At 29.0% G+C, this 44954-nt stretch carries 44 protein-coding genes and 1 other annotated feature (1 of these 45 only partly in view); of the genes, 33 read left to right on the top strand and 11 right to left on the bottom strand.

Translation table 11 applies throughout. The annotated features are described in order from the left end of the window. The 15 genes from pepF to ABCP60_RS09095 form a co-directional block, all read left to right on the top strand. A partial coding sequence (gene pepF / locus ABCP60_RS09165) for an oligoendopeptidase F (RefSeq protein ID WP_343101645.1) occupies positions 1-1140 on the top strand: 1140 nt, incomplete at its 5' end. A 309-nt stretch (positions 1141-1449) separates the two neighbouring features. After that, positions 1450-2274 carry a phosphate ABC transporter substrate-binding protein gene (locus ABCP60_RS09160; RefSeq protein WP_092922432.1) on the top strand — a complete coding sequence of 275 codons (825 nt, stop codon included), beginning with the start codon at positions 1450-1452 and terminating at the stop codon, positions 2272-2274. A gap of 361 nt (positions 2275-2635) precedes the next feature. Continuing rightward, positions 2636-3559 (top strand): phosphate ABC transporter permease subunit PstC, encoded by a 924-nt coding sequence (gene pstC, locus ABCP60_RS09155; RefSeq protein WP_166504705.1) that lies wholly within the window; start codon positions 2636-2638, stop codon positions 3557-3559. 1 nt (position 3560) lies between these two features. Then, entirely contained in the window at positions 3561-4385 is an 825-nt protein-coding gene (gene pstA, locus ABCP60_RS09150) for a phosphate ABC transporter permease PstA (RefSeq protein ID WP_092922438.1), read from the top strand. A gap of 22 nt (positions 4386-4407) precedes the next feature. Next, the gene (pstB, locus tag ABCP60_RS09145) at positions 4408-5169 is read left to right on the top strand and encodes a phosphate ABC transporter ATP-binding protein PstB (RefSeq protein WP_166504706.1); all 762 of its coding nucleotides are present in this window, start codon (positions 4408-4410) and stop codon (positions 5167-5169) included. 25 nt (positions 5170-5194) lie between these two features. Next, the gene (gene phoU, locus ABCP60_RS09140) at positions 5195-5848 is read left to right on the top strand and encodes a phosphate signaling complex protein PhoU (protein ID WP_166504707.1); all 654 of its coding nucleotides are present in this window, start codon (positions 5195-5197) and stop codon (positions 5846-5848) included. A gap of 272 nt (positions 5849-6120) precedes the next feature. Then, positions 6121-7473, top strand: coding sequence for an NADP-specific glutamate dehydrogenase (gdhA, locus tag ABCP60_RS09135; RefSeq protein WP_166504708.1), 1353 nt, complete (start codon positions 6121-6123; stop codon positions 7471-7473). 213 nt (positions 7474-7686) lie between these two features. After that, positions 7687-8241, top strand: coding sequence for a hypothetical protein (locus tag ABCP60_RS09130; protein WP_166504709.1), 555 nt, complete (start codon positions 7687-7689; stop codon positions 8239-8241). 18 nt (positions 8242-8259) lie between these two features. After that, positions 8260-9147, top strand: coding sequence for an aromatic acid exporter family protein (locus ABCP60_RS09125; RefSeq protein WP_240276209.1), 888 nt, complete (start codon positions 8260-8262; stop codon positions 9145-9147). Positions 9148-9260: 113 nt separating this feature from the next. Continuing rightward, on the top strand, positions 9261-10643 hold the full coding sequence (locus ABCP60_RS09120; RefSeq protein WP_343101644.1) for a [Fe-Fe] hydrogenase large subunit C-terminal domain-containing protein: 1383 nt from the start codon (positions 9261-9263) through the stop codon (positions 10641-10643). 26 nt (positions 10644-10669) lie between these two features. Beyond that, entirely contained in the window at positions 10670-11473 is an 804-nt protein-coding gene (locus ABCP60_RS09115; RefSeq protein ID WP_343101643.1) for a polysaccharide deacetylase family protein, read from the top strand. An 86-nt stretch (positions 11474-11559) separates the two neighbouring features. Beyond that, positions 11560-11866 (top strand) — a binding site (T-box leader). A 157-nt stretch (positions 11867-12023) separates the two neighbouring features. Beyond that, positions 12024-14690 (top strand): valine--tRNA ligase, encoded by a 2667-nt coding sequence (locus tag ABCP60_RS09110; protein WP_343101642.1) that lies wholly within the window; start codon positions 12024-12026, stop codon positions 14688-14690. Positions 14691-14828: 138 nt separating this feature from the next. Next, positions 14829-15452 (top strand): PH domain-containing protein, encoded by a 624-nt coding sequence (locus ABCP60_RS09105; protein ID WP_343101641.1) that lies wholly within the window; start codon positions 14829-14831, stop codon positions 15450-15452. A 166-nt stretch (positions 15453-15618) separates the two neighbouring features. Further along, the gene (locus ABCP60_RS09100) at positions 15619-16404 is read left to right on the top strand and encodes a GNAT family N-acetyltransferase (RefSeq protein WP_343101640.1); all 786 of its coding nucleotides are present in this window, start codon (positions 15619-15621) and stop codon (positions 16402-16404) included. Between the two features lie 113 nt (positions 16405-16517). Continuing rightward, positions 16518-17825, top strand: a complete 1308-nt coding sequence (locus ABCP60_RS09095) for a folylpolyglutamate synthase/dihydrofolate synthase family protein (protein WP_343101639.1) — start codon at positions 16518-16520, stop codon at positions 17823-17825. 190 nt (positions 17826-18015) lie between these two features. Here ABCP60_RS09095 and ABCP60_RS09090 read toward each other — a convergent pair whose 3' ends face one another. Continuing rightward, positions 18016-18261, bottom strand: coding sequence for a TIGR03905 family TSCPD domain-containing protein (locus ABCP60_RS09090; protein ID WP_166504715.1), 246 nt, complete (start codon positions 18259-18261; stop codon positions 18016-18018). 148 nt (positions 18262-18409) lie between these two features. Here ABCP60_RS09090 and ABCP60_RS09085 point away from each other — a divergent pair, with 148 nt between their 5' ends. Then, positions 18410-19273 (top strand): YncE family protein, encoded by an 864-nt coding sequence (locus tag ABCP60_RS09085; protein ID WP_166504716.1) that lies wholly within the window; start codon positions 18410-18412, stop codon positions 19271-19273. A 2-nt stretch (positions 19274-19275) separates the two neighbouring features. Here ABCP60_RS09085 and ABCP60_RS09080 read toward each other — a convergent pair whose 3' ends face one another. The 3 genes from ABCP60_RS09080 to ABCP60_RS09070 all read right to left on the bottom strand — a co-directional run bounded on the left by ABCP60_RS09080 (position 19276) and on the right by ABCP60_RS09070 (position 20473). Continuing rightward, on the bottom strand, positions 19276-19812 hold the full coding sequence (locus tag ABCP60_RS09080; protein ID WP_092922479.1) for a DUF4364 family protein: 537 nt from the start codon (positions 19810-19812) through the stop codon (positions 19276-19278). 171 nt (positions 19813-19983) lie between these two features. Further along, complete coding sequence (locus ABCP60_RS09075; protein ID WP_195940183.1) at positions 19984-20187, bottom strand: alpha/beta-type small acid-soluble spore protein; 204 nt, start codon at positions 20185-20187, stop codon at positions 19984-19986. Between the two features lie 118 nt (positions 20188-20305). Beyond that, positions 20306-20473: a hypothetical protein gene (locus tag ABCP60_RS09070; RefSeq protein ID WP_166504717.1), complete on the bottom strand. Its 168-nt coding sequence runs from the start codon at positions 20471-20473 to the stop codon at positions 20306-20308. Positions 20474-20598: 125 nt separating this feature from the next. On the opposite strand from ABCP60_RS09070, the gene ABCP60_RS09065 reads away from it, so the two are divergent. The 10 genes from ABCP60_RS09065 to srtB all read left to right on the top strand — a co-directional run bounded on the left by ABCP60_RS09065 (position 20599) and on the right by srtB (position 29276). After that, on the top strand, positions 20599-21366 hold the full coding sequence (locus ABCP60_RS09065; protein WP_343101638.1) for a polysaccharide deacetylase family protein: 768 nt from the start codon (positions 20599-20601) through the stop codon (positions 21364-21366). A 79-nt stretch (positions 21367-21445) separates the two neighbouring features. Then, positions 21446-22081 (top strand): single-stranded DNA-binding protein, encoded by a 636-nt coding sequence (locus tag ABCP60_RS09060; RefSeq protein WP_092922488.1) that lies wholly within the window; start codon positions 21446-21448, stop codon positions 22079-22081. A 109-nt stretch (positions 22082-22190) separates the two neighbouring features. Then, complete coding sequence (locus tag ABCP60_RS09055) at positions 22191-22760, top strand: methyltransferase domain-containing protein (RefSeq protein WP_240276208.1); 570 nt, start codon at positions 22191-22193, stop codon at positions 22758-22760. 77 nt (positions 22761-22837) lie between these two features. Next, on the top strand, positions 22838-22978 hold the full coding sequence (locus ABCP60_RS09050; protein WP_166504718.1) for a hypothetical protein: 141 nt from the start codon (positions 22838-22840) through the stop codon (positions 22976-22978). Position 22979: 1 nt separating this feature from the next. Next, positions 22980-24749 carry a sigma 54-interacting transcriptional regulator gene (locus ABCP60_RS09045; RefSeq protein WP_166504719.1) on the top strand — a complete coding sequence of 590 codons (1770 nt, stop codon included), beginning with the start codon at positions 22980-22982 and terminating at the stop codon, positions 24747-24749. A 281-nt stretch (positions 24750-25030) separates the two neighbouring features. Beyond that, on the top strand, positions 25031-26335 hold the full coding sequence (locus ABCP60_RS09040) for an L-serine ammonia-lyase, iron-sulfur-dependent, subunit alpha (RefSeq protein WP_092922497.1): 1305 nt from the start codon (positions 25031-25033) through the stop codon (positions 26333-26335). Between the two features lie 70 nt (positions 26336-26405). Further along, the gene (gene hpt / locus ABCP60_RS09035; RefSeq protein WP_092922501.1) at positions 26406-26945 is read left to right on the top strand and encodes a hypoxanthine phosphoribosyltransferase; all 540 of its coding nucleotides are present in this window, start codon (positions 26406-26408) and stop codon (positions 26943-26945) included. A 164-nt stretch (positions 26946-27109) separates the two neighbouring features. Beyond that, the gene (locus ABCP60_RS09030; RefSeq protein WP_092922504.1) at positions 27110-27517 is read left to right on the top strand and encodes a VOC family protein; all 408 of its coding nucleotides are present in this window, start codon (positions 27110-27112) and stop codon (positions 27515-27517) included. A 67-nt stretch (positions 27518-27584) separates the two neighbouring features. After that, positions 27585-28187 (top strand): DUF4397 domain-containing protein, encoded by a 603-nt coding sequence (locus ABCP60_RS09025; protein WP_166504720.1) that lies wholly within the window; start codon positions 27585-27587, stop codon positions 28185-28187. Positions 28188-28484: 297 nt separating this feature from the next. After that, on the top strand, positions 28485-29276 hold the full coding sequence (gene srtB / locus ABCP60_RS09020) for a class B sortase (protein ID WP_271893310.1): 792 nt from the start codon (positions 28485-28487) through the stop codon (positions 29274-29276). Positions 29277-29316: 40 nt separating this feature from the next. On the opposite strand, the gene dapD is transcribed toward srtB, so the two are convergent. The 7 genes from dapD to ABCP60_RS08985 form a co-directional block, all read right to left on the bottom strand. Continuing rightward, positions 29317-30033, bottom strand: a complete 717-nt coding sequence (gene dapD, locus ABCP60_RS09015) for a 2,3,4,5-tetrahydropyridine-2,6-dicarboxylate N-acetyltransferase (protein ID WP_092922513.1) — start codon at positions 30031-30033, stop codon at positions 29317-29319. Between the two features lie 16 nt (positions 30034-30049). Continuing rightward, the gene (gene dapB, locus ABCP60_RS09010) at positions 30050-30796 is read right to left on the bottom strand and encodes a 4-hydroxy-tetrahydrodipicolinate reductase (protein ID WP_343101637.1); all 747 of its coding nucleotides are present in this window, start codon (positions 30794-30796) and stop codon (positions 30050-30052) included. After that, positions 30790-31683, bottom strand: coding sequence for a 4-hydroxy-tetrahydrodipicolinate synthase (gene dapA / locus ABCP60_RS09005; protein WP_166504724.1), 894 nt, complete (start codon positions 31681-31683; stop codon positions 30790-30792). Before dapA ends, dapB begins: the two co-directional genes overlap by 7 nt. 48 nt (positions 31684-31731) lie before the next feature. Beyond that, positions 31732-32730 (bottom strand): aspartate-semialdehyde dehydrogenase, encoded by a 999-nt coding sequence (locus ABCP60_RS09000; protein ID WP_092922522.1) that lies wholly within the window; start codon positions 32728-32730, stop codon positions 31732-31734. 312 nt (positions 32731-33042) lie between these two features. After that, the gene (locus ABCP60_RS08995; protein ID WP_092922525.1) at positions 33043-34971 is read right to left on the bottom strand and encodes an FAD-dependent oxidoreductase; all 1929 of its coding nucleotides are present in this window, start codon (positions 34969-34971) and stop codon (positions 33043-33045) included. 59 nt (positions 34972-35030) lie between these two features. After that, a complete protein-coding gene (locus ABCP60_RS08990) occupies positions 35031-35777 on the bottom strand; it encodes a 3-oxoacyl-ACP reductase family protein (RefSeq protein WP_166504726.1) in 747 nt (248 codons plus the stop codon). 303 nt (positions 35778-36080) lie between these two features. Next, on the bottom strand, positions 36081-36854 hold the full coding sequence (locus tag ABCP60_RS08985; protein ID WP_166504727.1) for a helix-turn-helix domain-containing protein: 774 nt from the start codon (positions 36852-36854) through the stop codon (positions 36081-36083). Between the two features lie 438 nt (positions 36855-37292). On the opposite strand from ABCP60_RS08985, the gene ABCP60_RS08980 reads away from it, so the two are divergent. From ABCP60_RS08980 to rpoN, 7 genes are all read left to right on the top strand, one after another. Then, on the top strand, positions 37293-39278 hold the full coding sequence (locus ABCP60_RS08980) for an FAD-dependent oxidoreductase (protein WP_195238037.1): 1986 nt from the start codon (positions 37293-37295) through the stop codon (positions 39276-39278). Between the two features lie 22 nt (positions 39279-39300). Further along, the gene (locus ABCP60_RS08975) at positions 39301-39816 is read left to right on the top strand and encodes a nuclear transport factor 2 family protein (protein ID WP_166504729.1); all 516 of its coding nucleotides are present in this window, start codon (positions 39301-39303) and stop codon (positions 39814-39816) included. A 475-nt stretch (positions 39817-40291) separates the two neighbouring features. Then, complete coding sequence (locus ABCP60_RS08970; RefSeq protein WP_343101636.1) at positions 40292-41410, top strand: amidohydrolase; 1119 nt, start codon at positions 40292-40294, stop codon at positions 41408-41410. Positions 41411-41563: 153 nt separating this feature from the next. Continuing rightward, positions 41564-41806, top strand: coding sequence for a small, acid-soluble spore protein, alpha/beta type (locus ABCP60_RS08965; RefSeq protein ID WP_166504731.1), 243 nt, complete (start codon positions 41564-41566; stop codon positions 41804-41806). Next, on the top strand, positions 41793-42539 hold the full coding sequence (locus ABCP60_RS08960) for a class I SAM-dependent methyltransferase (RefSeq protein WP_343101635.1): 747 nt from the start codon (positions 41793-41795) through the stop codon (positions 42537-42539). Before ABCP60_RS08965 ends, ABCP60_RS08960 begins: the two co-directional genes overlap by 14 nt. 22 nt (positions 42540-42561) lie before the next feature. After that, complete coding sequence (gene hslO, locus ABCP60_RS08955) at positions 42562-43443, top strand: Hsp33 family molecular chaperone HslO (RefSeq protein WP_092922550.1); 882 nt, start codon at positions 42562-42564, stop codon at positions 43441-43443. A gap of 269 nt (positions 43444-43712) precedes the next feature. Continuing rightward, positions 43713-44954: the 5' portion of an RNA polymerase factor sigma-54 gene (gene rpoN / locus ABCP60_RS08950; protein ID WP_343101634.1), read on the top strand. Its footprint extends 105 nt past the window's final position; the window shows 1242 of its 1347 coding nt (coding positions 1-1242); the start codon lies at positions 43713-43715; its stop codon lies beyond the right edge, outside the window.

Raw genomic sequence — 44954 nt, 5'->3', positions numbered from 1 at the left:
TACTTAGTATATGGTAAATATAAAAATACATTTGCATCAACGTTATATGGAGGCATAAAGTCAGAAATATTCTACTCTAAAATAAGAAAATACAAATCAGCACTAGAGGCATCATTATTCCAGGATGATATAAGTGTGGATGTATATAATAATCTTATAAAAGCTGTAGATGAAAGTTTACCAACACTAAATAAATATGTAGATCTAAAGAAAATGTTTTTAGGATTAGAAGAAATACATATGTATGATTTATATGTTCCTTTAACTGACAAATTTGATATGAAGATAACTTATGAAGAGGCTAAGGAAATAATATTAAATGCTTTAAAACCATTAGGAGATGAATACTTAAAGCTAATACAAAGAGCCTTTGATGAAAGATGGATAGATGTATATGAGAATGAAGGTAAGCAAGGTGGAGCGTATTCTTGGGGTAGTTACGATTCTCATCCATACATATTAATGAGTTATAAAGATGATTTAAATTCTTTATTTACGTTAATACATGAATTAGGTCACTCTATGCATAGTTACTACTCAAGAACTACTCAGCCATATATATATTCAAGCTACAAAATATTCGTAGCAGAAGTTGCATCTACTCTAAATGAGCTATTATTAATAAACTATTTATTAGAAAATTCTAAGTCTAAGGAAGAAACATTATATCTTCTAAATTATTACTTAGAGCAATTTAGAACAACTGTATATAGACAGACTATGTTTGCTGAATTTGAAAAAATAACTCATGAAAGTGTTGAAAGTGGAGAGCCATTAACGGCAAAAGAGTTTACTGATATATATTATAAATTAAATGAGAAATACTACAAAGAATCTTGTGTGGTTGATGAGCAAATAGGATTAGAGTGGGCTAGAATACCTCATTTTTATTCAAACTTCTATGTATATAAATATGCAACAGGATTCTCAGCGGCAAGTGCTTTAAGTAAACAAATACTTGAAGAAGGTAAGCCAGCAGTAGAAAGATATATAGAATTTTTAAAGAGTGGAGGTTCTGAATATCCATTAGATCAACTAAGAAAAGCTGGAGTAGACATGGAGAAAAAAGAATCTGTTGAAGAAGCTCTACAAATATTCAAAGGGCTAGTTGATAAATTAGAAAAAGAATATAAAGGATAAAACAGAACATTAAAAAGGCTTAAGTTATTAATAACTTTAAGCCTTTTTATAGTTTGAGCAATATATATTTAAGTGTTTCGTGGAAGCATCGCTTAAGGCGAATTTAAAGTCATGTTGTTGGTGAAATGAACTATATTGAATTTTACTTTTTCTTAACATAATTTACATCCCTTTAACTTGTTCATAATATTTACTTAACAAAATAACTGTAATATTAAAGTATAAAGAAAAGCAAAATAAACAAAGAATTGTAGCATAAATATGAATAAAAATTAAAGTAAATTATCAAATACCTATGGAGGGAATATTATGTTCAAGAAAAAAATAGCAGTTTTATTATCAAGTACAATATTAGTAGGAAGTTTAGCAGTAGGATGTGGGTCAAGCTCGGAATCAAATGGAGATAAGATTACAATGTCAGGTTCAACTTCAGTAGGGCCAGTAGTAGAGATACTAGCACAAGATTTTCAAAGTAAGAATGAAGGTGTATCTATAGAAGTTCAGCAATTGGGATCTTCAGCAGGTATAAAAAATGCAATAGATGGAACATCTCAAATAGGTATGGCATCTAGAGATTTAAAGGATGAAGAAAAGCAAGCAGGATTAAAGGAAACTGAAATAGCATTAGATGCTATAGCAGTAATTACTAATAAATCAAATGAAGTAAAAGATTTAAGTATTGAGCAAATAAAGGATATATACACAGGGAAGATAAATAACTGGAAAGAAGTTGGAGGAAAAGATGCTCCAATAGTAGTAGTATCAAGAGAAGATGGATCAGGAACTAGAGGGGCTTTTGAGGAAATAGTTGGATTTGAAGCAGATGAGTTAACTCAAGATGCACAAATAAGTGATGGATCAGGAAATATAAAATCTACAGTAGAAGGTAATGAAAATGCAATAGGATATATATCATCTTCATATGTTGATGATAAAGTAAAACAATTGACAGTAGAAGGACAAGAATTAACAGTAGAAAATGTTAAGGATAAGAAATATCCTCTAGCTAGACCATTTTTACTAGTTAGTAAAGAAGAAAATATTACTGAAAAAGGAAATGAATTTATTGAGTTCATATTAAGCGAAGAAGGTCAGAAAATAGTAGAAGGTGAAGGGCTTATAAGCATAAAATAGATATCCTCATTATTATAAGAAAAAAGGCACATATAGTTATGTGTCTTTTTTTATTTTAATATGCTAAGTGATTGGAAATTATCTGATCTATGAAAATTTCTAATTTTAAATTGCCAAATTGAGTAACAGACGTATTCATAGTAAGTGTACTAATATATCATTGGTGAAATTAAGCAAATTTTTACATAAATTTAACGAAAATATAAAAAGTAAAATCTATGTTAAAAAAATGCCTTTTATTTTACTTCAAGTTAACGGAAATCTAATATGGATTTAACCTAGAAATAATACTATATGTGTGTAAGGAATAATAAAAAATAATGAATAAGAAATATATTGAGGATTTTTGAGGAGGATTTTTATGTTAGTTAAGTCTCGTATAGTAAGCATAGAACAAAGAGACAATAAAAATAGCAACAACAAGAATAAATATATAGCAGAGAAAATATCTAAGAACGTATTTATGATAAGTGCATTAATAGCAGTTGCAAGTTTACTTTTAATAATAGGATTTGTATTCTATAAAGGTTTAACACCATTTTTATTTAAAGATTATTCATTTATAGAATTTATAACTGGAAGTAAATGGATACCAAGTGCAGATAAATTTGGAATTTCATCAATGGTAGTTGCATCATTAATTGCAACGACAGGAGCTTTAATAATAGGAGTACCAGTAGGTATACTTACGGCAGTATTTATAGCTGAACTAGCTCCAAAAAAATTAGCTAAAATAATATCTCCAGCAGTTGAGCTATTAGCAGGTATACCATCAGTTTTATATGGAATATTTGGTTTAGCAGTTATAGTACCAGCAATACAAAACATATTTAATTTACCAAAAGGTCAAAGTTTATTGGCGGTGATAATAGTTTTAGCAATTATGATGTTACCTACTATTATATCGGTATCTGAAACAGCAATAAGAGCAGTACCAAAAGCATATAAAGAAGGTTCATTAGCATTAGGTGCATCGAATATAGAGACAATATTTAAAGTTGTATTACCAGCTGCAAAGTCAGGAATATTAGCAGCAGTTATACTTGGAATAGGTAGAGCATTAGGTGAAACTATGGCAGTAATACTTGTTGCAGGTAACTCTCCAGTAATGCCATCATCTCTAATGGATAGTGTAAGACCACTTACTACAAACATAGCGTTAGAGATGGGATATGCATTTGGGACACATCAAGAAATGTTGTTTGCAACAGGAGTTGTATTATTCACGTTTATATTAATCTTAAATATAGTGTTAAATAAAGTTTCGAATAAGGCGGTAGATTAGCATGAGAAAATTTAAAGAAAATATATTAAAAACATCAGTTTATTTATCTGCGGCATTTACAGTAACAACATTAATTGTGATAGTCGGATATATATTTATGCAAGGTATAAAAGGAATAAATCCATCATTCTTATTTAGTGATTATTCGCCAATGGGTGGTGGAGGAATACTACCGATGATAGTATCCACAGTTTATATGGTACTTTTATCAATAATAGTGGCAACGCCAATAGGTATATTATCAGCAATATATCTACAAGAGTATGCTAAAAAAGGAAGATTAGTAACAATAATAAGATTTGCGACTGAGAGTTTAGCAGGTATACCATCAATAATATATGGATTATTCGGGGGAATATTTTTTGTAGTTACCTTAGGAATGAAGTACTCAATACTTTCAGGGGCATTGACAGTAGCAATAATTATATTGCCAGTAATAATAAGAACAACAGAGGAATCTTTAAAGACAGTACCACAAAGTTATAGAGAAGCATCATTAGCTTTAGGTTCAACTAAGTTCCAAACCTTATATAAAGTAGTACTTCCCAGTGCAATACCAGGGATACTATCAGGAGTTATATTATCAGTGGGTCGTGTTATCGGAGAATCAGCGGCTATATTATTAACAGCAGGAACAGTTGCACAAATGCCAGGAACTATATTTGATAGTGCTAGAACATTAACAGTTCATGCATATTTACTTACAAAAGAAAAAGGAGATATACAAGGAGCAGCAGCTATAGGAATTGTGTTAATAATAATGGTACTAATATTAAATACATTAGCTAAAGTAGTGGCTAAGAAATTAAATAAAGCAAATTACTAAGAAATTTTACGAGGTGTAAAAGATGAGTTTAAATAATACAAAGATAAGTATAAAAAATTTAGATTTATATTATGGAAATAATCAAGCATTAAAGAAAATAAATATGAATATAGAAGAAAGGAAGGTTACTGCATTAATAGGTCCTTCTGGATGTGGTAAGTCAACATTTTTAAGAACTTTAAATAGAATGAATGATTTAATAGACAATGTCAGAATAGAAGGACAAATAGAGGTAGATGGAGAAGATATATATAAAAGTGAAGATGTAATAAAATTACGTACTAAGGTAGGAATGGTATTTCAAAAGCCAAACTTATTCCCAATGAGTATATATGATAATGTAGCCTATGGACCTCGTACACATGGAATAAAAGATAGAAAAGTTTTAGACAAGATCGTTGAAGAAAGCTTAAGAGGGGCAGCTATTTGGGATGAAGTAAAAGATAGATTAAAATCATCTGCACTAGGGCTATCTGGAGGTCAACAGCAACGTATATGTATAGCAAGAACAATAGCTATGAAACCAGAAGTAATACTTATGGATGAGCCCACATCAGCGCTAGATCCTATATCTACAGCAAAGGTAGAAGAGTTAATAGAGTCTTTAAAAGATGAATATACTATAGTAATAGTTACACATAATATGCAGCAAGCGGCACGTGTATCTGACCAAACAGCATTCTTCTTAACTGGAGAAGTAGTAGAGTTTAGTGACACAAAAACTATGTTTACAACTCCAACGGATAAGCGTACAGAAGATTATATAACAGGAAGATTTGGATAAAACTTATAAGAAAAGGAGTAAATATATGGTTGATACAAGTTTAGAGTTAAGTATAAACACACTTAAAAACTACACATTAGCAATGATAAAAAGGTGTAGGGAAGCAGTAGATAATTCTATTAACTCTATGATCAATAAAGACTTAGAGGGAGCAAAAAAAGTAATAAAAGAAGATGATGAGATAGATACTCTAAGAGAATATATAAGAGATAGAAGTATTGAACTTATAGCATTAAAACAACCAATGGCAAAAGATTTAAGATATATATATGCTCTAGGAAATATAGCACTTGATTTAGAACGAATAGGAGATTATGCAGTTAATATAGCACAAGAAACTTTAAAAATAGGTGATGAAGCCTATATAAAGGAATTAATTGATATACCAAAATCAGCTAAAATATGTACTGATATGCTTAATGATATTTATAAAGCTTTGGAAAATGAAGATGAAGACCTTTGCTATGATATAGCAAAAAGGGACGACAAGATAGATAATTTATACGAACAAATACACGTAGAGTGCTTAGAAGTTATGAATAAGAATTCAACTACTATAAATCAGGGAGTAAGGCTTTTATTTGTAGGAAGGTACTTAGAAAGAATAGGTGATCACAGCACTAATGTATGTGAAAAAATAATATATGCTATAAAAGGTGAAATGGTTGAGATAGGATAAAGTAAAAGCTTTATCCTATTTATAATTTGAGATAATTTATGATTTAATTTACAAATAAGCTATAAATTAAAAATTTTAGAGATTAGTCAAATTAAGAATCAAGATAGATAAAGGAAGCAAAAAAATATATATAATTTTTATATGGGAATTTAAATAGTCCTAATTAAGGAAGATTCAGAAAATTTCAATAAATTAGAAGGTGTTGATATTATAGATATAGTGGAGTACTATTTAATTGAAAATGTTTTCAATTTCAAAGGGGGCTAATAAAAATGGGGAACAATGTTAAAGAAGTAATAGAAAAAGTTATCGATGATGTAAAAGCTAGAAATAATGGAGAACCAGAATTCCATCAAACAATAGAAGAAGTTTTACATTCATTAGAAGGTGTTTTAGAAAAACATCCAGAATACATAGATGCAAGTATATTAGAAAGAATAGTTGAACCAGAAAGACAAATAATGTTTAGAGTGCCTTGGGTTGATGACAATGGAAAAGTACATGTAAATAGAGGATTTAGAGTACAATTTAACAGTGCAATAGGACCATACAAAGGAGGACTTAGATTCCATCCATCTGTTAACTTAAGTATAATAAAATTCTTAGGATTTGAACAAATATTCAAAAATTCTTTAACTGGATTACCAATAGGAGGAGGAAAAGGTGGATCTGACTTCAACCCTAAAGGAAAATCTGATAATGAGATAATGAGATTCTGTCAAAGTTTTATGACTGAATTATATAGACACATAGGTAAAGATATAGACGTACCAGCTGGAGATATAGGAGTTGGAGCTAGAGAAATAGGATTCCTATTTGGACAATATAAGAGAATAAGAAATGCTTATGATGCTGGAGTATTAACTGGTAAAGGATTAACTTATGGAGGTTCTTTAGCTAGAAAAGAAGCTACTGGATTTGGAGTTGTATACTTTGTAAACGAAATGTTAAACTATCACAAAGATACATTTGAAGGCAAGAGAGTTGTTATATCAGGTTCAGGAAATGTTGCAATATATGCAGCTCAAAAGGCTATGGAACATGGAGCTAAAGTAATAGCTATGTGTGACTCTTCTGGATATATAGTAGATGAAAATGGTATAGATTTAAGTATAGTTAAGCAAATAAAAGAAGTAGAAAGAAAGAGAATAAAAGAATATGTAGCTAGAAAAGAAGGTGCTACATACGTTGAAGGTCAAAAAGGAATATGGACTGTTAAGTGTGATATAGCTATGCCTTGTGCTACTCAAAATGATATAAACTTAGAATCAGCTAAGATATTAGTTGAAAATGGAACTAAAGTAATTGGAGAAGGAGCTAACATGCCTTGTACAAATGAAGCTGTTAACTATTTCTTAGAAAAAGGATTATTAGTTGCTCCTGCTAAAGCTGCAAATGCTGGTGGAGTTGCTACTTCTGCTTTAGAAATGTCTCAAAATAGTATGAGATTATCTTGGACATTTGAAGAAGTTGAAGAAAAATTACAAGTAATAATGAAGAACATATTTGAAGCATCTAAAAATGCTGCTGAACAATATGGGCATGCTGGAAACTATGTTGTAGGTGCTAACATAGCTGGATTCTTAAAAGTTGCAGATGCTATGATGAGTCAAGGTGTAATATAAGTTAAACTTATATCGTTATAAATAATATAGATTTTTCAAATTCATTGAATAAAAAAGAGAGGTATCCTTTTGGATATCTCTTTTTTATTTGTAATAAAAATAAATCAATATTTCTCATGTTATAATATAAATCTAAAAAATAAACAAATAATAAGGATTAATTATAAACATGATTAATAAGAAATATATTATAAAGATAGGAGTTTAAAAAATATGGACATTTTAAAGAAAATTGCAGAGATATTAAATAAATTAGATTGTACTTGGGCTATAGGTAGTTCTATGATGCTAAAATTTAATGGATTAGTAAAAAATCCAAGGGATATAGATATATTAATAGAGGCAAAAGATTCACAAAAAATAAAAAAGGCTATGGATAATATAGGTCAAAGGCTAGATTTGCCATCTAAAGATCCATTTAGAACTAAAGAGTTTTTTGGGTATAATATAGATGGAGTAGAAGTAGAATTTATGGGTGACTTTAGTATAGAGTTAGAAAATAAATCTATATACGAGTTTATACTAGATGAAAAGTCTATAAAGTATTTAACAAATTTAGATAAAGTAGTTATACCTATAACCACTCTAGAAGATTGGTTTGTAGCATATTTAGTTATGGGAGATCCTAAAGGAAGAGTACCTATTATAAAAAAATACTTAGTTAAAAATGGTATAAAACATGAAGAATTATTAAAAAGAAATTTAGAGCAGGACTTACCAAATGATATAAAAAATGAAATAATAGAATTATTAAATATAAATAAATAACAAATTGGAGGGAAAATTTTGAAATTAGAAAAAGTCGGCATGAGGACCTTTAAAACAGGATTAAGTGTAGCTGTTTGTGTTGTATTAGGTTCAATGATTGTCCAAAATCCATTTTACTCAACCATAGCATGTGTAGTATCAGTGCAAGATACAGTTAAAGGTTCGCTAAAAGCTGGATTTAACAGAGTAAAAGGTACGATACTTGGAGGTATAATAGGCTTTCTAATTGTGCTAATTAAGCCAGGAGATGCATTACTTTGTGGTCTTGGAGTAATTATTACAATATATCTATGCAATATGTTTAAACTCAATAAAGCAGTAGTTGTTGCATGTGTAACTTTTTTATCTATACATCTTGGAGTTATAAATTCTAGCCCCGCAGAGTATTCATTCTTTAGAGTGTTAGATACTTCAATAGGAGTAGTTGTAGGGGTATTTATTAATTATATATTAGCAAGACCAGACTATTTAGATACTACAAAAAATGATTTTCAATCTATAGAAAAATTAACAAAAGAATTTCTAGAACTTAAGATATTAAAAAAAGGAAGTTTTAATATAAAAGAACTAGAAAAAGAGATAAAGAAAGTAGAAGGCTCTTATTCTAAGTTGATAGATGAGCTAGATTATAGCAGAGATAATATAGATATAGAAAAAATAGAAGAAACAATAATTATATGTAGAGAGATATATTTCCATGTACAGTCAATAGAATTATTAGATAAAAAACTATACTTAAGCAAAGAAAATTATGCAATTCTAAGAGATATCTATGAAATAGAAGAAATAGAATGGGATTTAGATGAAAGCAAAAGTCCTGTATTCAATTATCATCTAAGGAAGATAATAGAAGAAGCAGAAATACTTCATACTATTAATAGTAACAATCAATATAAATTATATTAAAACGATCTAGTGAATCTAGAGATTAATTTAATATATTCAAATTACAAATTTAATAAATAAAATTTAGTGCCTTCGTAAATATTACCTATATAGTATTTAAGGAGGCATTTTTCATGGAATCAATTAATTTAAATACGAAAATATTAGATACTTATAAAATGAAGCTTTTTAATGAGCTTATAAAAGCTATTTGGAGTGAGGAATTTGATGATATAGATAATATACCTAAAAAAGTGCTAGATAAAAGCGTATATAATGAATTTGGGGAAGAGGTCATATTAAATTTAATGAGAATAGTTATGGGGCTAGATCCAATAGATAAAATAGATGAAACAATAAAAGAAATGCTAAATAAAGCTATGTGCACAAAGGAAATAAGCACACCAATAATATCAGTAATCTCTCAAGTGTGCAATCATTGTGTTAACAAAGAAGATGGAAAGGAATGTTTAGTAAAAGAGAAGCATATTAATTGTAATAAGGACAATACATGTAATTCATGTGGAGGATGTATAAGAGAATGTAGCTTAGGGGCAATATCTGATAAGATTCAATTCATACCTATTTTAAAGTTACTAAAAGATAAAAAACATCCTGTGTACGCAACTGTAGCTCCATCATTTGTAGGACAACTTGGAAATGATGTAACTCCTGGTAAGCTAAGAAGTGCTCTTAAAAAAGTAGGTTTCAAAGACATGATAGAAGTAGCTTTAGCAGCAGATATACTTACTGTCAAAGAAAGTTATGATTATTGTAATCATATTAAAGAAAATAAAGAAGAATGTTTTATAACTAGTTGCTGTTGCCCGATTTGGATTAGTTTAATAAAGTCAAGTTACCCTGAAATTGTAGACAACATATCTAAGTCAGTATCTCCTATGATTGCCTGTGCAAGGATTATAAAGGTTTTAAACGAAGATGCTAAAGTAGTTTTTATTGGACCTTGCGTAGCCAAAAAGAAAGAAGCTATAGCAGAAGATATAAAAGGAGCAGTAGATTTTGTATTAACATTTAAAGAATTAGAGGAGATATTTAAGGCTTTGGATATAGAAGCGGATAAAGAAGTAGAAGAAAATAGAATAGAATCATCAGCTCTTGGAAGAATATATGCTCATGCAGGAGGGGTAAGTAAATCTATTGAAGAGTGTGTAAAAAAAATAAATCCGAAAGCTAATTTTAAAGCTATTACTTTTCAGGGAGCTAAAGACTGCAAAGCAGGGCTTGAAAAAGTTATAAATAAAGACATCGATGTAACTTTTGTTGAAGGTATGGGATGTATAGGTGGATGTGTAGGAGGGCCAAAGCGTATTTTAGAAACAGAAAAAGGTAAATCATTTGTACAAGAATATTCTAAAGAAACAAATATAAAAACTCCATTTGAAAATATAAATGTAATTCAATTTTTAGCAAAAATGGATATGAAAAAAATAGAAACACTAAGAAGTGAAGAAAGGGAGAAATTGTTAGGATTATTTAACAGAGATATAAGATTATAAAGTAATAAACAAAGGGGATTAGGGGGATGAATATAAAAAAAAATTACAAAATTTTAGCTATAATTTTAGTAGTATTTATTGTATTAAGCATAGTTATTTTTAATATACCAAAGGAAGATGAGGATAGAAAATATACTTTATTAGAAAATTATATAGTAACGAGTATTTTAACTCAAACTATAAACGAAGCTACAACACAAAAAGAAAAAGGTCCTGTTTTATTACCACAGAAGATAGCATATATAACTATAGATGATGGTCCATCTAAATACACTAACTCGATATTAGACATATTAGAAAAAAATCAAGTTAAAGCAACTTTTTTTATGATAAATGATAATATGAAGAAACACCCAGATGAATTAAATAGAATGCAAAAAGAGGGGCATGGTATGGGATTTCATAGTGTAACTCATGATATACATAAGCTCTATGAAACACCACAAGCAACACTAAATGAATTTAAAACCTGCCAAGAAACTCTTTATAATATAACAGGAGATGTATCAAAATTAATAAGGCTGCCTTATGGAAGCAAGCCTTATATGCCTAAAGAATCTTATGATATATTAGTAGAAAATAATTATAAAATATGGGATTGGAATCTAGACACACTAGACTGGAAATCCACAACAGACAATATTTTAAGTAGTTTATTATATTATGGTAGAGATAAATCTAATTTAATAGTACTAATGCATGAAAAAGAACAAACTGTAGAAGCTTTAGATAACATTATAAGAGTATTAAAAGAAAGAGGTTATAAGATAGAACCAATAAGTGAAGATACACAAGATCGAAACTATTGGAAAGGAAATGTTCAAAGCTAATTAAAAAATCAAAGTAGTACATATATTATTATAAATAATTGACAATAATAATATTAATTGGATATAATTAAAGAATAAATAATAAGATAAAAACTATGATAAAGAGGAGTATGTAAATACTACTAAAAGAGATGAAGACTCATAGGCTGAAAGGTCTTCTTAGTATAGGTTTGCAGAAGGTAGCTTTGGAGTTTCTAAGCTGAACTAGCAGTAGGTTTAGACGGTGGGAATCGTTAAAATCCATAAAGAGCCCAAATTATTAAGTATCTGTATTATAGATTAGTGAAGTTATGATTAAGAGATGTAGCTAAGTAAATACGGAATATAACTCTTGAGAGATGAATGAGTTCAATTTGGGAATTAAGGTGGTAACGCGAGCTTTTCGTCCTTATAAGGATGAATGGCTCTTTTTTAATTTATACTATAAAATATATAAGTTTAAGACTTTTAATCAAAATAAAGTTATTAAGTTACTTGTATTATTAATAATTTTAGTAAGACAAATTTTTAATAAAAATAAAATTTTAAATAAAATGAGGAGGAAATGAAATTGGAAAACACTAATTTACCAAAAACGTATAATCCAAAAGATTTTGAATCAAGATTATATTCAAAGTGGATTGAAGATGGATTATTTAAATCTAAGCCAAATCCAAACAAGAAGCCTTTCACTATAATGCTTCCACCACCAAATATAACAGGACAATTACACATGGGGCATGCTCTTGACCATACTTTACAAGATATACTTATAAGATGGAAGAGAATGGACGGTTATGAAGCTTTATGGCAACCAGGAACTGACCATGCTTCTATAGCAACTGAAGTTAAAGTTGTTGAAAGAATAAGAGAACAAGAAGGAAAGTCTAAGTACGATTTAGGAAGAGAAGAATTCTTAAAGAGAGCTATGGATTGGAGAAATGAATTTGGTAGAAAAATAGTAGACCAAATGAAACAATTAGGAGACTCTTGTGATTGGGATAGAGAAAGATTCACAATGGATGAAGGATGTAACGAAGCTGTTATTGAGTTCTTCATTAAGTTATATGAAAAAGGTCAAATATACAGAGGAAACAGAATAATAAACTGGTGTCCAGATTGTAAAACAACTTTATCAGATGCAGAAGTTGAACATGAAGAACATGATGGAAAGTTCTATCATATAAAATACCCAATAGTTGGTAGTGACGAATTCTTAGAAATAGCTACTACTAGACCAGAAACAATGCTTGGAGATAGTGGTATAGCTGTAAATCCAGAAGATGAGAGATACACTCACTTAGTTGGAAAGAAAGCAATACTTCCATTAGTAAACAGAGAAATAATAATAGTTGCTGATGATTATGTTGATTTAGAGTTCGGTACTGGTGCAGTTAAAATGACTCCAGCTCATGACCCTAATGATTTTGAAGTTGGTCAAAGACACAACCTTGAAAAAATAAATGTAATGAATGAAGATGGAACAATGAATAAATTAGCTGGTAAGTATGAAGGTATGGACAGATATGAGTGCAGAAAGCAACTTATAGCTGACTTAGATGAAGCTGGATACTTAATAGCTATAAAAGACCATAATCACAATGTAGGTTCTTGTTATAGATGTCATACAGTAGTCGAGCCAAGATTATCAGATCAATGGTTTGTTAAGATGGATGAATTAGCAAAACCTGCTATAGATATATTAAAGAAACAAGAATTAAAGTTTGTACCAGATAAGTTTGATAAAACTTACTTACAATGGTTAGAAAACATAAGAGATTGGTGTATATCAAGACAATTATGGTGGGGTCACCAAATACCAGCTTACTACTGTCAAGAGTGTGGAGAAGTAGTTGTTGCTAAAGAAATGCCTACTACTTGTCCTAAGTGTGGACATCATGAATTTAAGCAAGATGAAGACGTATTAGATACATGGTTCTCTTCAGCACTTTGGCCTTTCTCAACATTAGGTTGGCCAAACAATACAGAAGAATTAAACTACTACTATCCAACAAGTGTACTTGTAACTGGATACGATATAATATTCTTCTGGGTTGTAAGAATGGCATTTGCAGGAATGTTCTGTATGGAAGAAACTCCATTTGAACATGTATTAATCCATGGACTTGTTAGAGACTCTGAAGGTAGAAAGATGAGTAAGTCTTTAGGAAACGGAATAGACCCATTAGAAGTAATAGACCAATACGGAGCTGATGCTTTAAGATTCATGTTAGCTACTGGAAACTCTCCAGGAAATGATATGAGATTCTATATGGAAAGAGTAGAAGCATCTAGAAATTTCGCAAATAAATTATGGAATGCATCAAGATTTGTATTCATGAACATAGATGAAGAGATAATGAATGGTGTAACTAGAGAATCAGTTGAAAGCTCTATGACTTTAGCTGATAAGTGGATAATATCAAGAGCTAACAATGTGGTTAAAGAAGTTAACGACAACATGGACAAGTTTGACCTTGGTATAGCTGCTCAAAAAATATACGACTTTGCGTGGTCTGAGTACTGTGACTGGTATATAGAAATAGTTAAGCCAAGATTATACTCTGACGATAAAGCTGCTAAACAAACAGCATTATATACATTAACATATGTATTAGAGAAGATATTAAAACTTCTTCATCCATATATGCCATTTATAACAGAAGAAATATACACTCATCTTCCAACAGTAGAAGGAAGTATAGTAGTGGCTCAGTGGCCTCATTACACTGAAGAAGACAACATGGCTAAAGAAGAAGAAATGATGAACTTAACAATGGATGGAATAAGAAACATAAGAAATGTAAGAGCTGAAATGAATGTTCCACCATCAAAGAAAGCTAAAGTTATAATAGTTCCAACAGCTGAAAAGAAAGAAGCTATGGAAGCTGGTAGAGATTACTTTGTAACATTAGCATCTGCATCAGTTGTTGAAATAGTAGACAATGAAGCTGGTATACAAGAAGATGCAGTAAGTGTTGTTATAGATGGAGTTAAAATATTTATACCACTTGATGAATTAGTAGACTTCACTAAAGAATTAGATAGATTAAATAAAGAAAAAGCTAAATTAGAAGGCGAAATAAAGAGAGTTAACGGAAAGCTTTCTAACCAAGGATTCTTAGCTAAAGCTCCAGAAAGCTTAGTTAATGAAGAAAAGGCTAAAAAAGAAAAATTCGAAGAAATGATGAAATCAGTTCTTGAAAGAATAGAAAATATAGAAGCTAAAATAAAATAGTTTATATAAAAAGAGCTACCTCTAAATAGAGATAGCTCTTTTATTATGTTATGAAAAATCTTTGAGATAAGTGGATAATTATAGTTTATAATATAAGTAAGAGAATTGAAATACTTATTTATATTAGGAGGTAGAAAAATGGCAAAAAATATATTAGGAAGAATGGCAGCCGATACATTAGGACTATCAGATATAGGAAAGATTATATCTCCTCAAGATTTTGATAAAGTTGATGGAGACGACTACATAATGCATGAAGATGGAGAAAAAATATACTTTGTTATAAAGTCAAAATCAGATGAATACGTATTTACTAATAGAGGCCTTTTACATGTAGATGGAGCAAATGCAGTTAGTAGGAAAAGGGTTGTAAAAAGACATGAATTTTACTATGAAAGAGTAGATGAAGTTACATTAGAAACTGCAGGTACAGTAGATTTAGATATAGAAATAAAGTTTAATTTCGGTAATGAAAGGTTTAGCATAGATGTAGATAAAAAACAACTAGAACAGTTAAAAGATGTATATAAAGCTCTAGTTGAAATAAGTATGATACAAGGAAGAAATTATACATCTGTAGAAGATGGTATAAATGGACTTAAGATGGCTAATGATGCAATATCAAGAAATCATCTAGAAGGAAATCCGGTAAATATAGTAGAAGACTTAGCTAAGTTTAACTTCAACTGGATGGAAAACTTAAGAAATACATATAACAATAAAGATTTTGGAGAAGTATTTGAAAAATATATAAATAACTAATAACTCATAGAATTTTATAAAAGTTATTGATAATTTATAGAGCATAGGTATACTACCTATGCTTTTATATTTATTAGATAAAGTACAATGTAAAATATTTTAAAGGATATTATTTCCGAAAAAAGGAATATATATAATCTATATATTTAAGATTGGAGAGAATGCTATGATATTGAAACTAGAAGATAAACATAGAAATATAGTCTTAGATTATGTAGTAAAGGAGCCTAGTAAAAATTTATTTATAATAGGAGATATTGAACAGCATGGGTTTAATAAAGATTTCCAAGAAGTATGGGGAAAGTTTGATGAAGATAACAATTTAAGAGGTATTTTATTAAGATACACAAATAATTTTATACCATATATTAAAAAACTAGATGAAGATGTATCTGAATTTAAGGATATTATAAGAAAATATAAAGGCAAAAAAATAATATCAGGAAAAGATACTATAATAGAAAAATTTAAAGATGTATTGAAAGATTACGAAGAAAAAATTACATATTTTTGTGAATTAAAAGATGATAAAAAACTTTTAAAATGGGATGATACTATAAAACTAGGCATCGAAGAGGATGCACAAAGAATATATGATTTATTAAGTACAATAGAGGAATTTTCTGTAGAATATAGTGTTGATACAATAAGAAGTAGAATAAAAGATAATAGCACAGTATCTTATTATATAGAAAATGACGACAAAGAAATAATAACTATATCACAAATAACGGCAGAGAATAGTAAATCTGCTATGGTTGTAGGGGTAGCAACTAAAAAAGAATATAGAGAACAAGGATATATGGGTAAATGTTTATCTAAACTATGTAGTGATTTACTTAAGCGCAATAAGACATTATGTCTATTTTATGATAATCCAAAAGCGGGAAGAGTATATCGTAGGATAGGATTTAAAGAGATCGGAATATGGACTATGTTAGTAGAAAAATAACTCGTTTTTATTATGTAATTAGATATCATATTATAAACAAATTAGTAAAAAATATACTATAATAAAAAGTAGATAAATAATAACAAAAGAGAAATGACTAAGGGGGATAATAAATGAATTACCAAGAATCATTACAGTACATAGAAGAAACTCACAAGTTTGGAGTAAGGTTAGGACTAGATAATATATCTAAACTATTAGAATTATTAGGAAATCCACAAGATAAGATAAATATAATACATGTGGCAGGAACTAATGGAAAGGGTTCAACTTGTTCTTTTATAACAAGTATATTAAAGGAAGCTGGATACAAAGTTGGATTATATACATCACCATTTTTAGAAACTTTCACAGAGAGAATAAGAGTAAATGGAGAAAATATACCAGAAGAGGATGTAGCTAGAATAGTTACCGTAATAAAAGAAAAAATAGAATATATGGTGGCAAATGGATATTCATATCCTACAGAATTTGAAATAGTAACTGCTATGGCGTTTTATTATTATTGTGAAAAAAATGTAGATTTTGTAGCGCTAGAAGTTGGATTGGGTGGAAGATATGATGCTACTAATGTTATAAATAAATCAGAAGTAAGTGTAATAACATCTATAAGCTTAGACCATGTAGGTATATTAGGAGATACAGTTGCTAAAATAGCCTATGAAAAAGGTGGAATAATAAAAGAAAATGGAGTAGCTATAGTATACGATCAAAGTGATGAAGCAAAAGATGTTATAAAAGATATATGTAAAGAGAAAAATGCTAAATATATAGAAGTTACATTTGATAGTATGAAAATTAAAAAATCAGATATAAATTCTCAAGTATATAGCTGTAAGGTTATGAATAAAACATATGAAGACTTAGAAATAAAGTTAATAGGAGAACATCAAGTTAATAATTCCATGTTAGCTTTAAGTGTGGTAGAGTACTTAAAAGAAGCTAAAAATTTAGATATAAATGAAGAAGATATTAGAATAGGTCTATTAAATACAAAGTGGCCAGGTAGAATAGAAAAGTTAATGGAAGATCCTATATTTATAATTGATGGAGCACACAATGAAGATGGAGCAAGTTCTTTGGCTAAATCTATAAGTGAAAATTTTGGAGACAAAAAAGGAACTCTTTTAATAGGAATGTTAGAGGATAAAGATATAGATAGTGTGTTAAAAATAATTATGCCTTATTTTGATAAGGTAATAACAACAACTCCAGATAATCCAAGAGCTATAAGCTGTGAAGCTTTAAAAGAAAAAATATCTAAATATGTGGACGATGTAATTTCAATAGAAAACATAGAAGAAGCTGTCAATTATACACTAAGAAACTCTAAAAAAGAAGATATAATAATAAGTGCAGGATCTTTATATATGATAGGAGCAGTTAGAACAATAGTAAATAATACATTAGAGTTAGCATAGTAGTATAAAACAAAGTGCTTTAAAATAGTAACAATGGCTATTTTAAGGCACTTTTTAAATTTAAAAACAATTATAAAATAGTTTATCAATATATTATTTAAATGAACTAAAAATTTATAAAATATATTTTATATAAATAAAAAAGAGTATCAAATAAGGTAAAATACCTAAAGATACTCATAAATAAATATTATAGAGATTGGCGTATAGCCTTAGATAATTGGTCTGGGCAAGAAGTAGTTTTTCCACCACAAGGTATATTAGCTAACTTATCAGCTACTTCAAATGCATTTTGCCCAATTACTAATTGCTTAAGTCCTATTAAATTACCTGGACATCCACCTACAAACTCAACATTAGTTATAACATTGTTATCATCTACTTCAAAATTCATTTCTCTACAACAAACGCCACTTGGCTTAAATGTTACTTTCATAATAAAACCCCTAACTTAATATATTATTTTCAATCCTATCATATCAAATATATATTTAATATTGCAATACTAAAAGATAGTAATAATATATAGATACAAAAGAATATACTATTATAGTATATGTATGAATAATAAAGGGGGCTAAAGTTTGAAGCTATACATTTCAAATTATCTATCGAATAGCATAAGTATATTAGATTATAAAGATTTTAAAACTGAAGAAATACTATTAGATGATGGGACTTATCCGCATCATTTTTGCATAAATAAAAAGCAGAAATTAATGTATTTACCCAGTTCAATTAATGGAATAATGTATATACTAGACCTGGAACTAAAGAAAATAATAGATAGTATGTCTATAGGTGGTAACTTAAGTCAGATAGGTATATCTAAAGGAGAGCTTTATATATCTAATGAAGATTCTAATAGTATTTACATAATAAATGAACATACGCTAGAGCCAGTAGGTATAATTAGTGTAGGAGAAACACCGCATGGATTTGATTTTAATGAAAAAGAAAATAAATTATATGTACCTTGTAAAAATTCTATATACTGTATAGATACCTTAAGCAAATGTATAGATAGGGAGATTAAGATAGACTTCAAAGCATGGCATATAAAGGTAGATACTAAAAAAAATGAAGTATATGTATCTACATTAGATGGAAGTGTAATAGTACTAGATGGATTTAATATGAAGATAAAGCATACAATAAATCAGTTTTTGATACCAGTAGAAATATGCTTTAACTATAGTAAAAGTGAGGTATATATAGCTGATTTAGGACATAAAAAAGTAGTAATATTAGATTATAATAACTTAGAAATTAAAGGTGAAATTAAGATAAATGGGAATCCACAAGGTTTAGCTATTTCTAGAAATGAAGAATTATTATTTGTATCTGATACTCAAAATAACTCTATAAAAGTATATAATGCAATAAATCACATGTTTATAAATGAAATTAAAACAGGAAAAGAGCCTACAACAATAATATGTTTATAGGCTTAGTGGTTATCACGTATAAGTAAATCTATAACTTCTGCATACATATATGATGCATTTTTCTTCCAATTGTTACAAATAAGCTTGGCCTGTTTCTCTGATGAAACATTTAAGTTTAAATCTATTAAGTTAGATTGATTTTCAATAACTCTCAAGTTAACAATAAATTCATGATCACTTTGTTTTACAAAGCTTGATTTTACTTGTGTATCAGATAACAGATTCTCTTTATTATTTATTATATACTCGTCTATTTTTTTAGCTGTATCTTCAGGTATTCTAGATAAGAAGTACTCTAATATTTCTAACCCTTTTTGAGTAAGAGAGTAATATTCTTTACCAGAATCCTCATAAGTAACTAAAAATTTAGATTCCATAAGTTGACTTAAAAACTGTTGAAGAGAAAAATAATTCATAGTCTCAGTTTCTAAGATAACTTGAGTAATTTGAGAATTAGTTAAATCCATATTAATTTTATTTAAAATATATAAAATTAAAAGCTTGTGAGAAGCTAATTCTTCAGATGAGTTTTCAAACATTGTACCATCCTCCGTAAACTATTTCTATATAATATATTAAACCAAAATATACAAAAATAAAAGTAGAATTTAAATATATTCAATAAATAAAATATCTTTTTTTATTCGTAAAAATATAAGAGACTACCATTTAGGTAGCCTCTTATCACTTAGATGTCAGAATTTACTATACTATTTACCAGCCATTTGGTTTTCAGCCATTTCAACTAATTTTTTAGTCATATAGCCACCAACATAACCGTTTTGTCTAGCTGTTAAGTTACCTTTGTCTATTGTGTCATAGTTAGATAATCCTATTTCATTAGCTATCTCTAACTTCATTTGGTTTAATGCAGCCTTAGCTTCTGGAACAGCTTTTCTGTTGTTGTTTGCCATAGTAAATTTCCTCCTTAGATGTTGTGTACAATACATATTGTATTGTTGATACTAATTTACCCTGGAATCAAATTTTATATACGTTTTTTTAAAAATTATTTGTGCTTTGTATCAATTTTTATTGTTTGAACTTTGTATCAATTTTTATTTTTTTATCTTTACGTACACCTTCTTCAATTCCATGTGCTTCTCTTAGATAGTGTCTACCTTCAAGTTTAAATGTCTTTCTAGCTGTTTCAACTTGATGACCTTTAATATTACCAAAAGAACTTTTTATAATTGACATAATAGCACCACCTTATATTAGTATTAACTTTAATTTGCCCAAATAATAAATTTAGTTTAATAGTAATTTTTTGAAAAAAATAAAAATAAGTTTTAAATATAGGACAACAAAAAGGAGGTGTAAATATGAAGTATAAGTCTAAAAAAATAAAATATTTTAGATCTAGTACTTTCTTTTTAGGAGTAACAATAGTTTTTATAATAGCTTTAATAGGTGGAATTAGATATGTATGTTATGAAAAAGAAGTAGCTAGTATGCCAATACATAGTGTTGATACAAATGATAAAGAAATAGCTTTAACCTTTGATGTAGCATGGGGAAAAAATAATATAGATGAAATTTTACAAGTTTTAGAAAAACATAATGTAAAATCTACGTTTTTTTTGCTGGGCAGTTGGATAGAAGATAATAAGGAATTAGTTGAAAAAATACATAATGCAGGTCATGAAATAGGAAATCATTCTAATACACATGCAAGTTTTAAAAATTTATCAAAAGAATCAAAAGCTCAAGAAATTAAGTTAGTATCAGAAAAAATATATGATATAACAGGAGAAAAAACAAGTTTATTTAGACCTCCATTTGGTGATACAGATAAAGAAACTTTAGAGGTGAGCAATTCATTAGATCATCAAACAATTAAATGGAGCCTAGATTCTATGGATTGGAAGGGATTTGGTGCAAATCATGTTATTGATAGAGTAATGAAAAATTCTGAACCAGGATCTATAGTATTATTTCATTCAAATGTAAGTAATGTGGAAAATTACATAGACACTATAATACTTAATTTAAAGAAAGATGGATATAAAATAGTTCCTGTATCAGAAATAACATACAAAGAAAATTTCAAAGTGGATAGTAATGGAGTTCAAAAGCTACAGAATAAGTAGTAATAAAAGTAAGAATTTATAAATATATTTATTATATAAAAGATAAAATATACAATTAACAAATTGTGGGGGGATAAAGATGGTAACAGTTAAAGAAGAAACGAATGTAGTGAATTTAAGAGGGGAACTGAGTGAAAACTTAGAATTCAGTCATGAAATATTTGGAGAGAAGTTTTATAACACTACTATTAAAATAAATAGACTTAGTGATTCTTATGATATACTTCCTATTACAGTTTCAGAAAGACTTTTAGAAGATATAAAAATAGAGGAAGGGAATTTATGTAGTATATTGGGGCAGTTAAGGTCTTATAATAAAAATATTGATAATAGAAATAGACTAGTTTTAACTGTTTTTGTTAGAGAAATAAAGACGATAGAAGAGGAAAATAAAGATCCAAACAGTATATTTTTAGATGGTTACATATGTAAAGAGCCCGTTTATAGAAAGACTCCATTAGGGAGAGAGATAACAGATTTATTAGTAGCAATAAATAGACCATACAATAAATCAGACTATATACCATCAATAGTTTGGGGAAGAAATGCAAAATTTGCTAAAGGGTTAAAGGTTGGAGATAGAATACAAATGTGGGGAAGAGTTCAAAGTAGAGAGTATGAAAAAAAAGGTGAAGATGGAAATAGTATAAAGAAAGTTGCTTATGAAGTTTCTATATCGAAAATAAAAAAAATGAGTGAAAATAATAATGAATAGGGTTTCATAAAAAAACTAAAAATTTACTAGTTGAATAGTTGCTCCTTATTTATTATAATTTATTCTATGATGTTAGTTATAAATGCAGAAAGTAAAGAGGGGGAGCACTGTGAAAAGCGTATTATATCATGATTACGACCCTAGTATTAGTTTGACAGATAACTCTGATGATATAACTTGTTTTTTAGATACGATAAAGTATAATGTAGGCAATCATATACTACTTGTAGGAAAAATAGGTGACCTAGGGAAAAGATTAAGAAGGCTAGGAGTATATGTAACAATACTTGAGAATAGCCCTTATGAAGACGTATGTTATTCCTTAATACACAACGGAAACTGTAATGTTATAAAAGGAACACTTGAACTATTGCCTTTTGAAGATAGACATTTTGACAAAGTTATAATATTAGATCACTTTAATAACACTGGAAATTTCGAGCAAGCATCTAAAGAAATTAACAGAGTACTAAAGATCAATGGTGAGTTAATATTAGAAGATTTAAATTTAAAAAATATTAAAGTTAAGTTAAAAAATCTAAAGCATAAACTGTGCGGAGAAAATATCAAGTACCATTATCCAAATGATGTTGCAAAGTTATTTTCAACTTTAGATTTTGAAGGTAATGTTAAAGAAGTAGAAAATGAAAGATACATTTATATAGGAAAAAGAAAATAGAGATTTTACTAATATATATAAAGACTAGGTTAGCCTGGTCTTTTATATATTAAACTAAAAATAGGAGCCATATAGTTATGAGTATAAATTATCAATTAATAATAGTAGTAATGATGTTTGTTATATTAATATCTATACAATTTACGCTAAATAAAATATATTTAGTATTAAAGGATATAAAAGAAATACTTAATTTAAAAAGATTAAGAAAGGATTAATATGGCAAACTTAAAATACATAAGAGAAGATATTCAAAATATAGCAGAAGCAATAGTAGCTGTTTTAGGTATAGATGTAACCATAGTAGATGATGACTTAACTAGAGTTGCAGGTACAGGTATATATTTAGAAAAAATAGGAGAAAAAATAAGTGGATACTCTGCTTTTAATAAATGTCTAATAGAACAGATAGAAATAATAATAGATGATCCAAGTTGTAATGATATATGTAATGAATGCTCCAATAGTGGAGATTGTAAAGAGTTTGCAGAGGTTTGTTGCCCTATAATAAGCGAAGGAGTAACCTATGGGGTTATAGGCCTTATAGCTTTTACAGAGGAACAAGCTAAAGTTATAAAAAATAATAAAGATGTATTAATGAATTTTTTAGGTAAAATGGCTGATTTAATATCTAATAAAATTAAAGCTCAAGTAAAAGCTTATGAGTTAGAATTAGAAAAGAAAAAGCTAGAGACTTTAGTAAATGGTATAGATAAGGCTATAGTATCTATTGATGTAGATGGAAATATAGATAAATATAATTTAAAATTTAAGAAAGTATTCAATTTAGAAAATAATATAAATGGTAAAAATATATTTAAGCTTTTAGAGTTCATAAAAAAACCATCAAGAGATAATTTTAAAAAAGAAAAATCACATAGTTTTAACTATAAATTAGATGGATATGAATTAAAAGGAATATACAATATAAATGAAATTATTTTAAAGAAAGAATTAAAAGGATATGTTATAGACTTTATAGATAACAAAGATGCTATTAAAAACTACAATAAAATAAATAAAGATTATAGTATAACATTAGAAAATATAATAGGAAATAGTAGCATTATAAATAGTGTTAAAAAGGAAGCGCTAATAGCTTCTAAGTCCACTTCTACAGTACTAATTACAGGAGAAAGTGGTACTGGTAAAGAGTTATTTGCAAGAGCTATACATAACCATAGTAATAGATGTGAAAATCCATTTGTAGCTGTAAATTGTGCAGCCATACCAGATAATTTACTAGAAAGTGAATTATTTGGTTATGAAGAAGGAGCTTTTACAGGAGCAAAAAAGGGTGGTAAATTAGGTAAGTTTGAAATAGCTAATAAGGGTACTATATTCCTAGATGAAATAGGAGATATGAGCTTGCATCTACAAGCAAAATTACTTAGGGTATTACAAGAAAAAGAGCTAAATAAAATTGGAGCAAAATCAAATAAATTTATAGATGTAAGGATAATAGCAGCTACCAATAAAGATTTAGAAAAAATGGTATTAAAGGGAACTTTTAGAGAAGATTTATATTATAGGCTTAATGTAATACCTATATCACTTCCAAATTTAAGACAAAGAAAAGATGATATACCAGATTTAATAGATTTTATGATAAAAGAATATTCTAGAAAGTTAGAAAAGCATGTAACTGGTATTGACAAAAATGTGCTAGATGTAATGTTAGAATATAAATGGCCAGGAAATATAAGAGAGCTTCAAAATATAATAGAGTATGGCGTGAATATGTCTATAGGAGAAATTATAACATTAGATGTAATACCTAATAAATTAAAAAATGTAGAGTTAGAAGAAGTATTAGTTCAAAATGATAAGATAAGAACTTTAGAAGAATTAGAAAAAGCAGAAATCATTAAAGCATTACATAAATATAAAGATTATAAAAAAGACAAAGAGCTAGTAGCAAAAGCATTAGGTATATCTAGAGCTACTCTATATAGAAAACTAGAGAAATATAAAATTATCTCAAAATGAGAAAAAATCTCATTTTGAGATTTTTTTTACTCGAATTGAGATAAAAATATAAATTTATACACAAAATTAATATTTAAATGCAGATTTAGAAAAAAACTAAAAAAATAATAATCTTAATTATAATGTAGAAAAATGATGACAAATGCGTACATATAAGCATTTTACGGAAACGTTTTAACTAGATAAATTAAATAATAGAAAAATAATAATTAATTTAAAAAGTTGGCACATATATTGCTATATATAAAAGTATAAACTTAATTTATGTGGGAGGAAATGTTATGAAGGATGTAAGAAATCAAATAGTTAATATATTAAAGGCAGAAGTAAAGCCAGCTCTAGGATGTACAGAGCCAGTTGCAGTTGCATTAGCTTGTGCTAAAGCAAAAGAATTATTAGGGGAAGAAATAGTTAAGCATAACGTATTAGTTAGCCCAAACGTATATAAGAACGGAATGTGTGTAGGAATACCAGGAACAGAAAGATTAGGATTAAAAATATCAGTAGCTTTAGGATTTATAGGTGGACACTCTGAAAATGGATTAAGAGTATTAGAAACTTTAACTGAGGAAGAAGTTAAAAAGGCAGAAGAGTATATGGATACTCATCCAATATCAATATCACCAGCGGATACAAAGGAAAAGGTATATATAGAAGTAAACTTAGAAGGAAAAACTAGAACTTCAAGGGTTATTATAAGAACTAAGCATGATAACTTTGTTTACTTAGAAGAAAATGGAAATGTTTTATTAAATGAAGAAGGTTTAGAAGAAATAGCAGTTACAACAGAAAAAGAAGAAAACATAATGGACACTATAACTATAGAAGAATTAGTTAAAAATGTAGAAGCATTAGATCTTAAAGACATAGAATTCTTATTAGAAGGAATAGCTATGAATGAAGAAATAGCTAACTATGGATTAAATCAAAAAGTAGGTATAGGTGTTGGATACGGAATAAAGAAATCTATGGAAGATGGATTACTTGGAGACGACTTAATGAACCAAGCTATGATGATAACAGCAGCTGCATCAGATGCTAGAATGGCAGGAGTTAAAATGCCAGTTATGAGTTCAAATGGTAGTGGAAATCACGGTTTAACTGCTATACTTCCAATAGTAGCATACAACAAGAAATTCCCTCAATCAGATGAAAGATTAGCAAAAGCTTTAGCTATATCTCACTTAGTTACAGCATACATTAAAAATTACACAGGAAGATTATCAGCAGTATGTGGATGTGGAGTTGCTGCATCAACAGGAGCTACAGCAGGTTTATCTTGGTTAATGAGCGGAGATGAAAGACAAATAGAAGGTGCTATAGAAAATATGGTAGCTAACTTAAGTGGTATGATATGTGATGGTGCAAAAGCAGGTTGTGCATTAAAATTAGCATCAGCAGCATCAGCAGCAGTACAAAGTGCTATAATAGCTAAACAACAATGTTTCGTACCACCAATGAATGGTATAGTTGGAGCTAAAGTAGAACAAAGTATACAAAACCTAGGAAGAGTAAGTGATAAAGGTATGTCTGTTACAGATGAGGTTATAATAAATGTAATGGATGATATGAACAAGGTTAAGTAATTCTCCTTGCAAAAACATCTAATCTCCTATAAAATTGAAAGTATCATTTATACATAATGGAGGATTTATTATGAATATCGAAACTAAAAAGTGGGAAGTTTTATGTTCTGAAGAACAAATTGCTACTAGACTTAAGGAATTAGGTGCACAAATATCTAAAGAGTATGAAGGAAAGAATCTTTTAGTAGTATCTTTATTAAAAGGAAGCTTTATCTTCTGTGCTGACTTAGTAAGAAACATAACTGTTCCAGTTAAAATAGAGTTTATGACAACTTCAAGCTATGGTCACGGAGAACAAAGTAGTGGGAACGTAAAGGTTGTATCAGATGTAAATTCTAGTTTAGAAGGATATGATGTATTAATAGTAGATGATATAACAGATACAGCATTAACTATGCATCATGTTATGAATCATTTAAAAACTAAAAATCCAGCAAGCGTAAAATGCTGTGTATTACTTGATAAGCCAAGTAGAAGAAAAGTTGAATTAGTTCCAGATTACTGTGGATTTGAAATAGAAGACAAGTTTGTTGTTGGATATGGATTAAACTATGGTGATTATTACAGAAACGTACCATACGTATTCAATGTTACAAATGAAGATAGATAAATAAAAAGTTGCTCTTAGGAGCAACTTTTTATTTACAAAGATTTTGTAATTTATATAAACTATATAAGTAAACTAAGCTAATATATATTTATACACATATCAACTGTAAAAATGGTTGAAAAGTGGATAACTTCAAAATGAAAATGGTTGCAGGAGGATTAAGTATGGGGATAAAAATGATACATCATATATGCATTCAAACAGAAAAATATAAGGAATCATTAGATTTTTACACAAGAATACTGGGATTTGAAGTAGTTCAAGAGAGTAAAAATTTCCACAACAGAGAATATAATACGTGGATAAAACAAGGTACCTTTATGATAGAACTTCAGACGCCTAAAGCTGGGGATAAGTTTAAAAAGTGGACATCTTTAAATGAAGGCCCAGTGCATATGGGATTTATTGTGGATAATGTGGAAGAAGAGTATAAAAGGATAAAATCGCTAGGATATACTAATTTCAAAGTTAAAAATGGAGAAATTGTATACAAAGTAGAAGGTGAAAGCTTATTTAAAATAAAAGCACCAGAAGGAACAGAAATAGAAATTAGAGATACTGATATAGCTTAGTATCAAAAATACCCTTCTATTAATATCATATTAGTATGAAAGTATTATGATTAATGGGGGGATTTTTTTGAGAAACTTCAATGAGAAATATTCATTGGTTAGAGTATTGCATGCCTTGGTAAGTGGAGAAGAATTAGATGTATATATAGATGGATTTCCTTTTTATATGGATGTAAGATTTGCTCAATTTACACCATATATATATGTACCAGAAGGAGAGCATATATTTAGCGTTTATTTAAAAGAGGAAAGGGATAGTCCTTTGAGTGAGGTTAGTATCGATGTAAAAAATGATGAGCTTATAACAGCAGCTATTATAGAAAAAAATGATAAAGTAGATATACTTCCTATACCAGAGAAAATGGGAGTTCCAGAAGATAATACATCGAAGATTAAGTTTGTACACTTAGTTCCAGAAGCACCAAATGTTAATATACTAATGGGTGGAGAAGAAATATTTAATAATGTAGGTTATACAGATTATACAGAGTATGAAAATGTGCCAATAGGAGAGTATAAGATGGATATAGAATTGACGGAAAATAAAAAAACAGTTTTAAGCAACTTAGTAAATATAAATCCAAATAGAATATATACATTTTATGTTATTGGGATATCGCCTAATATAGATATGATTCAGACATTAGATGGAGCAACTTTCTTACAGTGATAGATATAAACTATAAAAATTTGTTATTATTAAAAGTATAGATAAATTTATCTATACTTTTTTACGCTTAAGGAAATTATCATACTTCAAAAACTATAGATAACTATTGTAGCTAAGCAATACCAATTAGTTTAGTAAGCGCAAAAAAGACAATTTGAAGCGCTTCGCGATACGTCGCTCAAGCAACGGATGAAGTGTAGCGCCCACGTAGTGGCTTAAGCGAAGCGAATTTTTTATGTTCAAAGTTATATTTATGTGGTATATAATATAATTAGTTTAATTAGGAGTATAAATACTATGAAGAAAGCAAGGATTTTAATAAATATAGTCTTAATAATAGCATTATTATTTGGAAGTTATAAGGTTATAAGCAAGGTTTTAGACTATAAAAAAGCAGATAGAGTATATGATAATATAAAGAAAATAAAAGAAACAAGAGAAAAACAATTTGTATCAAGTGCACAAAGTAATAATAATTATAAAGTAGGCAATAGTGAGGTAGATGATAATAAAGAGGTTAAACAAAATAGTCCTTATAATAAGACTACTTTAGATTTATCTGATATAAATAAAGATTATAGAGGTTGGATAGACATTGATGGAACTAATATAGATTACCCAGTTCTTCAAGCTAAAGATAATAGCTATTATCTTAAAAAGGATATAAATAAAAATTATTTACCATCAGGTTCTATATTTTTAGATTATAGAAATAACAGATTTGAGGATAGTAATACAGTTATTTATGGTCACTATATGAGAAATAATACAATGTTTGGTGAGTTGAAGAAATTTAAAGATAAAAAATTCTTTGATAAAAATAATAAAATATACATAGAAACGCCAGATGGACAAAAATTAGAATATAAAATTTTCTCAGTTTATACAACTGATGCAAATTATAATTACATACAGACTTCTTTTAATTCTAAAAGTGATTATAAACAATTTCTTAATAAAATAAAAAACAAGTCTTTATATAACACTAATGTAGAAGTAAGTGAAAATGATAAAATACTAACTTTATCTACTTGTAGCTATGAATTTGAAAATGCGAGAACTGTAATTCATGCCAAATTAGTAAATTAAAAGGCTCAAATTAATATTTATTAATTTGAGCCTTTTATATTTAGTCCAAATCTCTAAGACCGTCCATTAACTTAGTTTTATCAGCTGTTTTTTCGTCTTTTATTTTTATGACTTTTGCAGGAGAGCCAGCAACTACCTCTCCTTCTAACACGTCATGGGTAACAACTGAACCTGCTGCCACAATAGCGCCCTTTTTTACTGTTACACCTTCAAGTATCACAGCATTTGCTCCTATTAAAACATCATCCTCAATTATAACAGGAGAAGCAGAAGGTGGCTCTAAAACGCCAGCAATAACCGCTCCGGCACCTACATGAACATTTTTTCCGATTATACCTCTTGCTCCTATAACTGCGTTCATGTCAATCATGGCATTATCACCAATAACAGCTCCAATATTTATAACAGCTCCCATCATGATAACCGCATTTTTACCTATAGTAGCCATATCTCTTATTATAGCTCCAGGCTCTATACGAGCATGTTCATGAAGGTAGTTGTATATAGGTATAGCAGAGTTTCTTCTATCATACTCAATATATATATCGTTTATAAGATTTTCCTTACCTTTTAGAAAATCATTTATTGTATCATAGTCACCAATAAGTATATAAGAACCATTAGAACCAAATACCTTAAATTCCTTAGCTTCTTTGAAGCTGATAAGATTAGTATTTATATAAACCTTAACAGGTGTTATTTTTTTTGATTCTTTTATATATTTGGCTATTTCATAAGCATCGTTTAAATTTATCATTAGTTACCTCCATAGATTAACTTAGTAAATTATCCATATTATAATACCCAGGACTTTGGTTAACTAAAAATTTAGCAGCAGTTATAGAGCCTTTAGCAAAGATATCCTTAGATTGAGCTATATGTTTTAACTCTACAACTTCATCATGACCTGCATATATGACATTATGCTCACCAACAATAGTCCCACCTCTAATAGCGTGTATTCCTATTTCATTTTCACTTCTTTTCGCCTCGCGGCCATATCTTCCATAATTATATTCAATACTAGGTAGTACATCTTTTATTGCATTAGCAATCATAATAGCAGTACCACTTGGTGCATCAACTTTTTTATTATGATGTTTTTCTATTACTTCAATATCAAAACCATTTAACACTTTAGTAGCTTCTCTTACTAATTTTAATAAAATATTAACTCCTAAGGACATATTAGAAGAGTGGAAAATAGGAATTATATTAGAGGCATCTTTTATTTTATTTAACTCTTCTTCATTATATCCAGTAGTAGCAATAACCAAAGGGGTTTTAGTATTTAAAGCATAAGATAAAACATTATCTAAAGCTAAGTGATGAGAAAAATCTATTATTACATCACCTTTTTTAGAAATATCAGACATAGTAGAGAAAACGTTAAAAGATGTTTTTTCTTTTTGGCTAGGAGATACTCCACAAACTAATTCTAAATCAGGATCTTGTTCTATACATTTAGTTAAAACTCTACCCATTTTTCCAAAGCATCCATTAACTATAACTTTTAGCATGATTTTTCTCCTAATGATAATCCTTGATTTTTTAATTCTTGTTTTAAAACTTCTAAGTTTTTATCTTCCATTTCAGCTAGAGGTAGTCTTAAATTTCCAACATTAAATCCAAGTAAATTCATAGCAGTTTTAACAGGTATAGGATTAACTTCTATAAATAAAGCATCTATTAAAGGCTTTAATTTAAGTTGTAATTCTCTAGATCCTTTTATATCTCCTTCTAAGAATTTATAAACTAAATCATGAGTTTCTTTAGGACAAACATTAGCAAGAACAGATATTACTCCATGACCTCCAACTGATAATAATTGAATTATACTATCATCATTTCCTGAATAAATAGCAAAGTCATCTGGAACTAATCTAGCTATTTCTCCAACTTGAGATAAATCTCCACTAGCTTCTTTTATAGCAACTATATTATCTATTTTAGCAAGTTCTGCTACTAAGCTAGGTTTCATATTCATAGATGTTCTTCCCGGAACATTGTACATAATTATAGGAAGATTTACGCTTTTAGCTATAGTTTCAAAATGAAGCTTAAGACCATTTTGGTTAGCTTTATTGTAGTAAGGTGTTATAACTAATAATCCATCAGCTCCAAGTCTTTCAGCTTCTTGACTTAAATAAATAGAATGTGCAGTGTTATTTGAGCCAGTTCCAGCTATAACAGGTATTCTTTTATTAACTTTATCAACAGTATATTTTATAACAGCAAGCTGTTCTTCATCGCTCATAGTAGTGGATTCCCCTGTAGTTCCACAAACAAGTATTGCATCAGTATTATTCTCTATGTGATATTCAATTAATTTTCCAAGAGTCTCAAAATCTACACCATTTTCATCAAAAGGTGTAACTAAAGCAACTGCAGAACCTTTAAATAACATATACAAAACCCCTTTATATAAGAATTTACCTAATTAGGTATTAAAGTATTAAACTAAATCACAAGCAACTAATAATTCTGCTATTTGAACAGTATTAGTAGCAGCACCTTTTCTGATATTATCGGCAACTACCCATATATTTACTCCATTATCTACACTAAAATCTCTTCTTATTCTTCCAACGAAAACTTCATCACGACCAGTAGAATCTACTGTAGTAGGATATTTATTTTCTTTAGGATTATCCATGACAATTACACCATTCATGTTTTCTAAAGTATTAACTAAATCAGAAAGCTCAAATGGGTTTTCAAATTCAATATTTATAGATTCACTATGACTATTTTTTACAGGAACTCTAACTGTAGTAGCTGTAACCTTCATATCGAAATCATTAAATATTTTTTTTGTTTCATTTATCATTTTTAATTCTTCTTTTGTATAACCATTGTCTTCAAAAACATCTATATGAGGAAGACAGTTGTAAGCTATTGGATGAGGATAGAAACTATTAGGTTTTCCATCAACACCATCTTCTAAATCTTTAATACCTCTTACACCTGAACCAGATACAGCTTGATAAGTAGAATAAACTATTCTTTTTATTTTATATTTTTCATGAAGTGCCTTAAGAGGAACTACAGCTTGTATAGTAGAGCAATTTGGATTAGCAATTATTCCTTTATGTTTTTTTATATCTTGTGGATTAACCTCAGGAACTACTAAAGGTACATTTTCATCCATTCTCCAATAACTAGAATTATCAATAACCACAATACCCTTTGAAGCTGCTATAGGAGCATATATAGAACTTATTTCACCACCAGCAGAGAATAAGGCTATTTGTATATCTCTATCAAAAACATCTTTATTTAATTCTTCAACTACATATTCTTTTCCATTAAATACTACAGTAGACCCAGCAGACTTAGCAGAAGAGAATAAATATAGTTGATTTATAGGGAACTTTCTTTCTTCTAAAACTTTTAAGAAAGTTCTTCCAACCATACCAGTAGCACCAACAATAGCTACATTAACTTTTTTCATAAAATCACCCCAAATAAATTGATTAAGTATCTATATAAAATTATTCAAGGAGATTAAAATATATTCTATTTGTTGATAATAAATCCCTTTAAAAATATTTTCTATAAAAGAGGTAGAAAATATAGCTTTTTTGTTAAGATTTTCAGAGAATAGAAAAATAATAAAAAAGGACTATAACTAAATAGTCATAGTCCTAAGTAAACTTTAATTTATATTATCTAACTCAATCTTAAGAATACACAGTTATATTTTAAGACTCAAATTATATTATAAATTTATCTACATCCCTTATTAAAAAGAGGATCAAATTACTTACACATTAAGTGCATTTTCACTATCTATATTAAGTGCAACTTCAATACCTTCAAGAGTAGAATTTAAAGCTACACGTGGACTTTTTGCATCACCAATCACATGGAAAGGAATTTCTAAATCTCTACATTTTAATTGAACATCTTCTAAAGCTACTGAAGTTGCACCAAGAGCAACGACTACAGCATCACAATTAATACTTGTTTCAGTTTCATCTTTAACATATACAACTTCATTTTCTTTTATTTCCACAACCTTGGCACCAGGAATTTGATTAACACCTATTACATACATATTTTCAAGCATATTCATACTTCTAATCCAGCCTAAATCTCCACCGAATCTGTCAGATTCATCAATAACTGTACATTTTATACCTTTGTCAGTTAAGTATTGAGCAGTTTCTAAACCTACCATTTTTCCGCCAAGTATAACTACATTACCAGAAAGTTCTATATTACCAGATAAAACTTCTTCATAAGTAAATACATTTTTACTTTCTATACCTTTTATTTCAGGTTTTGAAGCAACAGCACCAGTTGCAATTATTACTTCATCAGGATTAATTTGAGATACCAACTCAGGAGTTACAACTGTATTTAACCTAACATCAACACATAAACGAGTAGCTTCTTTAGCTTCCCAGTTAACAGCATCAAGCATCTCACCTTTATATGGAGCAGCGCCAGCTAAGTTAAATTGCCCACCTAATTTATTGCTAGCTTCACATAAAATTGGGTTATGCCCTCTAACTTTTAGCATGTTAGCAGTCATCATACCACCCATACCACCACCAGCTATTAAAACTGTTTTAGGGTTAGTTGTTTTAGTAATAGGTTGACCTTCTTTACCAACCATAGGATTTCTCATACAAGTAATTGTAGGAATATTTGGATTCATTATAGAGTCAAAGCAGCCCTTCAAGCAACCAACACATAAACGTATACTATCAGTTTTACCATCTTTTGCTTTATTACAGAACTCATGATCTGTAATTTGAGCACGACCTATAGCAACCAAATCACACTTTTCTTCTTCTATAAATTTATTTGCAATTTCTGGATGATTGATTCTACCAACTCCAACTACAGGCATTTCAATAGCATCACGTATCTTTTTTACATTTTCAATGTTATATCCGCGAGGAGTATCAATTGAAGGAACTTCATATTTTAGAGCTGCAGACTTATTATTACCTCTTGAAATATCAATTATATCAACACCTTCAGCTTTAGCCATCTTTAAAAACTCAATTACATCTTCTATAGTAAGTCCATTTTGAACATAATCATCTAATGCATCTACACGCATAAATAAAGGCATAGTTTCTGGCATATTAGCACGCATAGTACGAATAACTTCAAGTGAAAATCTTGCTCTATTTTCTAAAGAACCATTATATTCATCATCACGTTTATTAAAAGCAGCACTTAAGAATGTATGAGGAAGATAAGTATGAGCAGCATGGAATTCTATAGCATCACAGCCAGCTTTTACTGCCATTTTAGTGGATTTTCCATAACAATCAACAATTTCTTTTATATTTTCATGAGTCATGCCTTCTGTAACCATAGGAGTTCTATCTTTTGGAAGTAGAGCTATTGCAACTTGACCACCATGCCAAATTTGAACACCTATTTTACCACCAACGCTATGTACGCTATCTATAAGTTTTTTCATACCTTCAAAATGTTCATCTTTATAAAGGGCTACATAACCATTACCATGAGTACTTGGGTGTATAGCACAAACCTCAGTAAAATTAAGACCACAGCCGCCTTTTGCAATTGCTACATGATAATCAATTAAATTTTGTGTAACAAGTCCAGTAGGAGAAGCCATTTTTGTCATCATTGCTGGAAGTATTACACGGTTTTTTATTTCTAAATCTTTTATTTTAAATGGAGAAAACAAAGAATTATAGTTCATAATCATATCACCTTTCACTATTAAAATTTATTATTTAGCTATACGTTATATTTATAAAATTACATTACAATTCCACCATCAATATTTAATATTGCACCAGTTGTATATGAAGAATCCTCTGAAGCAAGGTATACAAAAGCACCAGCCATTTCATAAGGCTCAGCCATTTTTCCAAGTGGAGTTACTTGTCTCATATGTTCAACCATTTGATCTGTAACAAACTTTTTTACCATTTCAGTAGCCACAGAACCAGGAGCAACAGCATTAACTCTTATATTGTATTTACCAAGTTCTCTAGCAAATGATCTTGTAAGGCCATTTACAGCAAACTTAGAAGCAGTATAAGCACATTGTCTGCCAGCACCATTTACACTTACTAAAGAGCTTGTGTTAATTATATTACCACCGCGGGCTTTCATAATTTTAACCGCAGCTCTTGTGCAACGGAACATTCCTGTAACATTTACGTCCATAACTTCTTCAAATTCTTCATCTGTCATTAAATCGATATCTTTTGTAGCTGTAATACCAGCATTATTAACTAATATGTCAACATAGCCCCATTTATCAACTACTTGTTTAAACATTTCATTGATTTCATCAGTACTTGACATGTTTGCGTGAACTGCTATAACATCAGCATTAGGATATTTTTTTTGGATAAGATTTAGTGCGTTATTTGCAGTTTCAGCTCTACTTCCACATATTGCAACTTTAGCACCTTCTTTGACATATCTATCAACTATAGCAAAACCAATGCCACGTGATCCGCCAGTAACGATTGCAACTTTATTTTTTAGTTTCATAAAATTAATTCCTTTCAAAGTTAGTTTATATGTTAATTACAAAACAATTACAATGGAGTTATAAATTAGATAAGATAAAACAAAACTAAAAAATTTAATTTAATGTGATAAATAAATTTTTATTCAATTAATAGAATTGAGTATTCGAAATAATTACATTATTAGAAATGATTAAATTTTCCAAAACAACTATTGAGATAATCGTAGGACACAAAATTTAATTTGTCAATAAAATTTTAAATTTGAAATTGTAAAGTTTTATAAAAAATAAAAAAGCTGCAAAATTTAATATTTACAACTTTTTTAACTATTAGAAAGTAAATCAGATATTGTTTTTGAAATATCTAATAAATCTTTAATAATATCTTGTTTATGAAACTTATTTAAGTAAGATTTGTGACCGTATATACTAAGTGTTGCTATAGCTTTCTTATTATTTAAAATAGGTACACAGTAGCAAAGTTCATCAAAGTGATACTCACCAGATTCATAAGCATAGCCATCATTTTTTACCTTTTTTAAGTAAGCAACTAAATCATCAATGCTTGTGAAGAAGTTACCTTTAAATCTGCTATTAGATACTTTTGAAAGGTAAATTTGTATTGCTTCATTAGAAGATTCCAACTGGCAGTTATAAGCTAACATACAATGAGCTACGGCAGGACGATAAGCCTCACAATTTAGAGGATCCTCATGTAGTGAATAAAAAGTTGTAGTGTAGTAACCAGAGTAGTTTCCTATCACAAAAACATTTGAACCTTCAATTACGGATAGAGAAACTGAGTTGCTATATTTTTCTGCTAAAAATGCCATATATGGTCTTGCAGTAGTAGCTATTGGTAAATTATTAGCAGCTGAAAATCCAAGAATGAGCGCTTTACTACCTATTGTATACAGACCTGTTTTAGGATCTTTTGATAGAAAATCTTTTTGATACATTGTGGTTAAAGTTCTATGAACAGTACTTCTGTGTAAGTTCATAACTTCAGCAATAGAAGAAACGGACATTTTACCACCATTTGAATGAATAAGACTTAATATATCTAAAGCCCTATCTAAACTTTGTAAAGAAGACAAACTTATATAAACCCCTTTCGAAATATATAATTTTTTTCTTATAGTATAGCATAATTTAAATAAAAAAATAAAAAATAATTGTTCCATATAGTGCGACATTCATATGGAGATAATATAAAAAAATTATAAAAAATAAGTTGAAATGTATGTAAATATCGAACTTATAGTACGTTTATAGTTTATTTTTAATAAAATAACTTTAAAATAGTGTTGCGGTATATGAAAAGGATTGCTACAATGAAATTGAAATATACTTTTAATACTTAAAAACATATTATTTTCAATAAAATTCAAAACAGTTACATTTTATACTATTCAAATATTCAGATTAAACTTAATTAATTCAAAATAATAGAATTTAAAACAATTAAATTCCAAATAATTACACCTAATAAAATTCAAAACAACTATTAAAATTTATTTAAGGGAGAAGTAATTATGGATAATTTTAAACTATATACACCAATTAACATAGGCAATGTTGAAATAAAAAATAGAGTTTTAATGGCGCCTATGAGCCTTGGCTATGAAGAAAAAGATGGAAATGTAAGTTCAAGACTTCAAGACTTCTGGATTGAAAGAGCCAAGGGTGGAGTAGGTCTTATTGTTGTAGACGCAGTTACAGTGGATAGCTCAGTTCCATATTTAGGATTTACAATTAGTTTAGGAGAAGATAAATTTATCCCTAAATTCAAATCGTTTGTAGATGAAATTCATGCAAATGGTTCAAAATTATTTCCTCAAATTACACATCCAGGACCTGAATCTATTTCATGGATGTTTGGTAAAACACCAGTAGCTTCTTCAAACTATATAAATAGTTTAGGAAAATCAGTTAGAGAACTTAAAGTAGAAGAAATTGAAGCTATAGTTGAGCAATATGGTGATGCTGCAAGAAGAGCTAAAGAAGCAGGTTGCGACGGGGTAGAGTTTCACTGTGCCCATGCATATATGTTAGCAGGTTCTTTCTTATCTCCACTTAGAAATAAAAGAACAGATTGCTATGGAGGTAATTTAGACGGTAGAGCTAAATTTGCTTTTGATGTAATTAAAAATATAAAGAAAAAAGCTGGAGATGATTTCCCTATACTTATGAGAATTTCAGGCGATGAAAGAGTATTAGGCGGAAATACATTAAATGATATGTTGTATTTAGTACCTAAATTTGTAGAAGCTGGGGTAGATGCTTTTGAAATTTCTGGTGGTACTCAATATGAATTATGTTGGAAAATAATCCCTTGCCATTATGAGTCACCAGGAGTAAATATAAAAGAAGCTGAAGCTATTAAAAAAGTTTCTAAAGTACCTGTATTTGTAGTTGGTAAGATTAATGATATAAAACTTGGCGAAAGTTTAGTTGAAAGAGACGTTGTAGATGGAGTAGTATTTGGTAGACCTTTACTTGCTGATCCTGAACTTGTAAATAAAGGGTTTGAAGGAAGATATGAAGATATAAGACCATGTGCAAGTTGCGGTGGACCTTGTATAACAAGAGAAAGATCTAACCCAGTTGCAAAATGTGCAATAAACCCTGAACTTGGGCGTGAAAAAGAAATGGCTATTACAGAAGCAAAAATAAAGAAAAATGTAGTAATAGTAGGTGGTGGACCAGCTGGTTTAGAAACTGCAAGAGTTGCAGCTAAAAGAGGTCATAAAGTTACTTTAATTGAAAAGTCAGATAGACTTGGAGGTCAAATAAATCTTGCAGCTATTCCTCCTCACAAACAAGATTTAACAAGATGGGTTAAATATTTAAAAGTTCAAGTTGAAAAATCTAATGTAGATATAAAATTAAATACAGAAGCAACAGCTGAGTATATAAAAGAATTAAATGCAAATGTATGTATTATCTCAACTGGTTCAACTCCGTTTATACCAAAAGTAAAAGGCATAGAAAATATTGATGTTATAACAGGTAGTGATGTGCTATCTGCAAAGGTTAAAGATGCAATACATGGAAAGGTTCTTGTAGTTGGAGGTAGTCTTGTAGGATGTGAAGTTACTGAAACCATATTGCACAATGCAGTAGGACCTGTACAAATTCATATGATTGAAATGTTAGGTGAAATTGCACCAAATCTATGCCCAAATAATAAAGTACCTCTTATGAAAATGCTTAATGAAAAAGGCGTTGTAATGAGCACTAATACAAAACTTTTAGAAATTACAGAAGATGGTACAGGAGTTATAGTTGAAAAAGATGGAAAAGAAGAAGTGCTAAGTGGATTTAGTAAAATAATTTTCTGTTGTGGTGCAAAACCGGTAAATAATTTAGCAGATGAACTAAAAGATATTGAAGTACACATTATAGGAGATGCCAACAAGCCAGGACAAGTCCATCATGCTATTGAAGCAGGAGCAATACTTGCAAGAAAAATAGGAGATGTAGAAAATTTAGATAGCGAAAAAGCGATTGCAAATTAAAAATTAAAGAGGGGGATCCGGTATGAGTACTATTGAAAAGTTAGAACAAAGATTAATACAAATGGAAAAGGAAATTACAAGACTTAAAGATATAGAATCTATAAAAAGTTTGAAGGGAAAATATCTACGTTGCTTAGACTCTAAGCTATGGGATACAATAGGAGAATGTTTTTGTGAGGATGTAACGACAAGTTACTCAGATGGAAAACTTTCTTTTACAGGTAAAGAAGAAGTTGTAAATTTCTTTAGAACTTGTATGCCACCAGAACATATAACTATGCATCAATGTCATACTCCTGAAATCGAGTTTGAAAGTGATACTGTAGCTTTTGCATATTGGTATTTAGGAGATAACCTAATATTATTAGATAGAAATATGGGAATTAGAGGTGGAGCATTTTATCGTGAAAGCTATGAAAAAGTTAATGGAGAATGGAAGATAAAGACAATTGGATATAAGCGTACATTTGAAGAAAGATGGGATAGAAATGATCCAAAAAGTGCAAAGATTACTTATAATATGCATAGTAAAGAATAAAATAGTCAAGTGATTAACTCTTATGTAGGATATAAAGCTTTTGTATTAAATATAAAACTATCCTTATTTTTAATAATATATATTGTTTTTAAAGATCCTTACGAGGGTCTTTTTTTACGCTTAAGGAAATTATGATACTTCATAAACTGTAGATAATTATTGAAATTAAGCAATACCAATTAGTTTTATGAGCGTAAAAAAGACATTTTGAGCAACGGACGAAGTCGTTGGCGACATGAAGTGTTTTGCCGACACGTCGCTCAAGCGCAGCGAATTTTTTATATCTTTAAAAATAGAGTACAAGTATAGTCAGATTCATTGAATTTTATTTTTGTATATAAAATATGAAGGAAAATGTAGAGTCTGTACGGAATTGGAGAATATATTATTTATAGTGAAACCATTATAAAAGCTATCGGGGTCGAGATTCAAATATAAATAAGTTAACAAAACGATATATTAAGGGGGGAAGTATATGATAAAAAATATACCTTTAGAGAATAAGATTAACAAACATAGAAAGATATTAAATTCCATTGCAGAGCTAGGAAGAAAAGAGTTTAAGACGTCACAATACATAAAGGATTATTTAGATGGAATTAATATATCATATAAAGAATATCTAGATACATCTATCGTAGGAATTATAAAAGGAAATAATGGTGATAAAACTATAGCATTTAGAGCAGATATGGATGGATTGTTAACAGATGAAGGTCCAAAACACTTATGTGGACATGATGGACATATGAGTATATTATTAGGTCTTATAGAATTTATCAGTATGAATAAAGAGAAATTAAAGGATGATATAGTATTTATATTTCAACAAGCAGAAGAAGGTCCAGGTGGAGCTAATGGTTTGATTGAAGCAGGAATAATACAAGAATATAATATAGATGAAATTTATGGGCTTCATATATATCCAGATATAGAAACAGGATATATAGGGGTAAGAAGTGGATATTTTATGGCACAGGCAGGAGATATAGATATAGATATATATGCTAAAAGTGGGCATGGAGCAATGCCTCAAAATGGAATAGATGGAGTTGTAGTTGCCTCGAATTTAGTCACTAATCTTCAAACGATAATATCCAGAAATGTAAGTCCTATTGATACAGCTGTACTTAGCATAGGAATTATAAATGGAGGAACAAGAAGAAATATTATAGCTGAAAATGTTAATTTACAAGGCACAATAAGAACATTTAAGCCAGAAGTATATAGTAAGATTAAAAAAAGAATACTAGAAGTGTGCAAAGGGATGGAAGTTTTATATAATTGCAAAGTAGATTTAAAAATAAGAGATGATTACCCAGCTGTTAACAATGATAAAAAGTTATATGAAGAATTTATACAGATAGTAGATAAAGATAGGATAATACAACTTGATCCACTTATGATATCAGAGGACTTTTCATATTATCAAAAAGAAGTACCAGGATTATTTTTCATGCTAGGAGCAAAAAATATAGAAAAAGGGTTTGTTAATGGACTTCATAACATTAATTTTGATTTTGATGAAGAAATTTTAAGAAATGGTCTAGAAATATTTATTAAATTGTTAAAACATAAGAGATCAATATGTTAAAATACATTTAAAAATTTATACTATGAGTATAGAATAAGTAGTATTTAATATAGTTAAAGAAATGAGTTTTTATAATTAAAGGATACCCCTATAAATGTTTGTATAAATTTCGTCTAAATGACAAGAATACAAATATGTAAAGGGGTGTTTTTTATGGATTTAAATAAGCCAGGCAAAAAAAGTACAAGTAAATCTAAAAAGAAAAAAATATTGACAGACAATGATATAATGAAATATGAGATAGCATCAGAACTAGGCCTAATAGACAAGGTAAATGAATTAGGCTGGGCAGGTCTTACAGCTAAAGAAGCTGGAAGAATTGGTGGAATACTCACATCTAGAAAAAAACAAAAGAAAAAGATGGAGGAGTCAAATAAAGAGGATGGATCAGTATAAAGATTTTGCATTCATCTATGATGAACTTATGAATGAAGTTGATTATAATGGATGGGTTGAGTATATAGAAAAAATAATAGAAAAAGAAGATACTAAAGTACAAAATATATTAGAATTAGCTTGTGGTACAGGGAATTTAACTATACCATTAACTAAGAAAAATTACGATATCGCAGGAATAGATATATCAGAAGAAATGCTTGGGGTAGCTAGAGAAAAAGCAGAAAAAGAAGGTGTAGAGTTAGTATTACTACAACAAGATATAGCTGAATTAGACTTTGATATAACAAATTTAGACTGCGTATTATGTGCTTGTGATGGATTCAATTATATAACATATGATGAAGATTTAGAAAATGTATTTAAAAAGACATATGAACTTTTAAAGGAAAATGGATTATTTATATTTGATATAAGTTCATTCTATAAATTGTCATCTGTACTTGGAAACAACATGTATGGAGAAAATAGGGAAGACATAGCTTATATGTGGCAAAACTACTTTGATGATGAAGAAAATCTAGTAGAAATGGAATTAGCCTTCTTTGTAAAAGATGAAGACGGTAGATTTGAAAGATTTGAAGAAGTTCATCAACAAAGAGCATATACAGAAGAAGAAATATTAGACATGTTACAATCAGTAGGATTTAAAGATATAAAAGTTTATTCAGATTTTACATTTGAAGCACCAAAAGAAGATAGTGAAAGGATATTCTTTGTAGGTAGAAAATAAAGGCATATATGGAGGAATTGTTATGAAGGATTATGTAATAAGAGCAACTGCAGGAGAAGGTCAAGTTAGAGCTTTCGTAGCAACTACTACTAACCTTGTAGAAAAAGCAAGAGAAGTACATGGTACAACAAAGGTTGCAACAGCGGCTTTAGGGAGAACATTAACAGCAACATCAATAATGGGGTTAATGATGAAAAATAAAGGTGACAAGGTTACTGTTATAATAAAAGGTGGAGGTCCAATAGGAACTATACTTACAACATCTGATTCTACAGGAATGGTAAAAGGATATGTTCAAAATCCACAAGTAGAAGTACCAGATTATGAAAATGGAAAGCTTAACGTGGCTGCAGCAGTAGGAACTGATGGAGTAGTTAAGGTTATAAAGGACTTAGGTCTTAGAGAGCCTTACAATGGAGCATACCCACTTGTAAGCGGTGAAATAGCAGAAGACTTCACACATTATTTTGCATTATCAGAGCAAACACCATCTGTAGTATCATTAGGTGTTCTTACAACAGAGTATGAAGTAGAACATGCAGGAGGATTTGTTGTTCAGCTTATGCCAGATGCAACAGAAGAGACAATATCTCAACTAGAGCAAAATATATCTAAGTTAGACTCAATAACAAATATGATGTTAGAAGGAAAAACTCCAGAAGATATATTAAGTATAGTATTAGAAGGACTAAACCCAAGAATATTAGATAAAATAGAAGTTGGATTTGAATGTGAATGTTCAAAAGAAAAAGTTGGAGAAGCGCTAGTTTCTATAGGAAAGAGACAACTTCAAGAAATAATAGAAGAAGATAAAAAAGCTGAAATAGGATGTCAATTCTGTAACTCAAAATATAATTTTAATGAAGAAGAATTAATAGAACTATTAAATAGCTTAGAAAACTAAAAAATAAGCTCTTTTGCTAAGTACCTTATTAAATGATAAAATATACTTATGCAAAAGAGCTTTTTTACTTACTAAGGGAATTTATCGCCTTGGAAATCGTGGATAATCTATAAATTAAGGTTATATTAATATATTTGAAAAAAGTAAAAAAGAATTTTTGAGCAGCGGACGAAGTCGTTGGCAATATGAAATAGTTCGCCCATACATGGCTCAAGCAAAGCGAATTTTTATTATAAAAAATTACATATAACAATGGGGTGAAATAGGTAATGAACTTTAACCAAGGACTGGAACTAACTCAATCTCAAAGCCTAGTAATGACGACTCAGTTAAAGCAATCATTAGCTATACTAAATATGAGTAAGTTAGAGCTAGACGAAGAAATAAAAAGAGAATGTGAAGAAAATCCTTTAATAGATGCAGAAAAAACTACAGAAATAGATTGGGAAGCATATATTAAAAATATTGAAAAGTCCAACTTATATGATAAAAATGAGGTTAGCTACAACAGGGATAATGAAGTTAGCTTTGAAAATATGGTAAAGTATTCATCAAGCTTATATGAAGACTTACATTTTCATATAAGTTTATATAAGCTAAGTAAAAAAGAAATGGAAGTTTGTGACTATATTATCGACAGTCTAGATGAAGATGGATATTTAAGAGTAAATGAAGAAGAAATAATAAGTGAATTAAATATAGATAAAGAGTTATTTGAAAGCTGCTTATTAAATATACAACAATTAGAACCAAATGGTGTAGGAGCAAGAAACATATCAGAATGCTTAATTATACAAATAAGAAATTTAGGTATAGACAATGAAATATTAGAAAAAATTATATTAAATGACTTAGAATTGATAGGAAATAATAAATATAGGGATATTAGTAAAAAATACAAAATATCTCTGCAACAGTGTGCAGATATGATGGAAATAGTTAAAAGTCTAAATCCAAAGCCAGGTATATCTGTTAGTAAAGAAAGTAGTATGTATATACATCCAGATGTAATAGTCGAAAAATTAGATGGGGAGTTTATAGTATATAGAAATACTAACGATAACTATCAATTAAACATAAATAATTTTTATAAAGAAATACTAAAAAATGCAAGCTCAGATAATAGTGCAAAGTCGTTTATAAAGGAAAAATTAAATTCAGCGACAATGCTAATTAAGAGCATAGAAAGTAGAAATAGTACAATTATGAAAATAGCAAAAGAAATTGTAAAGTCTCAACGAGAGTTTTTTGAAAATGGAGTCAGGTATATAAAGCCTATGAGGATGAAAGATATTGCTGATAGATTAGGTTTTCATGAATCTACAATAAGTAGAGGTGTAAATGGAAAGTATATGCTAACAACTTTTGGAATATTTGAATTTAGATATTTTTTTAGTAGCGCTATAGAATCTAATAAAGATGAGGGTACATCTAGCTTAAGCATAAAAAAAATGATACAGGATAAAATAAAAGCGGAAAATAAGAAAAAGCCATTAAGTGACGACAAGATA

The organism is Romboutsia sp. MSSM.1001216sp_RTP31141st1_G3_RTP31141_220114 (assembly GCF_039031195.1).
GTDB lineage: Bacteria > Bacillota > Clostridia > Peptostreptococcales > Peptostreptococcaceae > Romboutsia_C > Romboutsia_C hominis.
The sequence above is the reverse complement of the archived record's forward strand: the minus strand, read 5'-3'. Positions and strand labels throughout refer to the sequence as shown.

Coding starts and splice junctions, on each gene's coding strand:
- ABCP60_RS08995 (WP_092922525.1), bottom strand. CDS start 34,971: ATGAACTATAATTCTTTGTTTTCTCCATTTAAAATAAAAGATTTAGAA.
- ABCP60_RS09050 (WP_166504718.1), top strand. CDS start 22,838: ATGAGTATAAATTATCAATTAATAATAGTAGTAATGATGTTTGTTATA.
- ABCP60_RS09080 (WP_092922479.1), bottom strand. CDS start 19,812: ATGTTTGAAAACTCATCTGAAGAATTAGCTTCTCACAAGCTTTTAATT.
- ABCP60_RS09090 (WP_166504715.1), bottom strand. CDS start 18,261: ATGAAAGTAACATTTAAGCCAAGTGGCGTTTGTTGTAGAGAAATGAAT.
- ABCP60_RS09030 (WP_092922504.1), top strand. CDS start 27,110: ATGGGGATAAAAATGATACATCATATATGCATTCAAACAGAAAAATAT.
- dapD (WP_092922513.1), bottom strand. CDS start 30,033: ATGATAAATTTAAACGATGCTTATGAAATAGCCAAATATATAAAAGAA.
- pstC (WP_166504705.1), top strand. CDS start 2,636: ATGTTAGTTAAGTCTCGTATAGTAAGCATAGAACAAAGAGACAATAAA.
- ABCP60_RS08970 (WP_343101636.1), top strand. CDS start 40,292: ATGATAAAAAATATACCTTTAGAGAATAAGATTAACAAACATAGAAAG.
- ABCP60_RS08980 (WP_195238037.1), top strand. CDS start 37,293: ATGGATAATTTTAAACTATATACACCAATTAACATAGGCAATGTTGAA.
- hslO (WP_092922550.1), top strand. CDS start 42,562: ATGAAGGATTATGTAATAAGAGCAACTGCAGGAGAAGGTCAAGTTAGA.
- phoU (WP_166504707.1), top strand. CDS start 5,195: ATGGTTGATACAAGTTTAGAGTTAAGTATAAACACACTTAAAAACTAC.
- ABCP60_RS08960 (WP_343101635.1), top strand. CDS start 41,793: ATGGATCAGTATAAAGATTTTGCATTCATCTATGATGAACTTATGAAT.
- hpt (WP_092922501.1), top strand. CDS start 26,406: ATGAATATCGAAACTAAAAAGTGGGAAGTTTTATGTTCTGAAGAACAA.
- srtB (WP_271893310.1), top strand. CDS start 28,485: ATGAAGAAAGCAAGGATTTTAATAAATATAGTCTTAATAATAGCATTA.
- dapA (WP_166504724.1), bottom strand. CDS start 31,683: ATGTTATTTAAAGGTTCTGCAGTTGCTTTAGTTACACCTTTTGATGAA.
- ABCP60_RS08965 (WP_166504731.1), top strand. CDS start 41,564: ATGGATTTAAATAAGCCAGGCAAAAAAAGTACAAGTAAATCTAAAAAG.
- dapB (WP_343101637.1), bottom strand. CDS start 30,796: ATGCTAAAAGTTATAGTTAATGGATGCTTTGGAAAAATGGGTAGAGTT.
- ABCP60_RS09095 (WP_343101639.1), top strand. CDS start 16,518: ATGAATTACCAAGAATCATTACAGTACATAGAAGAAACTCACAAGTTT.
- ABCP60_RS09075 (WP_195940183.1), bottom strand. CDS start 20,187: ATGGCAAACAACAACAGAAAAGCTGTTCCAGAAGCTAAGGCTGCATTA.
- ABCP60_RS09130 (WP_166504709.1), top strand. CDS start 7,687: ATGGACATTTTAAAGAAAATTGCAGAGATATTAAATAAATTAGATTGT.
- ABCP60_RS09000 (WP_092922522.1), bottom strand. CDS start 32,730: ATGAAAAAAGTTAATGTAGCTATTGTTGGTGCTACTGGTATGGTTGGA.
- ABCP60_RS09045 (WP_166504719.1), top strand. CDS start 22,980: ATGGCAAACTTAAAATACATAAGAGAAGATATTCAAAATATAGCAGAA.
- gdhA (WP_166504708.1), top strand. CDS start 6,121: ATGGGGAACAATGTTAAAGAAGTAATAGAAAAAGTTATCGATGATGTA.
- ABCP60_RS08975 (WP_166504729.1), top strand. CDS start 39,301: ATGAGTACTATTGAAAAGTTAGAACAAAGATTAATACAAATGGAAAAG.
- ABCP60_RS09105 (WP_343101641.1), top strand. CDS start 14,829: ATGGCAAAAAATATATTAGGAAGAATGGCAGCCGATACATTAGGACTA.
- ABCP60_RS09060 (WP_092922488.1), top strand. CDS start 21,446: ATGGTAACAGTTAAAGAAGAAACGAATGTAGTGAATTTAAGAGGGGAA.
- ABCP60_RS09120 (WP_343101644.1), top strand. CDS start 9,261: ATGGAATCAATTAATTTAAATACGAAAATATTAGATACTTATAAAATG.
- ABCP60_RS09100 (WP_343101640.1), top strand. CDS start 15,619: ATGATATTGAAACTAGAAGATAAACATAGAAATATAGTCTTAGATTAT.
- pstB (WP_166504706.1), top strand. CDS start 4,408: ATGAGTTTAAATAATACAAAGATAAGTATAAAAAATTTAGATTTATAT.
- pstA (WP_092922438.1), top strand. CDS start 3,561: ATGAGAAAATTTAAAGAAAATATATTAAAAACATCAGTTTATTTATCT.
- ABCP60_RS09070 (WP_166504717.1), bottom strand. CDS start 20,473: ATGTCAATTATAAAAAGTTCTTTTGGTAATATTAAAGGTCATCAAGTT.
- ABCP60_RS08990 (WP_166504726.1), bottom strand. CDS start 35,777: ATGAAACTAAAAAATAAAGTTGCAATCGTTACTGGCGGATCACGTGGC.
- ABCP60_RS09065 (WP_343101638.1), top strand. CDS start 20,599: ATGAAGTATAAGTCTAAAAAAATAAAATATTTTAGATCTAGTACTTTC.
- ABCP60_RS09160 (WP_092922432.1), top strand. CDS start 1,450: ATGTTCAAGAAAAAAATAGCAGTTTTATTATCAAGTACAATATTAGTA.
- ABCP60_RS09040 (WP_092922497.1), top strand. CDS start 25,031: ATGAAGGATGTAAGAAATCAAATAGTTAATATATTAAAGGCAGAAGTA.
- ABCP60_RS09115 (WP_343101643.1), top strand. CDS start 10,670: ATGAATATAAAAAAAAATTACAAAATTTTAGCTATAATTTTAGTAGTA.